General features: G+C 63.0%; 45 protein-coding genes. 27 read left to right on the top strand and 18 right to left on the bottom strand.

Features of this window, described 5'->3' with window-relative positions:
* Positions 1-400: 400 nt before the first annotated feature.
* On the bottom strand, positions 401-811 hold the full coding sequence (locus tag CP49_RS36140; RefSeq protein ID WP_057854874.1) for a DUF1127 domain-containing protein: 411 nt from the start codon (positions 809-811) through the stop codon (positions 401-403).
* 400 nt (positions 812-1,211) lie between these two features.
* On the opposite strand from CP49_RS36140, the gene coaA reads away from it, so the two are divergent.
* Together coaA and CP49_RS36130 are read left to right on the top strand one after the other, a co-directional pair.
* Positions 1,212-2,168: a type I pantothenate kinase gene (gene coaA / locus CP49_RS36135; RefSeq protein WP_057854873.1), complete on the top strand. Its 957-nt coding sequence runs from the start codon at positions 1,212-1,214 to the stop codon at positions 2,166-2,168.
* Between the two features lie 221 nt (positions 2,169-2,389).
* Positions 2,390-3,685, top strand: a complete 1,296-nt coding sequence (locus CP49_RS36130) for a serine hydrolase domain-containing protein (protein ID WP_063791828.1) — start codon at positions 2,390-2,392, stop codon at positions 3,683-3,685.
* Between the two features lie 158 nt (positions 3,686-3,843).
* On the opposite strand, the gene CP49_RS36125 is transcribed toward CP49_RS36130, so the two are convergent.
* A complete protein-coding gene (locus tag CP49_RS36125; protein WP_057854871.1) occupies positions 3,844-4,617 on the bottom strand; it encodes a hypothetical protein in 774 nt (257 codons plus the stop codon).
* Positions 4,618-4,633: 16 nt separating this feature from the next.
* On the bottom strand, positions 4,634-4,834 hold the full coding sequence (locus tag CP49_RS36120; protein WP_057854870.1) for a hypothetical protein: 201 nt from the start codon (positions 4,832-4,834) through the stop codon (positions 4,634-4,636).
* Between the two features lie 245 nt (positions 4,835-5,079).
* On the opposite strand from CP49_RS36120, the gene CP49_RS36115 reads away from it, so the two are divergent.
* A complete protein-coding gene (locus CP49_RS36115) occupies positions 5,080-6,057 on the top strand; it encodes a DUF2336 domain-containing protein (RefSeq protein ID WP_057854869.1) in 978 nt (325 codons plus the stop codon).
* Here CP49_RS36115 and CP49_RS36110 read toward each other — a convergent pair.
* The 4 genes from CP49_RS36110 to CP49_RS36095 form a co-directional block, all read right to left on the bottom strand.
* Positions 6,054-6,398 (bottom strand): DUF1491 family protein, encoded by a 345-nt coding sequence (locus CP49_RS36110; RefSeq protein ID WP_057854868.1) that lies wholly within the window; start codon positions 6,396-6,398, stop codon positions 6,054-6,056. The two genes, CP49_RS36115 and CP49_RS36110, sit on opposite strands and share 4 nt — an antisense overlap.
* Before the next feature lie 131 nt (positions 6,399-6,529).
* On the bottom strand, positions 6,530-6,766 hold the full coding sequence (locus CP49_RS36105) for a type II toxin-antitoxin system TacA family antitoxin (protein ID WP_197423341.1): 237 nt from the start codon (positions 6,764-6,766) through the stop codon (positions 6,530-6,532).
* 98 nt (positions 6,767-6,864) lie between these two features.
* Positions 6,865-7,593 (bottom strand): peptidoglycan-binding protein, encoded by a 729-nt coding sequence (locus CP49_RS36100; protein ID WP_057854866.1) that lies wholly within the window; start codon positions 7,591-7,593, stop codon positions 6,865-6,867.
* Positions 7,577-9,394: a sensor histidine kinase gene (locus CP49_RS36095; RefSeq protein ID WP_057854865.1), complete on the bottom strand. Its 1,818-nt coding sequence runs from the start codon at positions 9,392-9,394 to the stop codon at positions 7,577-7,579. Before CP49_RS36095 ends, CP49_RS36100 begins: the two co-directional genes overlap by 17 nt.
* Before the next feature lie 399 nt (positions 9,395-9,793).
* Here CP49_RS36095 and CP49_RS36090 point away from each other — a divergent pair, with 399 nt between their 5' ends.
* Positions 9,794-10,213: a DUF5330 domain-containing protein gene (locus tag CP49_RS36090; RefSeq protein ID WP_057854864.1), complete on the top strand. Its 420-nt coding sequence runs from the start codon at positions 9,794-9,796 to the stop codon at positions 10,211-10,213.
* Between the two features lie 82 nt (positions 10,214-10,295).
* Positions 10,296-10,724: a SufE family protein gene (locus CP49_RS36085; protein ID WP_057854863.1), complete on the top strand. Its 429-nt coding sequence runs from the start codon at positions 10,296-10,298 to the stop codon at positions 10,722-10,724.
* A 114-nt stretch (positions 10,725-10,838) separates the two neighbouring features.
* On the opposite strand, the gene CP49_RS36080 is transcribed toward CP49_RS36085, so the two are convergent.
* Both CP49_RS36080 and CP49_RS36075 read right to left on the bottom strand, forming a co-directional pair.
* Positions 10,839-11,252: a Ros/MucR family transcriptional regulator gene (locus CP49_RS36080; protein ID WP_057854862.1), complete on the bottom strand. Its 414-nt coding sequence runs from the start codon at positions 11,250-11,252 to the stop codon at positions 10,839-10,841.
* Between the two features lie 181 nt (positions 11,253-11,433).
* Positions 11,434-12,303, bottom strand: coding sequence for a hypothetical protein (locus tag CP49_RS36075; RefSeq protein WP_057854861.1), 870 nt, complete (start codon positions 12,301-12,303; stop codon positions 11,434-11,436).
* Positions 12,304-12,648: 345 nt separating this feature from the next.
* Between CP49_RS36075 and CP49_RS36070 the strand changes: the two genes are divergently transcribed.
* The 3 genes from CP49_RS36070 (at position 12,649) to CP49_RS36060 (ending at position 16,200) form a co-directional block, all read left to right on the top strand.
* Entirely contained in the window at positions 12,649-14,298 is a 1,650-nt protein-coding gene (locus tag CP49_RS36070) for a glycosyltransferase family 39 protein (protein WP_057854860.1), read from the top strand.
* A gap of 107 nt (positions 14,299-14,405) precedes the next feature.
* A complete protein-coding gene (locus tag CP49_RS36065; protein WP_057854859.1) occupies positions 14,406-15,185 on the top strand; it encodes a class II aldolase/adducin family protein in 780 nt (259 codons plus the stop codon).
* A gap of 31 nt (positions 15,186-15,216) precedes the next feature.
* Entirely contained in the window at positions 15,217-16,200 is a 984-nt protein-coding gene (locus CP49_RS36060; protein WP_057854858.1) for an NAD-dependent epimerase/dehydratase family protein, read from the top strand.
* A 171-nt stretch (positions 16,201-16,371) separates the two neighbouring features.
* Here the strand turns inward: CP49_RS36060 and CP49_RS36055 are convergent, their stop codons facing one another.
* The 4 genes from CP49_RS36055 to CP49_RS36040 all read right to left on the bottom strand — a co-directional run bounded on the left by CP49_RS36055 (position 16,372) and on the right by CP49_RS36040 (position 21,361).
* Complete coding sequence (locus CP49_RS36055; protein ID WP_057854857.1) at positions 16,372-16,908, bottom strand: REP-associated tyrosine transposase; 537 nt, start codon at positions 16,906-16,908, stop codon at positions 16,372-16,374.
* 62 nt (positions 16,909-16,970) lie between these two features.
* Positions 16,971-18,374, bottom strand: a complete 1,404-nt coding sequence (locus CP49_RS36050; RefSeq protein ID WP_057854881.1) for a M20/M25/M40 family metallo-hydrolase — start codon at positions 18,372-18,374, stop codon at positions 16,971-16,973.
* 5 nt (positions 18,375-18,379) lie between these two features.
* Entirely contained in the window at positions 18,380-19,702 is a 1,323-nt protein-coding gene (locus CP49_RS36045; protein ID WP_057854856.1) for a glycosyltransferase family 87 protein, read from the bottom strand.
* Between the two features lie 36 nt (positions 19,703-19,738).
* Complete coding sequence (locus tag CP49_RS36040) at positions 19,739-21,361, bottom strand: helicase HerA-like domain-containing protein (protein ID WP_057854855.1); 1,623 nt, start codon at positions 21,359-21,361, stop codon at positions 19,739-19,741.
* Between the two features lie 339 nt (positions 21,362-21,700).
* On the opposite strand from CP49_RS36040, the gene CP49_RS36035 reads away from it, so the two are divergent.
* The 11 genes from CP49_RS36035 (at position 21,701) to CP49_RS35985 (ending at position 30,394) form a co-directional block, all read left to right on the top strand.
* Positions 21,701-22,066 (top strand): DUF2267 domain-containing protein, encoded by a 366-nt coding sequence (locus CP49_RS36035; RefSeq protein ID WP_057854854.1) that lies wholly within the window; start codon positions 21,701-21,703, stop codon positions 22,064-22,066.
* A gap of 54 nt (positions 22,067-22,120) precedes the next feature.
* Positions 22,121-22,528, top strand: coding sequence for a DUF4332 domain-containing protein (locus CP49_RS36030; protein ID WP_057854853.1), 408 nt, complete (start codon positions 22,121-22,123; stop codon positions 22,526-22,528).
* Positions 22,529-22,603: 75 nt separating this feature from the next.
* Positions 22,604-23,452 carry a dihydropteroate synthase gene (gene folP / locus CP49_RS36025; protein ID WP_057854852.1) on the top strand — a complete coding sequence of 283 codons (849 nt, stop codon included), beginning with the start codon at positions 22,604-22,606 and terminating at the stop codon, positions 23,450-23,452.
* Positions 23,449-23,820 (top strand): dihydroneopterin aldolase, encoded by a 372-nt coding sequence (gene folB / locus CP49_RS36020; RefSeq protein WP_057854851.1) that lies wholly within the window; start codon positions 23,449-23,451, stop codon positions 23,818-23,820. Before folP ends, folB begins: the two co-directional genes overlap by 4 nt.
* Complete coding sequence (folK, locus tag CP49_RS36015) at positions 23,820-24,311, top strand: 2-amino-4-hydroxy-6-hydroxymethyldihydropteridine diphosphokinase (protein ID WP_057854850.1); 492 nt, start codon at positions 23,820-23,822, stop codon at positions 24,309-24,311. The genes folB and folK overlap by 1 nt, the downstream gene beginning before the upstream one ends.
* A gap of 92 nt (positions 24,312-24,403) precedes the next feature.
* Positions 24,404-26,272, top strand: a complete 1,869-nt coding sequence (locus CP49_RS36010; RefSeq protein WP_057854880.1) for a methylmalonyl-CoA mutase subunit beta — start codon at positions 24,404-24,406, stop codon at positions 26,270-26,272.
* Positions 26,269-26,733 carry a GFA family protein gene (locus CP49_RS36005; protein WP_057854849.1) on the top strand — a complete coding sequence of 155 codons (465 nt, stop codon included), beginning with the start codon at positions 26,269-26,271 and terminating at the stop codon, positions 26,731-26,733. The genes CP49_RS36010 and CP49_RS36005 overlap by 4 nt, the downstream gene beginning before the upstream one ends.
* A 42-nt stretch (positions 26,734-26,775) precedes the next feature.
* Positions 26,776-28,932, top strand: coding sequence for a methylmalonyl-CoA mutase (gene scpA, locus CP49_RS36000; protein ID WP_057854879.1), 2,157 nt, complete (start codon positions 26,776-26,778; stop codon positions 28,930-28,932).
* A gap of 36 nt (positions 28,933-28,968) precedes the next feature.
* A complete protein-coding gene (locus tag CP49_RS35995) occupies positions 28,969-29,265 on the top strand; it encodes a nucleotidyltransferase family protein (RefSeq protein ID WP_057854848.1) in 297 nt (98 codons plus the stop codon).
* A gap of 62 nt (positions 29,266-29,327) precedes the next feature.
* The gene (locus tag CP49_RS35990) at positions 29,328-29,609 is read left to right on the top strand and encodes a HepT-like ribonuclease domain-containing protein (RefSeq protein ID WP_338060445.1); all 282 of its coding nucleotides are present in this window, start codon (positions 29,328-29,330) and stop codon (positions 29,607-29,609) included.
* Positions 29,609-30,394, top strand: coding sequence for a DUF3298 and DUF4163 domain-containing protein (locus CP49_RS35985; RefSeq protein ID WP_057854847.1), 786 nt, complete (start codon positions 29,609-29,611; stop codon positions 30,392-30,394). Before CP49_RS35990 ends, CP49_RS35985 begins: the two co-directional genes overlap by 1 nt.
* Before the next feature lie 14 nt (positions 30,395-30,408).
* On the opposite strand, the gene CP49_RS35980 is transcribed toward CP49_RS35985, so the two are convergent.
* Positions 30,409-30,876: an SRPBCC family protein gene (locus CP49_RS35980; protein ID WP_057854878.1), complete on the bottom strand. Its 468-nt coding sequence runs from the start codon at positions 30,874-30,876 to the stop codon at positions 30,409-30,411.
* 219 nt (positions 30,877-31,095) lie between these two features.
* On the opposite strand from CP49_RS35980, the gene CP49_RS35975 reads away from it, so the two are divergent.
* From CP49_RS35975 to CP49_RS35950, 6 genes are all read left to right on the top strand, one after another.
* Positions 31,096-32,091 (top strand): tripartite tricarboxylate transporter substrate binding protein, encoded by a 996-nt coding sequence (locus CP49_RS35975; RefSeq protein ID WP_057854877.1) that lies wholly within the window; start codon positions 31,096-31,098, stop codon positions 32,089-32,091.
* Positions 32,092-32,133: 42 nt separating this feature from the next.
* Positions 32,134-32,619: a tripartite tricarboxylate transporter TctB family protein gene (locus CP49_RS35970; RefSeq protein WP_057854846.1), complete on the top strand. Its 486-nt coding sequence runs from the start codon at positions 32,134-32,136 to the stop codon at positions 32,617-32,619.
* A 3-nt stretch (positions 32,620-32,622) separates the two neighbouring features.
* On the top strand, positions 32,623-34,134 hold the full coding sequence (locus tag CP49_RS35965) for a tripartite tricarboxylate transporter permease (protein WP_057854845.1): 1,512 nt from the start codon (positions 32,623-32,625) through the stop codon (positions 34,132-34,134).
* A 53-nt stretch (positions 34,135-34,187) separates the two neighbouring features.
* Positions 34,188-35,180 (top strand): methylmalonyl Co-A mutase-associated GTPase MeaB, encoded by a 993-nt coding sequence (gene meaB / locus CP49_RS35960; RefSeq protein WP_057854876.1) that lies wholly within the window; start codon positions 34,188-34,190, stop codon positions 35,178-35,180.
* Positions 35,181-35,322: 142 nt separating this feature from the next.
* The gene (locus tag CP49_RS35955) at positions 35,323-35,967 is read left to right on the top strand and encodes a pyroglutamyl-peptidase I (protein WP_057854844.1); all 645 of its coding nucleotides are present in this window, start codon (positions 35,323-35,325) and stop codon (positions 35,965-35,967) included.
* A gap of 285 nt (positions 35,968-36,252) precedes the next feature.
* Positions 36,253-37,623 (top strand): TIGR03808 family TAT-translocated repetitive protein, encoded by a 1,371-nt coding sequence (locus CP49_RS35950; protein WP_057854843.1) that lies wholly within the window; start codon positions 36,253-36,255, stop codon positions 37,621-37,623.
* Positions 37,624-37,644: 21 nt separating this feature from the next.
* Here the strand turns inward: CP49_RS35950 and CP49_RS35945 are convergent, their stop codons facing one another.
* From CP49_RS35945 to CP49_RS35930, 4 genes are all read right to left on the bottom strand, one after another.
* Positions 37,645-38,157, bottom strand: a complete 513-nt coding sequence (locus CP49_RS35945; protein ID WP_057854842.1) for a TIGR03809 family protein — start codon at positions 38,155-38,157, stop codon at positions 37,645-37,647.
* Between the two features lie 434 nt (positions 38,158-38,591).
* Positions 38,592-40,340, bottom strand: coding sequence for a S8 family serine peptidase (locus tag CP49_RS35940; RefSeq protein ID WP_082646420.1), 1,749 nt, complete (start codon positions 40,338-40,340; stop codon positions 38,592-38,594).
* 36 nt (positions 40,341-40,376) lie between these two features.
* Positions 40,377-41,090: a hypothetical protein gene (locus CP49_RS35935; protein WP_057854841.1), complete on the bottom strand. Its 714-nt coding sequence runs from the start codon at positions 41,088-41,090 to the stop codon at positions 40,377-40,379.
* A complete protein-coding gene (locus tag CP49_RS35930) occupies positions 41,087-41,656 on the bottom strand; it encodes a sigma-70 family RNA polymerase sigma factor (RefSeq protein WP_057854840.1) in 570 nt (189 codons plus the stop codon). Before CP49_RS35930 ends, CP49_RS35935 begins: the two co-directional genes overlap by 4 nt.
* Before the next feature lie 419 nt (positions 41,657-42,075).
* Here CP49_RS35930 and CP49_RS35925 point away from each other — a divergent pair, with 419 nt between their 5' ends.
* A complete protein-coding gene (locus tag CP49_RS35925; RefSeq protein ID WP_057854839.1) occupies positions 42,076-43,224 on the top strand; it encodes a GGDEF domain-containing protein in 1,149 nt (382 codons plus the stop codon).
* Between the two features lie 63 nt (positions 43,225-43,287).
* Positions 43,288-44,282, top strand: a 995-nt coding sequence (locus CP49_RS35920) for a DUF2336 domain-containing protein (RefSeq protein ID WP_245311051.1), incomplete at its 3' end; no start/stop codon positions are given.

Below are 44,282 nucleotides of genomic sequence, written 5' to 3'. Positions count from 1 at the left end.
TGGTCAACGGCTATACACTGGCGGTCGAGATACCGTTTCTGGCAGCATAGAGGTCCCGCACGCACGCTGCGCTGGTCGGATGGTGGTGGCAGGTGCTGTTTGGCAAGGACGAGGGGAGCGACGACAATGTGAACGCAGGCAGCGCCCCGTCGACGTCTGCTTGCTGGGTTAGAGCGGACGTGGAGCAAGGCCGCCCGGACTTCGCGTTTTGACCCTTAGCGGACGAAAAAGATGGCGCCATCGGCAAGTGGTGTTGGTCGCGAATGCAGCTCGATGGCGGATCCGCGTTAGCGTAATCCGCCATGTCACGACGATTGTAGAAAAGTCGCGGATCACGCTTCGCTGATCCGCCCGACGGCCTGCCACTAAACGTGCAGAACTGGCGATGACTTACCATCAGTTACATCACACCACGAGACAGCCCTAGATACGTCGTGCCATCTCTGAGCCTTTCAATAGCTCGGCCAGCGACGATGTAGTCGATGTCACTGGGTGTTAGGCCGATATCCATCAGCTCTCTGTCACTCAGGTCGTGCAAACTGACTAGCAACCTCTCGCGTTGGCGCCGTTTTCGAAACGCATGCCAATATCCCCGGAGCAAACTCAAGACGCTCCGCGTCGATGCGACTGGTGGTCCAGCCGCTTCCTTTTCCGAGAAAGCGTCTCTCACCGCTGCGATGGAGGCATCGGGGCACGCCTCGGCCAAAGCATTGCCCGAGGCGTCTTTCACCAAAGCGATGGCGAGGTCGAGGCCGAGCCCTGCGGCATCGCGCCCGGTCTCGGATGTGAGGTTCGTCTGTTGGGATGGCATCGGATGCTCCTGCTGTTATGCCGGCAGGGAGCGTGGCCAAACAAAAGGCCCCGTCCGATGCCGGCGGGGCCTGGTGAAAAGATCGCGTCGTCGAATTCCTAGCGCACGACTCCTTCCACGGCCCAGCGAGAGCGGGTCATGTGTTTACGGGTCCACGATACGCACGACGTTTTGATCATGAAGCGTAGTTACCACGGAGATCGCACAAAATCAAGAGGTGTGCCGGTGCTACGCGCATCCTGGAGGCGAGTGGGTCTGTTGTTGAGTGCAGTCCGGACTTCGCATCAGTGATCCTTCGAGAGCCGCTTGTGACCCGAAGCGGACTATCGAGGCTGACAAGCGTCATCGCGGCGGATAAGTTCTCCACGGGTATGCGCCCAAGAATTTGAGAGGCGGCGACATGGATATCCGTGCTCCCGACCAGAGATATAACCCTTACCGCATCTTCTCGCGAGAGCAGTGGGCCGAACTGCGCAACGACACGCCGATGACGCTGGAGCCCGGCGAATTCTCGCGGCTGCGTTCGATGCATGACCGCCTCGACCTCAAGGAGGTCGAGGAAATCTATCTGCCGCTCTCGCGCCTGTTGTCGATCTATGTCGATGCCACGCAGCGGCTTTATTACGCACAGCGCCAGTTTCTCGGCATCCGCGACCGCAAAGTACCCTACATCATCGGTATCGCCGGCTCTGCTGCGGTGGGTAAGTCGACCTCCGCGCGCGTCCTCCAGGCGCTGCTCGCGCGATGGTCGCCACGGCCCAAAGTCGATCTGGTGACAACCGATGGCTTTCTCTATCCCAAAGCGGTGCTGGAGCGCGAAGGGCTGATGCAGAAGAAGGGATTTCCGGAGAGCTACGATCGGGCGCGTTTGTTATCGTTCCTCAGCGACATCAAAGCCGGACGAAGCCCGGTGCGGGCACCGGTCTATTCGCATTTGACCTACGACATCGTTCCGAACCAGTGGCAGGAGGTCGACCAGCCCGACATCCTCATTGTCGAGGGCGTGAATGTCCTGCAGACCGCCCCGTTGCCGCGCCACGGCAAGGCAGTGCCCGTCGTCTCCGACTTTTTTGACTTTTCCATTTACATCGATGCCGACGTGTCGGTGCTGCGCGATTGGTACGTGCAGCGCTTTCTGACCTTCCGCGACACCGCGTTCCACGATCCAAGGTCCTACTTCCACCGTTATTCGCTGCTGTCGGACGATGAAGCGATCGCCACCGCAACGGCGATCTGGGAGCGTACAAATTTCGCCAATCTCGAGGAAAACATCCTGCCGACGCGGCCGCGTGCGACGCTGATCCTCACCAAGGGCGCCGATCACGTCATCGAGACGGTGGCGCTGCGACGTCTCTAGCGCCGAGCGTACTAGCCGTTTCCACAGCCCGAGAGTCTGGATTTGGCACTAAGCCGACCAACTTCGTCGCTTGCGGCTCGTCTGGTATTGAGAGCAGTCCGGCCTTCGCATCATTGATCCTTCGACCGCCGCTTGTGACCCGAAGTCAACATACTCCCGGATAGAAAGTGCTGTCTGCGTAGTATAGTCTGATCCGAATATCGGTTGTGAGGGAGGAAACTATGCAAAGGACACTTGCTTCAGCATCGCTGGTCGCCGCGATGGTGGTCGGCGTAACCTTTCCATACGCCGCAAACGCACAGGCTCAGCTCGCGCAGGCTGGTGAAGACGTTGCGCAGGGCATGTCGCGCGAGCGACTAGATCGTATCGCGGGCGTTATGAAGCAAGAGGTGGCCAACGGCACGTTCTCGGGCACCGTCACGCTGATCGCAAGGCGCGGAGAGCTGGTCCATTTCGAGGCAAACGGCTTTCAAGACGCGGCCAAAACTAAGCCGATGGCGAAGGACAGCATATTCCGCATGGCATCAATGACTAAGCCAATCGTGACGGTTGCGGCGATGATGCTGGTCGAGCAAGGTGTCTTCAAGATCAACGATCCGATCGCGCGGTACCTGCCCGAGTTGAAGGATTTAAAAGTGGAGGTGAGCAGAACGAACGGTGACGGCACCACAACGACCGAAGATCTGCCAGCGAACCGGGCAGTCACGATCCAGGATCTTATGCGCCATACATCGGGCTTTTTCTATGGTGGCGCCATGAAGTCCAAACGGCTGAAGGACGCCTACGAGCAGGCCAATATCGAGGCTGGCGAGCAAGATATCACCGGCGACGAGATGTTGAAGCGGCTAGGACAAATCCCGTTAGCTTATCAACCTGGTACGAATTTTCTCTATTCGATCTCGGTGGATGTTCTGGGCCTCCTTGTTGAACGCGCAACAAAGAAGCCGTTGGACGTTGTGCTGCAAGAAATGGTGATCGGCCCGCTCGGCATGAAGGACACGGCATTCTGGGTACCGGGGGAGAAAGCCTCGCGGTTGGCGGAGGTGCTTGATAGCGATCCCTTGAAGAAATTGTCACTACGCTTCTGCAGGACCGAAAGCGAAATCAAGATGTCCTACTTGAAGGGTGGCGCCGGCATGTGTGGTACTGCTGAAGATTACTTCAAGTTTTTGCAAATGATCCTGAACGGTGGCGAGTACGAGGGCAAGCGGTATCTCTCGAAGAAGACTGTAGAGTTCATGCTGCAAAACCATCTGGTCGGCATGGGTGGTTCGACGGAAGCTTCAACGGGTCCCGGCTACGGGTTTGGACTTGGTTTCGCCGTTCGTCTGCAGGACGGTTTTGGTTGGAGCCCGGGCTCAAAGGGCGATGCAATGTGGGGCGGCATATTCGGAACCAGTTTCACCCTAGACCCCAAAGAAAAACTGCTCGCCATCCAACTGACACAAGGTGCCACCGCCCGCTTGCAAAGCCGGCATTTGTTCAAGAACCTCGTCTACGGCGCCATGGTCGAGTGATGGAATAGTGGGCTTGGCGCTCCGATCGCGAAAAGCGCCACTTCGCCTCTTGGCATATAGCAGACTCGCTGAAGACCTGCCCAGATGTCCGCTTCTGAGCGGAATCCCGACATCGCCAAGTACACGGCTCCTTTCAGACTTATGAGTAACGCGCTAGTTTAGCCCTTCACCGTGACCGCACGCCCGATCACGGGCTGGGCGGCGACCGGCGGGTTGGCGGTTTGCGCGGCGAGTTCGCCGATCAGGCGGTCGGCATCGGCCGCGATAGTGTCGGGCGCCTGGATCACCAGCCGCTCCAGCGCCCAGCGATACGATGAAATGCGCCGCTCCAGGCATTGCTGGACCCATTGCACGATCAGCGTGTTCTCTTCCATGCGGGCAATCGCATCGGCCTGCTCGCGCGGCGACAATTCCGACACCATCTTCAGGCTGGCGCTGCGCTTGCGGTCGAGCTCGATGACGCGCGCGGCGGAGGCAAAGAACGGCTCGAACCGCGTGATGTCGTTGCGGACGTCCTCGATCAACTGCTGATAGCGCGAGGTGTGCGAGCGGTGCGGTTCGTCGATCAAAGCACGTCCATAGGTCGTGCGGTCGAACACCACCTTCTGCCGCCACGGCGAGGGCAGCGGCTGGTAATCGCCGAACACACTCTTCCACGCCGGGCGCGAGTGCGGCGGCTCGATCAGGGGATAGGCGAGATCGCGAAGCTGACGCTCGTTTTCGGTAAGCTGGAAGTGCGAGGGCTTGAGACCGACGCTTGCCGTGGCCTCGGCGCCCAACCAACGATGCATGTCGTCGTTGCGCATGTCCGCGCGGGTGCGGCCGAAATCGCCGCCGCTGCAGCCGCCGAGCGCGGCGCTTGCCGCGAGCAGCATGAGAGCCGGGAGTGACCGAAGCCCGGTGGTCCGGATCGGGAGGCACAGCTCCGGCATTTCAAATGTCCGTCGTTCAGGGGCGCCGACGGCGACGGCGACCGGGCGCAGCCCCCTCTTCCGGTCCGCGCCCGTCGCCGGTCTCGCCGGCTTTACGTTCGATGCGGACAACGGGAAGGATCAGCACGGTACCCAAGCCATCGCGCGGAGCGCCATCCACGGTTGAGCCCGGCCGCCGCGAAGCCGCATCCGCCGGAAATTCAATGATGGTGCCCATGTTCCGTTCTCTCTGGTTGCCGCACGGACACGATCCGGCCAGCGACATGCCATTATTCAGAACAGAACGTGGTTAACGGCATCTTAATTTGTGTAGGCGGTAGAGTTACGGGTTCCGGAGCTCCCTTCCGCTCGCCGAAAGCTCGCATTTTATCGGATTCCTTCACGGGCTGTTTTCCTTAACCAACTCTTAAAGCGCCGTGCATAGGCTGACGCGAGGGATTACCGAAGTCGCGTACACCTGACATGACCGCCACTCCATTGTTTCCGGGATTCGACGGGCTGATGACGCTCTCGCGCCGCGAGGGCGTCGATATCAGGCCGACCTTGCTGCGCGTGCTGACCGACCTCTATGTCCAGACCAACGCCCATTCCGCCGACGAGGAGCGGCAGTTCGTCGAACTGACGTCGCGCCTGATCGATCAGGTCGACGACGCCACCCGCGCCGCAGTGCGGGCGCGACTCGCGATCTATCCGGCGACGCCGGCCGAGATCATGGACAAGCTCGGGCTGCAGCGTTCGCACCGCGGCGAGCCCCTTCCGCTCGCGGCTGCGATTGCCGCAGCTCCGACCAGCGCGCCGGCGGTGAAGCCGCCGACCGAAGCGCAATTGCGGATGGCGTCCAACCTGTCGATGCGGCCCAACGATGCCGCCGAAATCAGCGACATGTTCTTCGCGGCCGGCGCCAGCGAGCGCGCGCTGATCCTGCACAATCTCGCCGACACGCCGCTGAAAGCCTCGGCGCGCATTCCCGCAGCCCGCGCCGCGCGCGCGATCCATATCCTGGAAATGGCCGCATTCGCCGAGGACACCGCAAACTTCGCGCTCGAACTCGGCGAAGCGCTGATCCTGCCGCAGCGGATTGCCGAACAGGTGGTCCACGATCCCGGTGGCGAACCGCTGGCCTGCGCCGCGCGCGCGCTGGACATGTCGAGCGCCGCATTCCAGCGCGTGCTGCTGTTCCTCAATCCCGAGTTCGGCTCCTCAGTGCACCATGTCTACAGGCTGTCGCGCCTCTACGACCGGCTGAGCGAGCGGTCCGCGCTCGTGATGCTGGCGGCGTGGCGCGGCTCGACCATGGCAGTCACCCGGGCCAAATATCGCTCAGCGCTGTACGACGATGAGCGCCATCACGCCCGCGCGGCGACCTCGCAAACACGCTCCGCAGTGCAGCCCGGAAGTTCTCCGGCGACACGCACCGGCACCGACGGCCCGAAACGCTAAGACTTCGCCAGATCCAGAAAATGCCGCCCTGCCCGGTCCTCGGTCTCGACGATCCAGGCGTCGGGATCGAACCGCAGTTCCTTGGCGAGACGCTCTTCCACCGATTGCTCGGGCACCGGCTGCGGCGAAGCCGGCGCGAACAAGCGCTCGGCCGGGCGGCTCTCGTCATAGACGGTCTGCGGCGCCGGTGCATACAGCATGGCGCTGCCGTCGAGCAGCGCCACCTTGACGAACACCGCCCCCGCCTCCTCCGCCCCGCGCTTGCGCACGGCGCCAAAGATTCCCTCATTCTGGCAGCGGCGCAGATAAGCGGCCACCCAGATGGATGATTTCAATCGCATGGTGGCGACGATAGGCCGGCGTGTTGTCGGAAGCTAGTGCGGCAATCCCGAAGTCCGTCACGCTTCGCGGTGCATTTACTTCGCATGATCATATGTCTCATAGAGCCGCCTGCAGGTCAGCCAAACGGAGCCTAGCTTCGTTCCCAAGGGGCCTTACCTTGCATCGTGCGCTTGAGGCGCCTGTTCGGCGATGGTCGCGCTTCGAGGCGCGCAACAAAGTCTGCGTAAGCTTTGACGCCCACGGCGCGATCGAGCAGCGCCTCCTCCGCGGCGCGTCGGGCCGCCTCGAGGATGAAGTCGGTGCGCGTCTTGCCTTGAACCGTGGCTGCCCAATCGAACAACGTCCGATCCTCGGGCTTGATGCGCATGTTGAGGGTATCGCGGCTCGCTGACATGGTCCGACCTCCTGATCGGGACCCTAATCAGCTTTGCAATGACATTACAAATGGGAGCGTGTTCCGCTCCCCTAGTCGATCGGATGGCCGATCATCGCTGTGAGCTCCTTCACCAGGCGATCGGACATCTGGCCGGTCACCGGGAGCTTGCGGTCGCGCTCGAATTTCGAGATCGCGGCCTGGGTGTCCGCACCGACCGCGCCGGTCGGCTTCAACTGGCCGTAGCCATACTGCGTGAGTGCGCGCTGCACCGCCGCCACGCGGCGTGCGCCGGCGCTTTGCGCAGTGGCCGGAATCGGCGCCGGCGGACGTGCCACATTCGAAGGCGCAGCCGTGGGCGCACCGGTCGACTTGACCAGATTGGTCATCGGGTCAGGGTTTTTGGAATCACTCCTGGTATCATTCTTGGGATCGGCGCTCTTGGTCTCGGCGTGTTTGGGATCAGCGCTCCTCACCTCGACCGGCCTGATTTCCGGCGGCTCTGCCTCGACCGGCCTTGCGGTCAGTTCGGCCGGGCGTGGGCGCGGCAACGGGCTCACGACGGGACCTTGCGGCGCCGACAGCGTCACAACCGAACCGAACATCGGCGAGGGATGGCGGCCGGCCTGCAGGAACAGCGCGTTGGCGACGATGGCGCAGATCGCGGCAGCGGCGAGCAGACCCGCGACCATGTCTTTCGGACTGTGCAGGAAGATGCGCATCACGAGGCCGCGCTCCACCTCCGCTTCGATCGCAACCGCTTTCGCGCTGCGACGGCGGCGGCGCGGCATCTCGTCATCGTCGTCAATTCGCCTGGGCACGTTTCTTCACCTGATGGGCCTGATCCTGCGATTCCGGCCGCGGCGCCGGTTTCAGCGTCGCGACGTTGTTTGAAGGCGTCAGCAGCGGCGCAATGTCAAGCGGCAAGGCAACAGCCACCGTGGTGCCCTCGCCCACCCTGCTCTCCACGTTCATCTCGCCATTGTGCAATCCGACCAAGCCCTTCACGATCGACAGGCCGAGGCCGGTGCCTTCGTGCTTGCGCTGATAGGTCTTGCCGGCCTGGAAGAACGGATCGCCGATCCGCGCGAGATCCTCGGCGGCGATGCCGACCCCGGTATCGGTGACGGTCAGCATCAGCCGCGATCCCTCGACCGCGGCGGAAACCGTCACGCTGCCGCCGCGCTCGGTGAACTTGATGGCATTGACGACGAGGTTCAGCGCGATCTGCTTGAATGCGCGCGGATCGCCGTTCATCAGGGGCAAGTCCTCCGCCGCGCGGGTGATCAGATCGACGCCGTTGTCGCGCGCCTTCAGCGCCAGCAAATTGCAGCAGTGCAACAGCGCCGCGCGCGGCGCGAACGGCTCCGGCGAAATTTCGAAATTGCCGGTTTCCATCTTGGACATGTCGAGGATGCCGTTGACAACCGATAACAGATGCTGGCCGGAATCGTTGATGAGCTGCGCGTATTCCTTGCGGCGCGCGGCGTCGATCATCATCGCCTCTTCGTGCACGATCATCTCGGAGAAACCGATGATGGCGTTGAGCGGCGTGCGCAGTTCGTGGCTCATGGTGGCCAGAAATCGCGTCTTGGAGGCATCCGCCTGCTCGGCAGCGGTGCGCGCCAGTTCGAGTGCCTGCTCCTGAACCTTGCGGTCGGTGACGTCGCGCATCACGGCCACAACCTCAGCCTCGGGCGAGCCCTGCTCGAGCGGCCGGCAACCCATCTCGACCCAGATGAAATCGGCGGAAATGTTCTGGCCGCGAGCCGCGTCGCGGCGGAGACGGAATTCGACGCGTTGCTCGCTGCCGCGTGCGGCATCCGCTAGCGCTGTGAGATAGGCCGGACGATCGACGACATGGACGCGGTCGAACAGGCCATGACCGGTGAGCCGGGCGATCGGCGTGCCCAGCATGGCTTCCGCCGCCGGCGAAATGAACTCCACTGCGCCGTTACGGTTGTGCCGCGAAATCACGTCGCTCATGTTTCGCGCGAGCAAGCGATAACGGTCTTCCTCGAGATAGAGCAACGCCACGGAAGTGCGCGCCAGCGATTCCGCGCTGACGGCCAGTCCCGCTGCATAGAGCGTCGCGGAAGCGACGCCAGCCCCCATCAGCACGCCGTGCAGGGCCGCGTTCGGCTCTGCCACCGGCAGGAGGTGAAAATGTCCGAGCGCGATCAGCAAGGCGGCGCATGACAGCGCCAGCGCGGAGGCGAACACGACCACGCGGCGCGAGGCCGACAGCGCCGCTTCGAGCGGAACGACGATGAGCCAGACCGCGGCGAATGATTCGATACCGCCGGTGGTCACGGCGACCATCATGACGAGGCCAGCCAGCGCCAGCGCGGAGAGAATATGCGTGCCTTCGTAGCGGCCGGTGCGCGACAGGAACCAGGACAACAGAATGGGTGCGGTCAGCCAGGCGAAGGCCGCGACCTCGAGCGCCGTGGGCGCGCCGCGCATCGCCAGATAAACCGGAAAGGCTGCAAGCGCCACCAGGCTGCCGAGCAGCCGTGGCGCCATGAACGCGCGATGACGCGCACGCGTCAGCGCATCATATCGTGCCGAGGGATGCAGCAACGCATCGAGACAATCGCGTATGATACTCAAAACAGTCACGGCTCTCGCGCTTCGGCTTGTTCGTCAGACAGACGCGCCGGAACGCCCCCTATTCTTTGCGCCACCGTGTCAGAGCGAACTTAAGCGAACGCTAAGGCGCAGCGGATCGGCGCCCGACACCGCGTCTTCGCCGGAAATTTGGCACCTCGCGCGACCTTCATGGTGAACGACAGGTTTCCAGCGCGACCGATCTATGGTTTCGAAATGGTGGATGCGCCGCTTTTCCCGCGCTCACCGTCATCAATCGAATATTTACGCAGAATCAAATCATTGAAATTTTCTGCCAATTTTCGCCGAATTTACCTCAACGCAAACACTTACGATTTATCCACGACTGGTAGTCAGAAACGAAGCTGCGGGTTAACCGCAGCACAACCATAAGACGACCGGGGTCGCGAGATGTTTTTTCTGCTTCGCATGGCATTCTGGCTCGGGCTGGTGCTCGTGCTGCTGCCCAGGGAAAAGACGCCTGACTCGGACAAGGTGCCGCAGATCGGCGCGTCCGAAGCGGTATCGGCTGCGACCGCAGCCGTCTCCGACATGAGCCAATTCTGCAAGCGTCAGCCGGCGGCCTGCGAGGTCGGCGGTCAGGCCGCGACTGCGATCGGCCAGCGCGCGCAGGATGGCGCCCGCCAGTTGTACAAGATCATCACCAAGCCCGATCAGCCCGGCGTCCCGGACAAGAAGCCCGACCATACCAGCTCGATCGGCACCGCCGGCGACGCGGAGGCCGTGGTGGCGTCGCCCGCCGACGCCTTGACGGAGGACGACGTGGCGATCGAATTTCGGCTGCCGCGGACGCCGCTGGCCGCAAAATAAGGTCGCGGAACCGGTTCCATTTCCGTCGCTTTCGTTTGATCCGCATCCTATATAGGCCCTAAGGAAACCGACGCGGGCCAAGATGACGATCGACGAAATCAGAGACAATTTCGAGCTGCTGGAGGAATGGGACGACCGCTACCGGTACGTCATCGAGCTCGGCCGCACACTCGATCCGATGCCGGAGGCCGAGCATTCCGCCGAGAACAAGGTCAACGGCTGCGTCAGCCAAGTCTGGCTCTCCAAACAGATCGACCGCAGCGGCAACGGCGAGCCGCGGCTGAAATATTTGGGCGATAGCGACGCCCATATCGTGCGCGGCCTGATCGCAATCCTGCTCACGCTCTATTCGGGCCGCACGCCGCAGCAGATCCTGGCAGCGGATGCGCTTGCCGTATTCGACGAGTTCGGATTTCGCGATCACCTGACGCCGCAGCGTTCCAACGGCCTGCGCTCGATGGTCGAACGCATTCGCTCCGACGCGCGCGAGGCGCTCGCTGCGGCTTCCTGACGTTCAGAGCTTATAATTGACGCGTTTTCTGCCGCAGATAAGTCTACGCAATCTGCGTAAACTTGATTGATTGCTATGCGAACCGGTACCCGCTTCGCTTGAAAACGCTCTGGTCTATTTCCGCTTCCGCGCTTGCTGCCCCAGCCCCATCTTCTTGGCGAGCTGTGAACGCGCCACCGCGTAGTTCGGCGCCACCATCGGGTAATCCGGCGGCAGGCCCCATTTGTCGCGATATTGCTCAGGCGTCATGTTGTACTGCGTGCGCAGATGGCGCTTGAGCGACTTGAAGCGCTTGCCGTCCTCAAGACACACCAGATATTCGGGCGTCATCGACTTCTTTACCGACACGGCCGGCTTGGCCGGCTCGAGCGGCGTCTCGGGGCGGCCGCTCGACACCCGCATCAGCGCGGCATGGACCTGGCTGATCAGGTTGGGGATTTCCGAGGCCTGGGTCGGATTGTTGCTGAGATAGGCCGATACGATATTGGCGGTCAGTTCGACGGGCGTTTTGCCGGCGGAATCGGTCATGGCTCAACCTTCTGGGATCGCGAATGCATCGGGCGGCCACACGGTTCGAACAGCATCAACCGTGCCTATACATCCGCGGAATCTCGTACAACTTGGCGAATATGAACGAAGTGCCGGGAAACTGACAAGAACGGCGGCGCTTTATTTTCAAAGACCGGCCTCGCGGCAAGTATTGCCGATTTCAGTGCCGTTGATCGAGATGCGCACGCAGTTCATCGATCGAGGCGAAGCGCATCATCCCCTCCGGCATCTGGGCCTCAATCGAACCATCGGAATAGAGCGAATAGGCCATGCCATCGACAACACCCGATTTCAGCACCGTCACTGCCGGCTGATCCTCGCTGCGCGCCGGTCCCCCATTGGTTTCTGTGAGCGACGGGGGCGTGCGGCCGCCGCGCCGCTGCAGCGGGGTTTCACCGGGCTTTGCGCGATCCGCCTTCGGCCAGGTATCTTCGAACGATGGCGGAGGCGGCTCGGCCGATTCGACCGGAGGCACGGCGGGCGGCTTGGAGCGAAGGTCTGATGACAGCAGATCGGGCGGCAGCGGTTCACCGGCCCGGGCCTGGGCGCGCTCGCGCTCTTTCCGCGATGTCGAGGAAAACAACAGGTTGCGCTTTGGCTTGGATGCCGATGGTGGTGGTGGAGGCGCCGCGTCTTCCGGAAACATCGGCTCGGGAACCGGATGGTCGCGCAGGACAGCTTCATTCTGCCAAGGCGGCGGTGCGGCCATTGGGCCGCCGGGCTGTTCGGCGGCCGGGAAGCCGCCGCCAATGGAAGCGGAATCCCGCGGCGATGCGACAGGGAGCGCCTGCCGCATCGTGACGTCGCTACGCGCTTCCAGCACGCCAGTACCGAGCCGCCGCGCGATGTTCTTCAACTCCCGGACCGTCATCCAGAGCGCGAGCATGATTGCGCCGCTGCAAACGCCGATCACGCCGGCGATGATCAGCGTATTGCCGGTGCTGAACTCCTTGATCGGGATACCGGAGCCGATCGCCAGCAGGCCCGCCAAAACGAGGCCGATCCCGGCGATCAACATGACAACCATCATTGAACTAACCCCTCAGCCGCGCCCGAAACGCTCGCAAGCCGCCCCACGCCACGATACCGTCATATTGTGTGCACCGCCAACCGCCAATTGCGTCCAGGGTTCCGTAGTAGCTTCGTCCGGTTGCAGGATTCCGGTCGCCGGCGATCTTTGCCATTCAGATACCGTTCAGCCCGCCGACTGTAGTTTTACCCGCTACCAATTACTGCCCTTTTGTTGCATTGCATCAGGGATTTAAGCCACAATTCCCAATTACTTGGAAATGGAACTGCGCTATATGGATACCCGGGGAATGAGGCTCAAGAATATCCGAGCTGGGCCATAGGGGACGCTGGGTTACCAATCGCCATGTCAGCCATCACGACTTCTGCTCTCGATACGCCCGCGCGGCGCTCGGTGGAGCGGACCTGCGACGACCTTGCCATCTTCGTGCTGGCCGTGGTCACTCTCGTCGCGGGTCTGACTTTCCGGGACTACGGGCTCGGCTGGGACGACTACACGCACGCCGAATATGCCGACCTGCTGCTGCGGATGTACGGTTCCGGCTTCAAGGACACCGGCGCGCTGTCGTTCGCCAACCTTTATATGTATGGCGGCGGCTTCGACATGGCAGCAGCCCTGCTGCACAAGGTCATCCCGCTCGAACTGTTTGAAACGCGCCGTCTGCTCGGCGCCGTCGTCGGCTTGATCGGCCTTGCCGTGACCTGGCGGCTGGCGCGACGCGTCGGCGGCCCGCTTGCCGGGCTTGCGACATTGTTGCTGCTGGCGCTGTGCCCGACTTTCTACGGGCACATGTTCATGAACCCGAAGGACGCGCCGTTTGCCGTCTCGATGGTGATCCTGATCCTGGGTCTGGTGCGCCTGGCGGAGGAATATCCCGCGCCCTCGCCGCGAACCATCCTGATCGTCGGCCTCGGCGCCGGTCTCTCCATCGGCTGCCGGATTCTCGGCGGGATGGCGGTGGTCTACGCGATGGTCGGCTTCGTCCCGCTGCTGATCGAGGAAGTTCGCACGCAAGGCTGGCGCGAAGCGATCCGCCGCTTCGCCCATGTCGTATACGTGCTGCTGCCGGGCCTCGTGCTCGGATACCTGATCATGGGCCTGGTGTGGCCGTGGTCCATCATGGAGGCGGACCATCCCTTCAAGGCGCTGACCTATTTCTCGCACTTCTTCGAAAAGCCCTGGAAGGAGATGTTCGACGGCGCGCTGGTGTCGGTGCCCGATATGCCGTGGTCCTACCTGCCGACGCTGTTCGCGCTGCAGCTTCCCGAGGTACTGCTCGCGCTGTTGTTCGCCGGCATCGTCGGCACCTTCAGGTCGCTGTCGCGCGCTGATGTGTCGGCCCGCCGCAAGACGATCCTGCTGATGCTGACGCTGGCGGCCAGCCTGCCGCTGGTGATCGCGATGGTGAAGCGTCCGGCGCTCTATAACGGCATCCGGCATTTCGTTTTCGTCATCCCGCCGATGGCGGTGCTCGCCGGCGTGTCGTTCGCTTGGGCCATGACCTGGCTCAAGGATAATCACCGCCGCTGGCAACCTGCCGCACTGGCGGTGTTCACGTTCGGCTTGCTGTTGCCGCTGAGCGAGATGATCCGCCTGCACCCTTACGAGTACACCCATTTCAACCACATCGCCGGCACCGTTCGCGGCGCCGACAGCCTGTTCATGCTCGATTATTGGGGGCTGGCGCTGAAGCAGGCGTCTGACGGCCTGCGCGAAGAGCTGGTCGAGCGGCAGGAAGTGCCGCCGCTGGGACGTAAATGGAAGGTTGCGGTGTGCGGTCCGCAGCGTCCGGCGCAGGTCGCGCTCGGCCCCGACTTCACGATCGGCTGGGACAGCCAGTCCGCCGATTTCGCGATGACGCTGGGCGAGTTCTACTGCAAGGGCCTCACCGCCCCGGTCATGGTGGAAATCAAGCGTGACGATGTCGTGTTCGCGCGTGTCTATGATATCCGTGGCCGCGGCATCTCCACGCTGCTGGCAATTCCGGCGCCCTAGTAGCCCGCAAAGGCATGACTGCCACCCGTGACGCCTGCCTTGCTGGCCGTTCGGCACGGGGCTAGGCTCGCTCTCGAAAATCAGCAACGCACGGGAGAAAGCGCGCCATGTCGCCAGCTAAAGCTCGCTTGAAGCAAGTTCCCTCCGGCATGACGGACGCCGAGTGGAACCAGCGCATCAATCTCGCGGCCTGCTACCGCCTCGTCGCGCTGTATGGCTGGGATGATCTGGTCGACACCCACATCTCGGCGCGCGTGCCGGGCCCCGACCATCACTTCCTGATCAACCCTTACGGCCTGATGTTCGAGGAAATCACCGCGTCGAGCCTGGTCAAGGTCGATCTCCATGGCAATCAGCTCAGCGAGAGCGAATACAGCATTAATCCGGCCGGCTTCACCATTCATTCGGCGATCCACGAGGTGCGCGAGGATGCCGGCTGCGTGCTTCATCTGCACACGTCTGACGGCACGGCAGTCGCAAGTTGCATGGAAGGCCTGCTGCCGATGAACCAGACCGCGCAATTCGTCACCCACGACCTCGCCTATCACGATTACGAAGGCGTGGCGCTGGATCACGACGAGCGCCCGCGCCTGCAGAAGGACCTCGGCGACAAGAACCACATGCTGTTGCGCAACCACGGCACGCTGACGGTCGGCCGTTCGGTCGCCTCCGCCTTCGAGCGCATGTACCATCTGGAACGGGCCTGCACGATGCAGGTGCGCACCCGCATGCTGGGTCCGACCGCCTATCCGATCGAACAGGCCGTGATCGACAAGAACGAGCGGCTGTTCGCCAATGCCGATTTTGCGGAACGGCGCTCGACCGAACTGGTGTGGCCGCCGCTATTGCGCAAGCTTGATCGAATCGACCCGAGCTACAAGACCTGAGCCAGGCAAGCGCGCGAAAGGTTACAGCGGCGTGACGGTACTGGTGACCGGCAGTTCCGGCCATTTGGGCGAGGCGTTGGTGCGTACGCTACAGGCGCAGCGGCGCGAGCCCGTCGGCATTGATGTTCGGCCTAGCGCGTTTACGCACCATGTAGGCTCGATCGCCGACCGGGCTTTCGTGCGCCGTTGCATGAAGCACGTCACGACCGTGCTGCACGCCGCCACGCTGCACAAGCCGCACGTGGCGACGCACAGCCGCCAGGACTTCGTTGACGTCAATATCACCGGCACGCTCAATCTGCTCGAGGAAGCCACTGCCGCCGGCGTCACGGCGTTCGTTTACACCAGCACCACGAGCGTCTTCGGCGATGCGCTGGTTCCGCCGCCGGGCGAGCCGGCGGCCTGGATAACCGAAGACGTCACGGCGGTACCGAAAAATATCTACGGCGTCACCAAAGCGTCTGCGGAGGATATGTGCCAGCTATTCGCGCGCAATCATTCACTTCGCGCCATCGTGCTGCGCACCTCGCGCTTCTTTCCCGAAGAGGACGACAATCGCGCGGTACGCGAGGCCTACACCGACGCCAACGCCAAGACCAACGAGTTGCTCTATCGCCGCGTCGATATCGAAGACGTGGTCAGCGCGCATCTGCTGGCGGCCCGTCACGCGCCACCGGCCGGTTTCGCGAAATACATCATCAGCGCCACCACGCCATTCTCGCGCCACGACGCGGCGGAACTGCGCGCCAACGCGCCGCTGGTGGTCCGCCGTTACGTGCCGGATTATGAGGCCGAATTTGCGCGGCGCGGCTGGACGATGATTCCGGGCATCGATCGCGTCTACGTCAACGACCGGGCGCGGGCCGAACTCGGCTGGCAGCCACGCCATGACTTCCGCGCGCTGATTGCGCGGCTGCGGGCTGACGAGGACGTTCGCAGCCCGCTGGCACGCGAGATAGGCAGCAAGGGTTATCACGATCAGGTTTTTGGCGAGGGTCCCTACCCGGTGGAGTGAAGACGCGGTGAGAAATATCCGGTGCAAGCGCTGCGCGGATGCGCTAAACTGCCGGCCACATACCTCTACACGTCCGGAATCAAAACGCCGCCCAATCCCGGGCGGCGTTTTTGCCTTAGGGCACATGCCGTAGGATGGGTAGAGCGAAGCGAAACCCATCATCCAGCCGCGCTAAGATCGCTCGCCGAAACCCGCGCCTAGCTCCGCAACATCGCCCGCCCAATCTTCGGGATAAATTCCAAGCTTTATCATGCGATGAAACGACGAATACGGCCAATCCTTAACCCGCGTTACAAGTCCATGCTTGACCGGATTGATATGGACGTAGTCGATGTGACGCCCAAAATCATCCTCATCGCGGATCGTGTGCTCCCAATAGCGCCGCTGCCAGATGCCGCGCTCGCCTTTGGCGGCGCGGCTAGCTGAAACAGGCTCGCCGACTGGGAAGTTGCGTGAAAACGTCGATTTGATCAGCCGCCAGCGCGTCGCAAAATCCCGATCGCCGCCGGGTAGCGTCCAAACCGCATGAAGATGATCGGGCAGTACGACAATCGCGTCGGTCGTGAAGGGATGGCGCTGCCGTGTCTCACGAAACGCAGCGCGCAACTCATCGATGTGCAGTGTCAGCAATCGGAGATGCCTCTCCGCCAGATTGACGGTGAAGAAAAAGCTGCCTCCGGCGACGAAGTTGCGACGATAGTTGGCCATGGCACTTACTGGTGCGGCGAGATGATGGGTTTCGCTTTCGCTCTACCCATCCTACAAACGCGCTACTTCGCCCCTTCCGCGAACGCCCCCAAAATCCGCGCCCAGGAGCGGATGCCCTTATGGTAGCTCTTCAGGTCGTACTTCTCGTTCGGCGAATGGATGTTGTCGTCGTCGAGGCCGAAGCCGACCAGCACGGTGTCGAGGCCCAGCGTGCGCTTGAAATCCGCCACGATCGGGATCGAGGCGCCCGAGCCGATCAAAAGCGCCTCCTTGCCCCATTCGTCCGTCAGCGCGCGCTTGGCAGCCGCTAGCGGCTTCATGTTCCAGTCGAGCGCAATCGCCGGCGCGTTGGAATGGTCGGTGAACTCGGCCTTGCAGTCGGCAGGCACGCGCGTCCGCACAAAGTCGCGGAAAGCGTTGCGGATCTTTTCCGGGTTCTGCCCTTCCACGAGCCGGAACGAGACCTTGGCGGACGCTTCCGCCGGGATCACGGTCTTGGAGCCCTCGCCGGTATAGCCGCCGATGATGCCGTTGATGTCGCAGGTCGGACGCGAGGACACCTGCTCGATCAGGAGACGGTCCTTCTCGCCGGCAGGAATCGAGAGGCCGATCGGCTTCAGGAACGACTCCGGCGTGAGGTTGAGATTCTTCCACTGCGCCAGAATATCCGGCGGCAGGTCCTTCACGCCATCGTAGAACCCGGGGATGGTGATGCGACCGTTGTCATCGTGCAGGCCGCCGAGAATGTTCGTCAGCACCCGGATCGGGTTGCGCGCACCGCCGCCGAAAATGCCGGAATGCAGGTCGCGATTGGCGGCCTTGATCTTGACCTCGTCATAGACCAGCCCGCGCAGCGAGGTCGTGATCGCCGGCGTGTTCTGGTCCCACATGCCGGTGTCGCAGACCAGCGCGAAATCGGCCTTGAGGTCGCTCTTGTTCGCTTCCAGGAACGGCACGAAATTCTTCGATCCGATTTCCTCCTCACCCTCGATGACGATGGTGATGTCGACCGGCAACGATCCCGTGACCTTCTTCCAGGCGCGGCAGGCCTCGACGAAAGTCATCAACTGGCCCTTGTCGTCCTCCGCGCCACGCGCAACGATGATCTTTCGGCCATCGGCGTGATCGGTGACGACGGGCTCGAACGGCGGGCGGTGCCACAGATTGAGCGGATCGACCGGCTGCACATCATAGTGGCCGTAGAACAGAACGTGAGGCCGACTGCCCGCGCCGCCATTGGCTTTGGCGACGATCGCGGGATGCCCAGCCGTCGGCCTCACCTCGGCCTTGAAGCCGAGGGTCGCGATATCTTTCGCAAGATGATCGGCAGCCGCCTTGCACTCGCCGGCGAAGGCCGGATCGGCCGAGATCGACTTGATCCGCAGCAGCGCGAACAGGCGCTCGAGGCTGTTGTCGAAATCGGCGTCGATATGGTCGAGGACCGGCTGGATCTTTGCGTTGGACATGCTGATCATCCCTGGCTGTGAGCCTTGTTATTAACATCGAGTTGTAGCTTGCCTGCGGCCTGAGGCAAGGCGGCATCCGCCGCAGGCGGATGGCGCATGTGCCAGACCAGCCCAGCCGTGAGCAGGATGGTGGCAGCGAGATTGTTGCCATAGGCCTGCAGGTCGATCGGGAACAGTGGAAGCGACAAGCACAACAAACCGCCCGCCACGGCGAGCAGCGCCCATGTGCCGGTTCTGACCGCGGGTCTCGGATCATAAGCGGCGCGATGGGCCAACACGGTGATCGGAAAGAACAGCCACAGAAAGTAATATTGCCGCGCCAACGGCGAAGCGACCGTCATCAGGCAAAAGAGGATGCCGAGTTCCTCGGCATCCGACCGTTCGGTCCGGCGCGATGCCGGCGGCATGACGGCGACATAGCCGAGCCCGATCGCGAGCGATATCGCGAGCACCATCCAGTTCGCCGTCCTGTAATCGAGATTGGCGACGTTCATCGTGCGCACGGGCTTGGACGGGTCGTCCTGATTGTAATTCACGGGCCGCGTCAGGCGGTGCGTCACTGCGATGATCGACTGGTTGACCCACGACCAGTTCTGCTCGTCGCGCTGTCCGAACCCCTTCTCCGAACTAGACCCCACCATGCCCTGGTACCAGGTCTTCAGCTCCGTGACGTTGTGCTGGAAGCCGCGAAACGGCGCCGGCAGCACGAACAGAAATACGCAGGTGAACACCAGCATGCTCGCGGCCGCCGCCCACTGTCTTCGCCACACCAGATAAGGCAACACCGCCACCGGAAACACCTTGATGGCGGTCGCCAGCGCAAACATGCTGCCTGCCATCCAGCCTCGCTCGCTTCGCAGCAGCCAGAACCCGTAGAGCATCAGCGCCAGCAGCAGGAGGTTCGGTTGGCCGAGGTCGAACATGTCGAACACGAAGGTGACGGTGACGAAACCCGGCAGCGCTTCCAGCCACGGCCCAGGTTTCCGCCCCGATCCCGCCATCGCGTGCGAGAACTGCGCCGTCATCCACCACGCGACGATGTTGAGGAACGACAGGCACAGATAAAGCGGGATCTTGCCGAACCAGCTCGGGATCGCGAGCAGCAGGGCCGACAGCGGCGGATAGATGAATTCGAAATAGCTGCCGGGATCGTCGGGGTAGAGATTCTTGCCCTGCAGCACCTGCTGCCCCGCCCAGAACCACAGCGGATAGTCCTTGGTCTTGCCGTTGCCCCAGATTTCCGGGACGAGGACATCGGCGGTCAAGGCGATGCAGCAGACCAGAAACAGGACATCGAGCGGCCTTCGTAGCGACGGATATCTCAGCACGCGCTCGTTCCAGAAGTCAGAGGGGAGATCGTAGCTTTACCGCCGCAGCAGTCCGCCAAGCGCGCCGCGCACCAGCGCGCGCCCGACGGAACTGCCAAGCGATCCGCCGACCGACTTGCCGAGATCGGCGACGATGCCGCCGACCACCCTGTTGGTGACCGAACGGGTAACGTCTCGCGCGATGACCTGACCGGTCGACAGCCTGCCGCGCTTGACGTTGGTGCCGAAGATCGTGCCGACGATCGAACCGATCTGGCCGAGAATTCCGCCGCCGCTTCCGCCGGCATCCGCACCGTCCGCAGGCGCTGCCGTTCCTGCCACGCGCTTCTGCAGCATCTCATAGGCAGATTCGGCGTCGACCGCGGTATCGTATTTGCCCTTGACCGGGCTCCTGCTCATGATCGCCTTGCGCTCTTCCGGCGTAATCGGCCCGATCCGCGCCGTCGGCGGCCGGATCATCACGCGCTCCACCATGGTCGGCGTGCCGCCGCCTTCGAGGAACGACACCAGCGCTTCGCCCTTGCCGAGCTCCATGATGACGCGGGCGGTGTCGAGCTTGGGGTTGGGCCGGAAGGTCTGCGCCGCTGCATTGACCGCCTTCTGGTCGCGCGGCGTGAATGCGCGCAGCGCGTGCTGCACGCGACCGCCCAATTGGGCCAGCACTTTGTCCGGCACGTCGATCGGGTTTTGCGTGACGAAATAGACGCCGACGCCCTTGGAGCGGATCAGGCGGACCACCTGCTCGATCTTGTCCAATAGTGCCTTCGGCGCGTCGTTGAACAATAGATGCGCCTCATCGAAGAAGAACACCAGTTTCGGCTTTGGCAGGTCGCCGGCTTCCGGCAGTTCCTCGAACAGCTCCGACAGCATCCACAGCAGGAAGGTCGCGTAGAGCCTCGGATTCTGCATCAGCTTGTCGGCGACCAGAATATTGACCATTCCCCGGCCGTCGCTGTCGGTCTTCATGAAATCTTTCAGCAACAACGCCGGCTCGCCGAAAAATTTCGTTCCGCCCTGATTTTCCAGCACCAGAAGCTGGCGCTGAATGGTCCCGATCGTCGCCTTGCTGACATTGCCGAAGCTCTGCGCGGCCTTTCGAATTTCGGCGAGTTCATCCTCCTCGTCATCCGGCCCCTTCTTGCCACCGGCTGGCGCGATCGCATCCAACAGCGACCGCAGATCCTTCATGTCGAGCAACGGCATGCCGTTTTCGTCCGCCACGCGGAATGCGACATTGAGGACGCCTTCCTGCACGTCGTTCAGATCGAGCATCCGTGACAGCAATAGCGGCCCCATTTCCGTGACCGTGGCGCGAACCGGGTGGCCCTGCTCGCCGAACACGTCCCAAAATACCGTCGAGAACTGGTCGGGCTGGAAATTGAGGCCCATTTCTCCGGCGCGCTTGAGGATGAAATCCTTGGCCTCGCCGACTTCTGAGATTCCGGAAAGGTCACCCTTGATATCGGCCGCGAACACGGGAACACCGGCGCGGGCAAAGCCCTCCGCCATCACTTGCAGCGACACGGTCTTGCCGGTGCCGGTTGCGCCGGTGACAAGGCCATGCCGATTGGCAAGCGCAAGCGACAGCCAGGCCGTCTGTTCACCCTTTCCGATAAAAATCTTCTCATTGGTATCGGCCGTCTTGTTATCGGAGGTCATCGCATCGCCTCTTCGCGCGCATCGGGGAGATTTGGTTGACAATCATATCGCATCCTGCCCGCCGATTGAAACCGTCAGCAGCGTATACGCGACCGTTCGCCCGCCTCGCCGTTCGCATTTCTCATACTTTTTTCCGACCTCCGGCGGTGAAATCCAGAACGCAGCGCAACAAGCCAGCGTGAATCCGGCATTCACTCTTGCATTGCTGCAACACTCGCAGCGCGATCTAGAACCAAACTCGTCTTGATGTGCGCGGATCGCTTGTATTTCAGATCGCAGGCGCTCAAGATCAAATTGACAAGTAGACGACCCGGTAAAACCGGTTGGGGACGGGGCAATATGGACGAACTGATAGCACGGCTGGCCTCCAAGGCCGGCATCGATAGCGCTGTCGCTGAAAAAACCGTCGGAATCGTTCTGGGTTTTCTCCGTAACGAGGGGCCCTCCGACAAGGTTCAGGCCCTGATCGACCAAATTCCGGGTGCCGAGGCTGCGATTGCGGCTTCCAGCAGCAATGGTGGATTCTCAAGGCTGATGGGCGGAGGCTTGATGGCGGTCGGCACCAGGCTGATGGCGCTTGGTCTGGGCATGAGCGAGATTCAAAACGTGGCGCGTGAACTTTTCAGGTTCGGCCGCGACAAAATCGGAGCGGATCAAATGGGCGAAATCATTTCAGGGACGCCGGGTCTCAGCCAGTTCGCATAAAGCGCATCTCTTCTGAGCACATTCGGCCTGAGCACATTTTTTTCATTGAGTATCATGACATATCCCCTCTCCGAGATCGAAGGCTTGACCGCCTACTCTGCCTCGAAGCTGAAATCGCAGGGCATTCGCACCACGGAAGCGCTGCTGGAAGCCGCCCGCACGGTCAAGGGGCGTAAGGCGCTCGCAGCGAAGACCGGCATCAGCGAACAGCAACTGCTCGAATGGGCGAATTTTTCCGACTACATGCGCATTCCCGGCATGGGCAAGGCCAAGGTAGGTCTGGTGCGCGCGGCCGGTGTCACCACCGTGCGCGAACTCGCGCTCCGCAATCCGGCGCGCCTGGCCCAGAACATGAAAGACGTGAACTCAAAGCGCAAACTGGTCCGGGTTCTGCCCTCCGAAAGATCGGTCGAGCAACTGATCGAGCAGGCACGCAAGCTTCCGCCGATGATCAGCTACTGAAACCGGTCACGCCTGCCCGCGAAGGCCGGCTCTCAATGCCTTGACTTGCCAGCGCGGACCGCGCAAAGCCACGGCATGATCGCAGCCAAGCCCAGCCCCACCGCCGCGACCGGTCATCCGGTGCTGCCAGCGCTGCTGTCCAGGCCCTATCCGGCGGTGATGGGCGTCCTGAATGTGACACCCGATTCATTCTCCGACGGCGGGCAATTCGCCGCCCCCGAGCGCGCGCTGGCCCAGGCCCGGCGAATGATCGCCGAGGGCGCCGACATCATTGACATCGGCGCGGAGTCCACCCGGCCCTACGGCTCGGAACCGATCTCGGCGGAAGAAGAATTGAAGCGCCTGCAGCCGGTGCTGTCCGACGTCGTCGCGCTCGGCATTCCAGTGTCGATCGACAGCATGAAATCGGCCGTCGTCGCCTGGGCGCTCGATCAGGGCGCCGCCATCACCAACGATGTCTGGGGCCTGCAGCGCGATTCCGGCATGGCAGGCCTCGTCGCCGAGCGCGGCCTGCCCGTCATCGTCATGCACAACCGGGAGCGCGCCGATCCCGCAATCGACATTATGCAGGACATCGCCGATTTCTTTGCGCGGTCGCTCGACATCGCCGCGAAGGTTGGAATTTCGTCTGACAAGATCGTGCTCGACCCCGGCATCGGCTTCGGCAAGACGCCCGAGCAGAGCTTGACCGCGCTGGCTCGGCTCGGCGAGTTGCAGTCGTTCGGACTGCCACTCTTGGTCGGCGCCTCGCGTAAGCGTTTTATCAGCACGGTGACGCCATCGGAACCGCATCAGCGGCTCGGCGGTTCGATTGCCGCGCATCTGTTGGCGGCCCAGAATGGGGCGCGGATCATCAGGGCGCACGACGTCGCGGAAACCGTGCAGGCACTGCGCGTGGCCGCTGCAATCAAGGAACAGGGATGAGCGATACGATCTTCATCACCGGCCTCGTAACCCATGCCCGCCACGGCGTGATGGAGCACGAGACCAAAGTCGGGCAACGGTTCGTGATCGATCTCGAACTCTCCATCGACCTGTCGGAATCCTCGCACTCTGATCGGCTGTCCGACACCGTTTCTTATGCCAGCGTGGTCGAGACCGCGACCGCCGCGTTCACGAACGCTAATTATAAGCTCCTGGAGCGCGCGGCCGGCGCCGTTTCGGACGCGATCTTCGCGGCGTTCCCGCGCGTCCATGCGGTCAAGGTTACGGTCCACAAGCCGCATGCGCCGATTGCCGAGATCTTCGAGGATGTCGGCGTGGTGCTGATGCGCAAGCGGCCATCGTCCTGATGGCAAGTGTGCTGATCGCGCTCGGCGGCAATGTCGGCGACGTCCGCGCGACATTCCGCAAAGCCGTCAGCAATATTTGCGGCATGACGCAGGCCGCCCTGCTCGCGCGTTCCTCTGACTACACCACCCCGCCCTGGGGCGAGGAAGACCAGGCGCCGTTTACCAACGCCTGCATCGAGATCGAAACCAGCCTCGATCCGCATGCGCTGCTGTTCACGCTGCACAAGATCGAGAAGAAGTTCGGGCGCGACCGCGCCCACGAGACACGCTGGGGCCCGCGTACCCTCGACCTCGACCTGATCGCCTATGACGATGTCAGGCTCGACAAGCCGGAACTGACGCTGCCGCATCCGCGCCTTTTCGAACGCGCCTTCGTGCTGGTGCCGCTGGCCGAGATCGCGCCCGATCGTATCATTGCGGGACGCCGCGTCCGCGATGCGCTGGCGCAGCTTTCAACCGAGGGTATCCAGCGGTTGCCCGACCTCGATTGACCCCGAAAGACCCAAAACAACCGTTTGGCTTGGCGCCCGCCCCGTGGCAATTTCCAGCCAAATCAAGGGACGACCAGGGAATAATGGGCCGGATGACCAAGACTGACGAGCTGACATTGGCCGCGGAGTTTCCGCAGGCAACCTTTGAGGACTGGCGCAAGCTGGTCGACGGGGTGCTGAAGGGCGCGCCGTTCGAGAAACTGGTCAGCAAGACGTCCGATGGGTTGAGGATCGATCCGATCTATCGCCGCGCGAAAGGCGCCGCGCCGGTAGCCGGCCGTGCCGCCGCTGCGCCCTGGCAGATCATGCAGCGGATCGATCATCCCGATGCGAAGGTGGCCAACGCGCAGGCGCTGCACGATCTGGAGAACGGGGCGACGGGGCTGACACTTGTGTTCGCCGGCGCCAATGGCGCGCACGGGTTTGGTCTGGATCCTTCGCCGGAGGCCGTTGCGCAGGTTCTCGACGGCATCTATCTCGACGCCGGCATCGGCATCGAACTTCAGATCGGTCCGCAGTCGCGAATGGCGGCCATTCACGTCGCCGAATACATCAAGGGCAAAGGCATCGATCCCGCGGCCTGCGACATCCGTTTCGGCCTCGATCCGCTCGGGTCCTGTGCGGTGTGGGGCTCCAGTCCCTATAGCTGGGAGGAGATCGCGACCGCGGTCACCAGCGCGATCAAGGGCCTCGCCGCGATGGGCTTCAAGGGTCCGCTCGCCGTTGCCGATGGACGGGTCATCCACGATGCCGGCGGATCGGAAGTCCAGGAACTGGCATTCGTGCTCGCCACAGGCGTCGCCTATCTGCGCGCGATCGAGCAGGCCGGGATTGCGCTCGAAGATGCCCAAAGCATGGTGTATGCGAGGCTCAGCGCGGATGCGGACCAGTTCCTGACGCTGGCGAAATTCCGGGCGCTGCGGCTGCTCTGGGCACGGATCGAACAGGCCTGCGGCCTGACGTCCAAGCCGCTGTTCGTCGCGGCGGATACGGCCTGGCGCCTGCTGACGCAGCGCGACGCTAACGTGAACATGCTGCGCGCGACGATGGCGACCTTCTCCGCCGGTCTCGGCGGCGCCAACGCCATCACGGTCTTGCCGCACACGCTGGCGTTGGGATTGCCCGATCCCTTCGCGCGGCGTGTCGCGCGCAATACGCAACTGGTGCTCCTGGAAGAGTCCAATCTCGCAAAAGTCTCCGATCCCGCGGCCGGTTCCGGCGGCATCGAAACATTGAGCCAGCAACTCTGCGAAGCCGCATGGTCGCTGTTTCAGGAGATCGAAAAGGCCGGCGGCATCTTCGCCGCACTCGAGCAGAGTCTGATCCAGAAAAAGGTCGCCGCGACGCGGGCCGCCCGCGAGGCCAATATCGCCAAGCGGAAGGACGTGCTGACGGGCGCGAGTGAATTTCCGAACCTGCATGAGGCTGAGATCGCCGTCCTTGATGAGACGCCCGTCGTGCTGCCGCCCTATGGCGAGGCGAAATTCAAATTCGATCCGCTGGCGCCGATACGGCTGGCCGCGCCCTTCGAAGCGCTGCGCGACAAATCGGACGAAAAACTCAAGACGTCAGGCGCGCGGCCAAAAATCTTCCTCGCCAATCTCGGCACGCCCGCCGACTTCACCGCGCGCGCCGCCTTTGCCAAAAGCTTCTTCGAGACCGGCGGGATCGAGGCGATCGATACGCAAGGATTTGCCGACCCTGCGGCGCTGGCCACAGCGTTCAAGACGTCAGGTGCTGCGATCGCCTGCGTGTGCTCGTCCGACAAGGTCTATGCGGAACACGCGGCGGCGGCCGCAAAGGCCCTTCAAGCCGCCGGCGCCAGGCATATCTATCTAGCAGGGCGGCCCGGCGAGCAGGAGGCCGCGCTGCGCTCGGCCGGCGTCGGCGATTTCATCTTTGCCGGCGGCGATGCGCTGGCGATGCTGCAGGAAGCCTGGCGGCGGATGGAGGGAACATGACATCGGACAGGAAGGCTATTCTGACCGGCGGCTGTCAGTGCGGAGCGGTACGCTTCGCCGTATACGCGACCCCGGTGAAAATAGGGCTGTGTCATTGCCGGATGTGCCAGAAAGCGGTTGGCGGTCCATTCATATCGCTCGCCGAGGTCAAGCATGAGGATTTTGCGTGGACACACGGCAAGCCGGCAACCTTCCGCTCGTCATCGATCGCCGAGCGCGATTTCTGTGCTGCCTGCGGAACACCGCTCAGCTATCGGGCGATCGGCGGAGACGTGATTGAGCTCACCACCGGCAGCTTCGACCGGCCGGACCTCGTCGTTCCGACCTACGCCACCGGCACCGAGTCCCATTTGGCTTGGGTCGGCAGGATTGCCTATCTACCTGGTCGAAGCACGCTTGAAGCTGCGGGCGCCGAATACCTTAACCGCATCGTCAGTCACCAGCATCCGGACCATGATTAGGGGTGACGCTCCCCGACAATCACATGTGCTACAATGGGTACCATGAGCCGCATACCGAACTTCGCAGATATCGCCTTTGAAGCCACCGCGCCCGCGCAGCCCACGGGCAGCGCCGAGCCTTGGCTGACGCCCGAGGGCATCCCGGTAAAGCCCGGCTACAGCGAAGCCGATCTCGAAGGCATCGATTTCCTGGAGACCTGGCCGGGCGTCGCGCCCTATCTGCGCGGCCCCTACCCGACCATGTACGTCAATCAGCCCTGGACGATCAGGCAGTATGCCGGCTTCTCGACGGCGGAGGATTCCAACGCCTTCTACCGCCGCAACCTCGCCGCCGGCCAGAAGGGCCTTTCGGTCGCGTTCGACCTCGCCACCCACCGCGGCTATGACTCAGATCATCCGCGCGTCTCCGGCGACGTCGGCATGGCGGGCGTGGCGATCGATTCCATCTACGACATGCGCACGCTGTTCGCGGGCATTCCGCTCGACCGGATGAGCGTGTCGATGACCATGAACGGCGCGGTGCTGCCGATCCTTGCGCTGTTCGTCGCGGCCGCCGAGGAACAGGGCGTTCCGCCGGAGAAACTGTCGGGCACCATTCAGAACGACATTCTGAAAGAGTTCATGGTGCGCAACACCTACATCTATCCGCCGGCGCCTTCGATGCGGATCATCTCCGACATTTTTGCGTACACTTCGCAAAAAATGCCGAAGTACAATTCGATTTCGATTTCCGGCTATCACATGCAGGAAGCTGGAGCGACACAGGATCTCGAACTCGCCTATACGCTGGCCGACGGCGTCGAATACTTACGCGCCGGGCTTGCCGCGGGCCTCGACGTCGACCGCTTTGCGCCGCGGCTGTCGTTCTTCTGGGCGATCGGCATGAACTTCTTCATGGAAGTCGCCAAGATGCGAGCCGCGCGGCTGTTGTGGGCGAAGCTGCTGACCCAGTTCAATCCGAAGGATCCGCGCTCGCTGTCGCTGCGCACGCATTGCCAGACCTCCGGCTGGTCGCTGACCGCGCAGGATGTCTTCAACAATGTGATGCGCACCACGATCGAAGCGATGGCGGCGACGCAAGGTCACACCCAATCGCTGCACACCAACGCGCTCGACGAGGCGCTCGCGCTGCCGACAGATTTTTCGGCCCGCATCGCGCGCAACACGCAATTGTTCCTGCAGCAGGAAAGCGGCACCAACCGCATCATCGATCCCTGGGGCGGCTCCTATTATGTCGAGCGGCTGACGCACGACCTCGCGATCAAGGCCTGGGGCCATATCCAGGAGGTCGAGGCGCTCGGCGGTATGGCCAAGGCGATCGAGGCCGGCGTACCGAAGCTGCGCATCGAGGAAGCCTCCGCCAAGACACAGGCCCGCATCGATGCCGGCAAGCAGGCCGTGATCGGCGTCAACAAGTACAAGCCGGTCGACGAGGCCGCGATTGACGTGCTCAAGGTGGAAAACTCCACCGTGCGGCGGCTGCAGATCGACAAGCTGAAGCGGCTGCGCTCCGAGCGTGACCAGAAGGAAGTCGACCAGGCGCTGGCCGCGCTGACGCGCAGCGCCGGCGAAGGCAACGGCAATCTGCTGGCGCTGGCGATCGATGCTGCGCGCGCGAAAGCCACCGTCGGCGAAATTTCGGACGCAATGGAGAAAGTGTTCGGGCGTCACCGCGCCGAAATCAAATCCATCACCGGCGTCTACAAGCGGGAGGCGTCCGCCATGTCCAACCGGGTCGAGAAAGTGCAGGAACTGATCGATGCGTTCGAGAACGCCGAGGGCCGCCGCCCCCGCATCCTCGTCGCCAAGATCGGCCAGGACGGCCACGACCGCGGCCAGAAGGTGATCGCGTCCGCGTTCGCCGATGTCGGCTTCGACGTCGATATCGGGCCGTTGTTCGCCACGGCCGACGAGGCGGCGCGGCAGGCCGTGGAGAACGATGTGCATATCCTCGGCGTATCGTCGCTGGCGGCCGCTCATCTCACCGCAGTGCCGGAGCTCAAGGCCGCGCTGAAAAAGCACGGCCGCGAGGACATCATGATCATCATCGGCGGCGTCGTCCCGCCGCAGGACTATGACGCCCTTTACAAGGCCGGCGCGGAAGCGATCTTCCCGCCCGGCACCGTGATCTCGGATGCCGCCGAAGAGCTGATCCACAAGCTCAACGCCCGGCTCGGCCATAGCGAGGCGGCGGAGTAGCTGATAGACTGGCTAGATTACGGACCAGGTCACGCCATGACGCGCGAAGAGATTATTGCAACAATCAGGAAAAACGCTGAAGCAATCAAAGCCGAGGGCGTAACCAAGCTTGCCATATTCGGCTCACGCGTGCGCGGCGACAATCGTCCGGATAGCGACATCGACGTGCTTGTCGAAGTCGAACACGACGCATCGTTCTCGCTTCTCGACCTCATTGGTGTCGAGCATATCATTGAAGACGCAACAGGATTGCCGGCGCAGGCCACCATGCGCCGATCGATTCCGCCTCGCTTCGCCGAGCGAATCGCGGACGATGTCGTGGAAGTCTTCTGACGTGCAGCCAACCATTGCCGACCGAATGAGCCATATCGCCACTGATTGGCAACATTCGTGAAGTGGTAGTGGGACAAACACGCGAAAGCTTCTCCGAAAATCTGGTAATGCGTATGGCCGTCGAGCGGTTGCTTGAAATTATCAGTGAAGCATCGAGATCTATTCCATCTGACGTGAAGGCTCAGGAACCGACCATTAATTGGAGGCGTTTGGCCGATCTCGGAAACTGGTTACGCCATGCATATCATCGCACGGACGCAGGTCTGCTATGGGCTATGATCGAGGACGATCTTGAGCCTCTTAATGCCTTCGTTCAACGTGTTACCGGAGAATTGAAGCGTTGATGTTTTCTGGAACGCAGCTTGCAAGGTGCAGCGCGGTCTTGCTACTGGGCTTCTTATCGACCTTATCCGCCCTTGCAGCCGAGCCCACGCCGGACTTTTCCATCAAGACCAAATGGGTCGAGGCCAGCGTCACCCTCGACGCCAAGATCAAGGCCGATCCGGCGCTGGCGGCGAACTGCCTGGCCGAGGGAAAGGCATGGGCCGTGAAGAACCGTGCCGATGCCGACAAGGAACGCAAGCAGGACCCTGAGTTATTCCGCAACGCGTGGTCGTTTGAGCGGAAATACCAGACGCGCTCGGTGGTCGACGGCCGCTATGTCAGCATCGTCAGGTCCGACTACGAATATACGGGCGGCGCGCACCCCAACTCTTCGTCCGACACCATCCTGTGGGACAGGTCAGCGGGCAAACGCATCAGCATCCGCCCGTTCTTCACCGAAACAGCCGACAACGGCCCGACGCTAAAAGCGATGCGGCAAGGCGTCATTGCATCTCTCGAGGCCGAGAAAAAGAAGCGCGGCGCGGAAGGCACGGACGCCAGCGCCATCGAAGCCATCGAGCCAAAGCTGCTCAAGATCGGGCCGGTCTCGCTGGCGCCATCGACCGCGGAAGGCAAGAGCTCCGGCCTGACCTTTCACTACGCGCCTTACGCGGTGGGCTCCTATGCCGAAGGCGAGTACATCGCCTTCGTGCCGTGGGAGACGTTGAAGCCGTATCTGACGCCGGAAGGCGTCAAAATTTTCGGCGGTGCGCGACCGAGGGACGACGAAGACCGGTCACAATAACGGCTGCGCCTTGATTAAACGCTCCGGCCCAGCGCCCGCTCCAGCGAATGCGTCCAGTCCGGGATCCATGACTGGAACAGTGCTCGCCAGCGATCCTCGTCCTGTGGCGCGGTGTCGAGCTTCACGGACCATTCGATGAAGGTTCGGTTGCCCTCGACGATCGGAAGCAGATGCATCGTCCCCTCGTAACGCGTCGGCGCTGGAACGTCGGGCTGCGATTCGGACGGAAACGGAAACGGCTCGATGCCCGCATAGGTAAGCGAGTGCGCCTGGTCGGAATGGCCGGCCAGCCGCTGCCGGATCCAATTGCCGAGGTAGCAGAAGCGCCTGACGGCGCCGACTTCATCGCCGCCCTTGTCGTCCTCGATCATGCTTTCGCTGACGCCGTCGATATAGGCCGGATAGTTGTTGAAGTCTCGGATCAGGGCCCACACGGTTTCCAGGGGATGGTCCAGCACGGTGCTGTAATAGGCTGTCGTCATGGTTCTCTCCGCAATCGATCGCGGCCCGATGACCGGCCGCACATGGATACCTATTTCGGGTAGCCCGATCGCCACCACCCGATTTCCGGATGCGGCGGGATGCCCACCGGCTACGATCTCCCTCATGAGCCAATGCCTTGCGACCACAACGCAAAGCCGCCTAGAATGTCGCATCACAAGAGCGTCCGGCGTCACGGACGCCGCAGGGAGGACCACAAAATGTCCAAAAAGATCACGCGCCGCGCCTTTGCGGCTTCATCCGCTGCTGCCGCAGCCGTCGCGGGCTTTGGTTTCAAGCCGGCTTTCGCGCAGGCCTATCCGTCCCGGCCGGTGACCGTGATCGTGCCCTGGGGTGCCGGCGGCGGCACCGACGCGACCGCGCGCATTGTTGCGGCGCTGCTGGAAAAAGACCTCGGCCAGCCGTTCAACGTGGTCAACCGCACCGGTGGTTCCGGCGTGGTCGGCCATTCCGCGATCGCGACCGCACAGCCCGACGGCTACACCATCGGCATGCTGACGGTGGAAATCTCGATGATGCACTGGCAGGGCCTCACTGAACTGGCGCCCAAGAGTTACACACCGCTCGCGCTGATGAACGAGGACCCGCCCGGCATCCAGGTCAGTTCCACATCGCCCTACAAGACCGTGAAAGAACTCGCCGACGCCATCAAGGCCGCGCCTGCCGGCAAGTTCAAAGCCTCCGGCACCGGCCAGGGCGGCATCTGGCATCTGGCGCTGGTCGGCTGGATGCAGGCAATGGGACTGGCGCCAAACCACGTGGCCTGGGTGCCGTCGAACGGCGCTGCACCCGCGATGCAGGATCTCGCGGCCGGTGGCCTCGACCTTACCACATGCTCGGTGCCGGAAGCCCGCGCGATCATCGAGGCCGGCAAGGCGCGCAGCCTCGCCGTCATGGCTACGGCGCGCAATCCTGCATTCCCCGATGTGCCGACGCTGAAGGAAGCCATAGGCATCGACTATTCGACCGGTGCGTGGCGCGGCATTGCCGGTCCCAAAGGGCTGCCGGCTGACGTCGCGACCAAGCTCACGGCGTCGCTGAAGAAGGTTTACGACTCCAAGGAGTTCAAGGACTTCATGAGCAATCGCGGCTTCGGAACGGTGTGGGGCGATGCGGCCCAATTCGCAGCCTTTATGGACAAGGGCGACGCCCAGATGGGCGTGGCGATGAAGGCCGCCGGCCTGTCGAAGGCTTGATCTTCATCGGCTGACGTCGCCCGATATCTGCGGAGCCAGTTCATGCGTCTTCCCGATCGCGTCACGGGATTGTTTCTCGTTGGTCTCGGCGCGGCTGCCGCCTATGGCGGATGGCAGTTGCCGCCGGTCCCTGGCCAGCCGGTCGGACCGAACGTCTTCCCGCTGGTGATCGGCTCGGGTCTGGCGCTGTGCGGGCTCGCGATCGCGTTCGGGATCGGCCGCAGCTTCGAGGAAGAAGAACACCTTATTCCGGTCGAGGGCGACCAGCCGCAGCCACCGACCGGAAAGCTCTACGGATTGCGCGCCCTGCTTCCGCCGGCGCTGTTGCTGTTCTACGTGGCGATCGCCGACCGGCTCGGCTTCATCCTTACAGCGACGCTGATCGTGTACGTGACCGCAACCGCGCTCGGAGCCCGCTGGAAGGTTGCGCTGCCGCTCGCCGTGCTGGCGCCGATCGGCATCCACCTGATTTTCTCAAAATTGCTGCGCGTGCCGCTGCCGCCCGGCGTTTTGCCAATGCCCTGGTGATCGATGCTCAATACCCTGACGCAAGCCTTCGCGCTCATCACCACCTGGGAAGTCATCGTCGCGATGCTCGCGGCATCGGTCTATGGCCTCGTGATCGGATCGCTGCCTGGCCTGTCGGCCACGATGGCGACCGCGCTGCTGGTCCCGGTCACGTTTTATCTGTCGCCGATCGCCGCGATCGCCACCATCGTGGCGGCATCCACGATGGCGATATTCGCCGGTGACATCCCCGGCGCGTTACTTCGCATCCCGGGCACCCCCGCCTCGGCGGCCTACGCGGACGAAGCCTATGCCATGACGCGCAAAGGCGAGGCCGAACTCGCGCTCGGCGCCGGCGTCTGGTTCTCCGCTGTCGGCGGCATCGCGGGCACGCTCTCGCTGATGATCCTGGCGCCGCCGCTCGCCGAGATCGCGCTGTCGTTCTCGACCTTCGAATACTTCTGGCTCGCATTCCTCGGCCTGATGTGCGCCACGCTGGTCGCGCGCTCTTCTCCGGTGAAGGCGATCGCCAGCATGTTCATCGGCCTACTCGTCGCCTGCATCGGTATCGAAAATCCTGGCGGCGTTCCGCGCTTCACCTTCGGCATGACCAATTTGTTCGGCGGCATCGAACCGATCCCGGCGCTGGTCGGTGTCTTCGCCGTGGCGCAGGTGATGCGCGCGATGCTGACGCCGGAACCGCCGCCGATCCCGCGGCGCAAATTCGGAAGCATCCTGGCGGGCCAGTGGAAGCTCACCAAAAAATACAACTGGCAGATGACGCGTGGGAACATCATCGGCATCATCATCGGCGTGCTGCCGGGCGCCGGCGCCGACATGGCGGCCTGGGTCAGCTACGCCATGTCCAAGCGCTTTTCGAAAGAACCCGAGAAGTTCGGAACCGGCCATGTCGAGGGCCTGGTCGAAGCCGGCGCCAGCAACAACGCCAGCATCGCCTCGGGCTGGGTGCCCTCGCTGCTGTTCGGCATCCCCGGCGACACCATCGCGGCCATCGCCATCGGCGTGCTCTACATGAAAGGCCTCAACCCCGGCCCGACGCTGTTCACCGAAAAAGCGTCGAGCATGTATGCGATCTACCTGATGTTCATCATCGCCAACATCATCATGATCCCGCTCGGCATCGTCATGATTCGCCTTGCGAGCTACGTGCTGCGCGCGCCGCGTTCCACCGTGATGCCGGTCATCATGCTGTGCTGTGCCGTAGGCTCGTTCGCGATCGGCAACAACATATTCGGCGTCGTGATCGTCGCGACCTTCGGCGTCATCGGCTATGTCATGGAGGAAAACGGCTATCCGGTCGCCGCGATGGTGCTCGGCATCGTGATGGGCACCATGATCGAGCAGAGCTTCGTCACCTCGCTGATCAAATCCGACGGCAGCGTATTCCCGTTCTTCGAGCGTCCGATCGCCGCGATCCTGGCCGCCTTGGCGATCGGCGCGCTGATCTGGCCGGTGCTGGTCTGGGTGTGGCGGCGGCTCAAGCGCACGCCCGCCCCGGCCACGTCGGCCGGCTGAACGGACCGCGCAGGCCCCCTCGCCTGCACGGCACGGCCGTTGTAAACCATGGCATGACACTGCCGAAGAATGTTTCCCCCGATTTCAAGAAGCTTGCCAAGGATCTCCGCGCCGGCCAGCGTGCGGCGCTGGCGCGGGCGATCACGCTGATCGAAAGCCGGCGCGGCGATCACCAGGCGGCGGCCCGCGATCTGGTGCAGGCGCTGTTATCAGACACCGGCAAGGCGGTCCGCGTCGGCATCACCGGCTCGCCCGGGGTCGGCAAATCCACCACCATAGATGCGCTCGGCATGTTCCTGATCGAGCGCGGCCACAAGGTCGCGGTGCTGGCCGTGGACCCCTCTTCGGCACGCACCGGCGGCTCGATCCTCGGTGACAAGACGCGGATGGCGCGGCTGGCCAATTCCGAAGCCGCCTTCGTCCGGCCCTCGCCCTCGTCCGGTACGCTCGGCGGCGTCGCCGCCAAAACCCGCGAGGCGATGCTGCTCTGCGAGGCGGCCGGATTCGACGTGGTGCTGGTGGAAACCGTCGGCATCGGCCAGTCCGAAACCGCCGTCTGCGACATGACCGATTTCTTCCTGGCCTTGATGCTGCCTGGCGCCGGCGACGAACTGCAGGGCATCAAGAAGGGGCTGGTCGAACTCGCCGACATGGTCGCGATCAACAAGGCCGATGGCGACAACATCAAGCGCGCCAACCTGGCGGCGGCCGAATATCGCTCCGCGCTGCATATCCTGAGCGCCCGCTCGAAGCATTGGCATCCGCCGGTGCTGACCTATTCGGCATTGACGGGCACCGGCATGGACGCGCTGTGGCAGAAGATCCTGGATCACCGCACCGCCATGAACGCCTCGGGCGAGTTCGCCGCCCGGCGGCGTGAGCAGCAGGTGAAATGGATGTGGTCGATGCTGGAGCAACGCATGATGGCGCGGCTGCGCGCCGATGCCGCGATTCGCGCCAAGGTGAAGAAGACCGAGGCCGAGGTCGCCGACGGCCGCATCACGCCGGCGGTCGCTGCCGAGCAGATCGCGGAGATGCTGCGCTAGCTTGGCTCGATACGATGTTTGTGTCATCGTCCGCGAAGGCGGACGATCCAGTATTCCACAGTTGTCAGTTGGGATCACACGTATGTCGGTGTTTACTGGATGCCCGCCTTCGCGGGCATGACGAGAGGAGAAGCTGATTCATTTGAGCGAAAAACTTCGCATTCTCGTCACCGGCTTCGGCCCGTTTCCCGGTGCGCCCCACAATCCCACGCAGTCGCTGGTGGCACGCCTGACGCGGCTACGCCGCCCGGCCTTCACCGACGTCGAACTGTCCAGCCACATCTTTCCGGTAACCTACAAGGCGGTCGACCGCGAATTGCCGCTGGCATTGAAAACGCACCAGCCGCACGCGCTGTTGATGTTTGGCCTCGCCGGCCGCACCGGATATCTCCGGGTCGAGACCCGCGCCCGCAACGCCGTCACCATGCTGTGGCCCGACGCCGCGCAAACCCGTGCTCGCAAAGGATCGATCGCCGACGGCGCTGATGCGCAAAGGTTCGGCCCGCACACCGCGAAACTGCTGCGTGCAGCCAAAGGCACCGGCCTCGATGCCCGCGCCTCGCGCGACGCCGGAAGCTATCTCTGCAACTACCTGAGCTGGCGCGCGATCGAAGCGGTCGATACCGATAACGGCCCCCGCCTCGCCGCCTTCGTCCACATCCCGCCGCTCGCGCGCAGCGGCGCCGTCAGACGCAAGGGCTTTCCGCGCATCACGCTGGAAGAGCTGGTCGACGCCGGCGAAGCGATGCTGCTGGAAATGGTTAGATTGGCGCGAAGGGCTTCGTAGCTTCGCCGTGCTCACCTGTGTCAGACCTCATCCTGAGGAGCGCGGAACGCGCGTCTCGAAGGATGAATGGCACGAGCCGGGCCACATGGTTCGAGACGGCGCTGCGCGCCTCCTCACCATGAGGGTTTAGTGGTTACTCCAGAGCGCGAACTGTTATCGCCGTACCCAACATTAACCCTACCCCGAACAATCGCCGCGTTTCTTCCCGGTCTTCACCATGCCCGGCCGCATTTTCGCGATACCTATGAAGGCGCTGACGCCGCGATCTGCATTGCGCGAGGGACCATGGACATGAACCGCCGTCATCTCATCGGAGCATCCGCCGCCGGCGTAGCCGGCGCGCTCGCGATGTCACCTGAGCCCGCGCGCGCGGCAGCGCCGATCTCCGCGCTTGGGCGCGACGTCACGCAATATGGCGTGCGTCTCGGCAGCCCCGACGATCAGACCGCGAAACTGCAGCGCGCGATCGACGAAGCCGCACGCGCGCAAGTGCCGCTGGCACTGCCTCCGGGGGTCTACCGCACCGGCATGCTTCGCCTTTCGAACGGCACGCAACTGGTCGGCGTGCGCGGCGCGACCAAGCTCGTATTCACTGGCGGCGCTTCTATGCTGCAGGGCGAAAGCGCCAACAGCATCGGCCTGACCGGCATCAGCTTAGACGGCGGCAACATTCCGCTGCCGACGCGGCGCGGGCTCGTGCACTGCCTCGGCGGTCGCGACGTCCGCATCGCCGATTGCGAAATATCAGGCAGCGGCGGCAACGGCATCTGGCTGGAACAGGTCTCGGGCGACATTTCCGGCAACATCTTCACGAAGATCGCGACCACCGCGGTCGTATCCTTCGACGCCAAGGGCCTGATCGTGTCGCGCAACACCATCACCGATACCAATGACAACGGCATCGAGATCCTTCGCACCGCGATCGGCGACGACGGCACGCTGGTGCTCGACAACCGCATCGAGGACATCAAGGCCGGCCCCGGCGGCTCCGGGCAACATGGCAACGCCATCAACGCCTACCGCGCCGGCAATGTGATCGTGCGCGGCAACCGCATCAAGAATTGCGATTACTCGGCGGTGCGCGGCAATTCGGCCTCGAACATCCAGATCACGGGCAACAGCGTCAGCAACGTTCGCGAGGTCGCGCTCTATTCGGAATTCGCGTTCGAAGCCGCCGTAATCGCCAACAACACGGTCGACGGCGCCGCCGTCGGCGTCTCCGTCTGCAATTTCAACGAAGGCGGACGCATCGCCGTGGTCCAGGGCAACATCATCCGCAATCTGCTGCCGAAGCGGCCGATCGGCACCGCGCCCGACGACGACGCCGGTATCGGCATCTATGTCGAGGCGGACTCGACGGTGACTGGCAACGTGATCGAAAACGCGCCCTCGTTCGGCATCATTGCCGGCTGGGGCAAATACCTCCGCAACGTCGCCATCACGGGCAACGTCATCCGCAACGCCTTTGTCGGCGTCGGCGTCTCGGTGCTGCCGGGCGCCGGCACGGCGCTGGTCAATAACAACATGATTTCGGAAACCCCGCGCGGCGCCGTGGTCGGCCTCGACCACGCCCGCACCATCACGACCGATCTGTCAGCCGAAGGCGCCCAGCGCTACGCACAGGTGGTGGTCGGAGGCAACGCCGTGCGGCGCTAGTTGGCGCCCTCCCTCGCCCGGCTACAACGCGTTGCGCAGCAGCGGATAGCGTTCCTTCATCACATCGAGACTGAGTGCAGGCAAAGGCATATCGTCCAGCGCCGGCGCGTCGGGCACGGAAGGCGCGTTGTCCGCAGCGACGAGCTGGCTTTCCAGCGCGACCAGAACGTCGGCGGGAATGTCGCGCGGCGGCGTGGCGGCAACCGGCGCCGGCTGAAGCTGCACAACCGGCTGACGGAACCCCTCATCGCGCGGCAGCGGCGTCAGCAGCATTGGCGTCGTTCGACGGCGGCCAAGCCAGGCCACGTCGATCGCCGTGTTGTCGAGCGCGGCCTCCCGGCTCAACAGGTCGCGCCAGGTTTCGACGGCGGCCTTGGCTTCCTGGATGTTTTCGAGAAATTCGACTTCGGTGTGATAGCGGCGCCAGCGCCCGGTCTCGAACAGTTCAGTAAGGTATTCCAGCCGTTGCTCAGCAAGGTTGCACCAGCGCGCAACGATGTTGCGGCCGCGCGCTACGTCTGCAGGATGTGCCATAAATCAGCCCGTAAGAGAGAGACGGACGCAGACGCAACCTGAGACGAATCAATTGGACGTGACAAGTATATTCTGTGGAAAACTTTCTCCTTGTCCAGTACGTGGAGCTACGGAGCGCGCAACGGATCGAAGAAACCCGGACAAGTACGGAGTCGCGGGGAATCGAGGCGTCACGCGGACGGAGAGCTTGCGGTCTGCAAGCCGTCCCGACGCGGCATTTTCCAAATTCAGTGCCGAAAATGAAAGACCCGTCCGGGGGGACAACCGGACGGGTCAAGCCATATGGGGCGCTTGGGGTGGATGGGCGCTCGCGCCGAATACAGCCGATGGGGAGGGATTACCGCTCCCACATAGATAAGTCGCAGCACCCTCGCCGAACGTTCAAAACGCCCGGCGATTTTTTTAACCTTGCGTGCGGGACGATCGCTGGAAAATCACTGCGCAGCAGGCTGTTTTGCAGCGTTTGCGGCCGATTTGTCAGACGCTATCGATGGCTGGGAGTCATTCAGCGCCCGGCTCACGGAAGCGTTATCGACAGACGGGTCAAGCGCCGGCGTCTTTTCCCCGGTTGGCTTGCCGGAACCTGAGGCAAGCGGAACCGCCGGCGCGGCGGCCGCTGCGATAACCGCGGCAAAGGCGTCGGCCTCGCCTGCTCCGAACTGATCGTCGCGGCCGGGCGTGCCGAGATCGCGGGCGCTCTTCGTCAGAATCGCGCGAATATCGGCGGGTTTCAACGCAGGATTGCGTTCCAGCATCAGCGCCGCAACGCCGCTGATATAGGCGGCCGAGAACGAGGTGCCCGATGTGATCTGATATTTTTCATCCGGTGCCGGCAGGAAGATATCGGCGCCCGGTGCCGATATCGCGATGTGGTTGCCCCGGTTCGACGCCGCAAACAGCTTTTGCTGCGCGTCCGTTCCGCTCACCGCGATGACGTTCGGATTGGCGGCTGGATAGAGCGGCGACGATTTCGCACCGGCATTGCCGGCCGCAGCCACCATCAGGATGCCACGGGCTGCGGTAGCGGCGATCCCCCGCTCGATCAGTGGATCCTTCGGGCCGGCAAAGCTCATGTTGATGATCTGCGCGCCATGCTCGGCCGCGTAGTCCAATCCCCTCAGGATCACATAGGACGTACTCTCCGCGCCCTTCGACCCCGCGCCGAATGCGCGGATCGCGATCAGCCTCGCCTCCGGCGCACTACCCATCAGTTTGGCATGCGCAACGATCGCGCCGGCAATGCCGGTGCCGTGGACATGCGGACCTTCCTTGCTGCCGAGCGCGTCGAAGCTGTCGGCGACCGAATTGGCGAGCTCGGGATGTTTGACGTCGACGCCGGAATCGATCACCGCGATGGTGACGTTCATGCCGCGGACGAGCGCATGCGCCTGCGGCAACCGAAGCTGGGCGACCGCGTATTGCGCGGCGTCGCCCTCGACCGGGGCCCTCTTCTGATCCTGCAGGAAATGGCGGAAATTGAGCTGCACCGAACGCACGCTGCCGTCGGCCGCGAGTTCGCGGCGCACCGTGTCCACCGGCCGGTTATCGACGATGCGGAACAGGCCGATGGTGCCACCGAGCAGCGGGAAACTCTGCGACGCGATGCGCTCCAGGCCATGACGCCGCGCCAGTTCGTCGGCCTCGGCGGTAGACAACGCGCCGTCTATTTCGGCGACGAGTTCGTTGCGGACCGCGCGCAGATCGACCGCGGCCTGCGTGTTGTTGTTGCGCGATCCGCCACTGCCCTTCTTGGCCGAAGCGCCGTTGCCGCCGCCAGCCGACATAACCGGACGATCGAAGCATTCACCGTCAGGCCCGCGAAACGCATTCTGGCAGGCCGGATGGAGGTTGGGCGAAAACCGCGCATGGGGCAGCGTCGATGGCACGCCGGCCCCCGGGCGGACCCGCAGGGTCGAACTCATGGTGCCAATCCGGGACGGCGGCGTGCGCGCCACTCGATCGGCGCTCACGCTCGGCCGTGCCGCGATACCGGGATTGATCCGCGGCGTTATCGTTGGGTTGATGGAAGGCGTCCGCGCCCCGACATTGAGATTGGGCGTGCGCATGATGCCCTGCGCATGAACCGCGGGGGCCGCGAAAGCTATCAATGGCAGAGACACCGCCGACAAGATCAATGCCGCGCGGCGCGTCTTCATCAGCCAATTCGGGCCATCGTGAACCATGGGACTTCGGCCTTCCCGCGACGCGCCGGCAGCGTCCTAAGGCGTTGCAACCGCCAGGCTGACGATCTTCTCGCGCTGCAGCCTGCCGATCAGGCTAGCGGCTTCGTCCTTGCTCATCGCCTTGTTGCCGAATTGCAGCCGGAACATGCCGCCCTTGGCGCCATCGACGATCGAGGCCTGGTAATTGTCGAGCAGCGTCGTGATGTCGGCGATGCGCGCTTCCGGCGCAAACCGCACCAGCGCGCGCGGCGGCGCGGCGCTGCTTCCGAGATCGCGGGTGATGGGTGCGGATGACGGCTCATTCATGCTCAGCGACGCGGTCTCGAACAAGGCGGTCTGGTTCTTCACCAGCACGGCGCCGATCACGCCGGCCTGCAACAGCAGCGCCACGGCGCCGAGGCTCGCCGACCAGGCCAGCGTACGCGGCGACAGCCTTGCAAAAAATTCCGATATCCGGGTGGACAGGCTGACCGAAAGCGATGGCTTGCGCACGGGCTCTCCGTCGATCGCAGCAAACAGCTTCTGCATGGCGCGCGTGGACGGCGCACCCAGGCTCTCGTTGAGGCTGATCGTCTCGGCATATTCTTCGCGGATGACGGCATATTGCCGGGCAAGCTCGGGATCGCTGGCGAGCGCGTCCTCGACGCGGCGTGCATCGCGCGTGCTCAGCGTGCCGGCCGCGTGGAACGGCAACAGCATCTCGATATCGCTGGGCTCGTGATCCAGCATTTTTCTGCTCGCTGCCATCATGGCCAACCTCGCTCTATGCCTGCTGCTTTGAGCAACTCGGCCAATTTTTTGCGCGCATAAAACAGGCGCGTCTTGACGGTGTTCTCCGGGATGCCGACGATTTCGGCCACCTCTTCCACGGACTTCTCGTGGTAGTAGACGAGATCGACGATCTCCCGATGCTCTGGCGAAAGTGCTGTCAGGCACTTGCGCAACGCTTCACCGGTATCCTTCTTCTGCACCATCACTTCCGGATCGTCGGACGTATCCTCGATCGCGTTTGCGGTCTCTTCGTCCAGTCCAACGTCCTTGCGGCGCCTGAGCGCCGACAGGGCTTTGAACCGCGTAATCGCCAGGAGCCAGGTGGTAACAGCGGATCGGCCTTCGAATTTGCCAGCCTGACGCCACACATCGAGAAAAACCTCACTGATGAGGTCTTCCGCAATCTGTTCATCCCTTACGAGCCGAAGCCCGAAACGGAACACCCTGACATGGTGCCTTCCGTAAAGCACCTGCATGGCGAGCCGGTCGCCTTGAGCGATCCGAGCGATCAGAACTTCGTCTGAAGCCGCCTGTGCCGCGTTCAATGGCCGTCTCGCAAAGTTGGTCTGACGGGAGAGGCCGGCGGTTCGACGTGAAAGGTGAGATTCTTCACATTACGGCAATGTCCAGATTGCATGTGTGATCTACCCCACAGACGGGGATTGCCGGGCCATTTTCCCGGCGAGAAGGAACTAATCCCCGATATTGGTACCATAATACGGAAACACTTTCCTAAAGACGGCCACCCCACAACCTTAGCAAGGCTTCGTCGGCGGGGCAGCATCTGCGTTACGCCCAGGGGTCCCGCACAAGCGGGTTCCGCGCTATCGGAATCTGGCAGATTTCCGTTGTGAAACAGTGCAATGGCCGGGTTTTAACGGAGCCGATTCGACTTCAAAAGATACCAAACCTAAAGGCTTTATTCCCTAAAGTTTCGTCGGACACACTCCAATAGCGACGGGACATGAGCAGCGCGGCTTCATTGCTTCAGGGGCAAGGCTCCCACAGTGCGGCCGCGCGTCCGGTCCGGCTGCCGCCGGAGATATTGAACCGCCGGGCCGGCCAGCGCCGCCAGATGCTGGCCGTGCAGGGCGTCAGCTACGCGCTCATCACCTCGGTTCTGCTGGTCTATTGCTACGCCGGCACCGTCCCGATCATCGTTCCGTCGGCCTATTTCCTTTCCGGCATCGGATTGGTGGCGATCTTCGTCGTGCTGTCGGAGGCCCATTTCAACGACCGGTTCGAGGATCATTATCTCACGATCTTCCAGGTCGCCGGCCACGTCGCGCTCCAGCTCTGTTTTCTGCTGGCGGTGCCCGGAATCGGATTTGCCTTCCTCAGCGTCGTATTCCTCATCTTCGGATTCGGTGCGCTGCGGATGACCTCGCGACAGGCCATCATCACGTGGACGCTCACGATGATCGGCCTGGCCCCGATCTTTCTGCTGACCAGCACGCCGATCGGTTTGCCGGTTGCGACCCAGACCGAACGTGTCGCCGCGATGCTCTCCTATGTCCTCACGATCGGGCAATGCGCCTTCGTGGGATTGTACGGCAGCACCATGCGCAAGATGCTCTACGACCGCAGCTTCGAACTGAAAGCGGCGTACAAGCGGATCGAGGAACTGGCCGAACTCGATGAGCTGACGGGGGCGTCCAACCGACGCAGCATCATGCGAATGCTGGAAGAGGAGATCGCCCGTGCGACCCGCGGCGGATCGCCATGCTCGATCGCGCTGATCGACCTCGACTGGTTCAAGCGCATCAACGACGCCTACGGCCATCCGACCGGCGACGAGGTGCTGCGGACATTCTCGATCACCATGTTCGCCAACATCCGCAGCGTCGACCGGTTCGGCCGCTATGGTGGCGAGGAATTCCTGCTGGTGCTGCCCGACATGGACGCCGGCCAGGCCATGCGGGCGCTCGACCGGTTGCGTGCCATTATTGCCGACCTCGATTGGAGCGCATTTTCTCCGGGCATGAAGGTGACCATTTCCGCAGGCGTCGCCACGCTGAAGCCGAACGAGACGTCAGACACATTCCTCGCGCGCGCCGACAGCGCGCTTTACGCATCCAAGGCGCAGGGACGCAACCGCATTACCAGCGCCTGATCCGACATATTTCAGCTCCGGCGGCGAAGAATCCGACGCCGGTTTTTGCTCCAGGACAGAGTCATGATTTCGAAAGCCGCCATCTCTCGCTCTCCCATAAGTCTGCTCGATGAGCTGCAGTCCACGCTTGCGCACGGAACCGTCGCTCGCCGGGTCGAGACCCTGCGCCGGGTAACCGATCTCTTCATCAACGGCGCGGTGGATTATTCGGACGAGCAGATCGGGCTGTTCGACGATGTCTTCCAGTGCCTGATCGATCACATCGAAACCTCGGCGAAGATGCTTTTAGCCAACCGTCTCGCCCCGATCGACACCGCCCCGCCGCTCACCATCCGCGCGCTTGCTTTCGACGACGTCATCGAGGTGGCAGGTCCCGTGCTGTCGCAATCGACGCGACTCGACGACAAGACCCTGATCGAGAATGCGCGCAGCAAGAGCCAGGCGCATTTGATGGCGATTTCGACCCGCAAAACCCTTAGCGGCGCGGTCACCGACGTGCTGGTCCAGCGCGGCAACGACGAGGTGATCCAGTCGACCGTGAACAATCCCGGCGCGGAGTTCACCGAGCGCGGCTTTACCCGCCTCGTCAGCCGCGCCGAAGGCGACGACAATCTCACGACCTGCATCGGCCTGCGTCCGGCCGTGCCGCGGCATCTCTATCTGAAACTACTCGCCAAGGCCTCCGACACGGTGCGGCAGCGGCTGGAGGCCGCCAACCCGCAGCAGGCGGCCGAGGTGCCGACGGCGGTCAAGGAGGCAACGCGGCGCGCGCGCTCGGCGACCTCTGACATCACCAAGAACACCACGATAGCTCATGCGCTGGTCAAGTCGCTGTACGAGCACGGCCGGCTCGATGAACCTCAGGTGGCGTCGTTTGCCGATGCCGGCAAATTCGACGAGGCCAATGCCTCGATCGCAGCGCTCGCCAACGTGCCGGTGGCGATCGCCGAGAACATGATGATCGAAAGCCGGGCCGAAGGCGTGATGATTTTGGCGAAGGTCGCGGGCCTGTCGTGGTCGACGGTCAGGGTCATCATCAAGATGCGCGACGAGCTTTC

This window comes from Bradyrhizobium valentinum (genome assembly GCF_001440405.1).
GTDB lineage: Bacteria > Pseudomonadota > Alphaproteobacteria > Rhizobiales > Xanthobacteraceae > Bradyrhizobium > Bradyrhizobium valentinum.
Note: the sequence above shows the minus strand (reverse complement) of the source record. Positions and strands in the feature narration are given on the sequence as shown.

What these genes read in the sequence shown, in the direction of transcription:
- CP49_RS36040 (WP_057854855.1), bottom strand. Translation starts at nt 21,361, where the DNA reads ATGACCTCCGATAACAAGACGGCCGATACCAATGAGAAGATTTTTATC.
- CP49_RS35940 (WP_082646420.1), bottom strand. Translation starts at nt 40,340, where the DNA reads ATGGTTCACGATGGCCCGAATTGGCTGATGAAGACGCGCCGCGCGGCA.
- CP49_RS35945 (WP_057854842.1), bottom strand. Translation starts at nt 38,157, where the DNA reads ATGGCACATCCTGCAGACGTAGCGCGCGGCCGCAACATCGTTGCGCGC.
- CP49_RS36085 (WP_057854863.1), top strand. Translation starts at nt 10,296, where the DNA reads ATGACGATCGACGAAATCAGAGACAATTTCGAGCTGCTGGAGGAATGG.
- CP49_RS36080 (WP_057854862.1), bottom strand. Translation starts at nt 11,252, where the DNA reads ATGACCGATTCCGCCGGCAAAACGCCCGTCGAACTGACCGCCAATATC.
- folK (WP_057854850.1), top strand. Translation starts at nt 23,820, where the DNA reads ATGGCAAGTGTGCTGATCGCGCTCGGCGGCAATGTCGGCGACGTCCGC.
- CP49_RS36010 (WP_057854880.1), top strand. Translation starts at nt 24,404, where the DNA reads ATGACCAAGACTGACGAGCTGACATTGGCCGCGGAGTTTCCGCAGGCA.
- CP49_RS36105 (WP_197423341.1), bottom strand. Translation starts at nt 6,766, where the DNA reads ATGCGCATCAAGCCCGAGGATCGGACGTTGTTCGATTGGGCAGCCACG.
- CP49_RS35950 (WP_057854843.1), top strand. Translation starts at nt 36,253, where the DNA reads ATGGACATGAACCGCCGTCATCTCATCGGAGCATCCGCCGCCGGCGTA.
- CP49_RS36115 (WP_057854869.1), top strand. Translation starts at nt 5,080, where the DNA reads ATGACCGCCACTCCATTGTTTCCGGGATTCGACGGGCTGATGACGCTC.
- CP49_RS36035 (WP_057854854.1), top strand. Translation starts at nt 21,701, where the DNA reads ATGGACGAACTGATAGCACGGCTGGCCTCCAAGGCCGGCATCGATAGC.
- CP49_RS35970 (WP_057854846.1), top strand. Translation starts at nt 32,134, where the DNA reads ATGCGTCTTCCCGATCGCGTCACGGGATTGTTTCTCGTTGGTCTCGGC.
- CP49_RS36070 (WP_057854860.1), top strand. Translation starts at nt 12,649, where the DNA reads ATGTCAGCCATCACGACTTCTGCTCTCGATACGCCCGCGCGGCGCTCG.
- CP49_RS36090 (WP_057854864.1), top strand. Translation starts at nt 9,794, where the DNA reads ATGTTTTTTCTGCTTCGCATGGCATTCTGGCTCGGGCTGGTGCTCGTG.
- scpA (WP_057854879.1), top strand. Translation starts at nt 26,776, where the DNA reads ATGAGCCGCATACCGAACTTCGCAGATATCGCCTTTGAAGCCACCGCG.
- CP49_RS36050 (WP_057854881.1), bottom strand. Translation starts at nt 18,374, where the DNA reads ATGTCCAACGCAAAGATCCAGCCGGTCCTCGACCATATCGACGCCGAT.
- CP49_RS36075 (WP_057854861.1), bottom strand. Translation starts at nt 12,303, where the DNA reads ATGATGGTTGTCATGTTGATCGCCGGGATCGGCCTCGTTTTGGCGGGC.
- folP (WP_057854852.1), top strand. Translation starts at nt 22,604, where the DNA reads ATGATCGCAGCCAAGCCCAGCCCCACCGCCGCGACCGGTCATCCGGTG.
- CP49_RS36140 (WP_057854874.1), bottom strand. Translation starts at nt 811, where the DNA reads ATGCCATCCCAACAGACGAACCTCACATCCGAGACCGGGCGCGATGCC.
- CP49_RS35965 (WP_057854845.1), top strand. Translation starts at nt 32,623, where the DNA reads ATGCTCAATACCCTGACGCAAGCCTTCGCGCTCATCACCACCTGGGAA.
- CP49_RS35925 (WP_057854839.1), top strand. Translation starts at nt 42,076, where the DNA reads ATGAGCAGCGCGGCTTCATTGCTTCAGGGGCAAGGCTCCCACAGTGCG.
- CP49_RS35995 (WP_057854848.1), top strand. Translation starts at nt 28,969, where the DNA reads ATGACGCGCGAAGAGATTATTGCAACAATCAGGAAAAACGCTGAAGCA.
- CP49_RS35980 (WP_057854878.1), bottom strand. Translation starts at nt 30,876, where the DNA reads ATGACGACAGCCTATTACAGCACCGTGCTGGACCATCCCCTGGAAACC.
- CP49_RS35975 (WP_057854877.1), top strand. Translation starts at nt 31,096, where the DNA reads ATGTCCAAAAAGATCACGCGCCGCGCCTTTGCGGCTTCATCCGCTGCT.
- CP49_RS36130 (WP_063791828.1), top strand. Translation starts at nt 2,390, where the DNA reads ATGCAAAGGACACTTGCTTCAGCATCGCTGGTCGCCGCGATGGTGGTC.
- CP49_RS36030 (WP_057854853.1), top strand. Translation starts at nt 22,121, where the DNA reads ATGACATATCCCCTCTCCGAGATCGAAGGCTTGACCGCCTACTCTGCC.
- CP49_RS36110 (WP_057854868.1), bottom strand. Translation starts at nt 6,398, where the DNA reads ATGCGATTGAAATCATCCATCTGGGTGGCCGCTTATCTGCGCCGCTGC.
- CP49_RS36125 (WP_057854871.1), bottom strand. Translation starts at nt 4,617, where the DNA reads ATGCCGGAGCTGTGCCTCCCGATCCGGACCACCGGGCTTCGGTCACTC.
- CP49_RS36055 (WP_057854857.1), bottom strand. Translation starts at nt 16,908, where the DNA reads ATGGCCAACTATCGTCGCAACTTCGTCGCCGGAGGCAGCTTTTTCTTC.
- CP49_RS36005 (WP_057854849.1), top strand. Translation starts at nt 26,269, where the DNA reads ATGACATCGGACAGGAAGGCTATTCTGACCGGCGGCTGTCAGTGCGGA.
- CP49_RS36065 (WP_057854859.1), top strand. Translation starts at nt 14,406, where the DNA reads ATGTCGCCAGCTAAAGCTCGCTTGAAGCAAGTTCCCTCCGGCATGACG.
- coaA (WP_057854873.1), top strand. Translation starts at nt 1,212, where the DNA reads ATGGATATCCGTGCTCCCGACCAGAGATATAACCCTTACCGCATCTTC.
- folB (WP_057854851.1), top strand. Translation starts at nt 23,449, where the DNA reads ATGAGCGATACGATCTTCATCACCGGCCTCGTAACCCATGCCCGCCAC.
- meaB (WP_057854876.1), top strand. Translation starts at nt 34,188, where the DNA reads ATGACACTGCCGAAGAATGTTTCCCCCGATTTCAAGAAGCTTGCCAAG.
- CP49_RS35935 (WP_057854841.1), bottom strand. Translation starts at nt 41,090, where the DNA reads ATGATGGCAGCGAGCAGAAAAATGCTGGATCACGAGCCCAGCGATATC.
- CP49_RS35985 (WP_057854847.1), top strand. Translation starts at nt 29,609, where the DNA reads ATGTTTTCTGGAACGCAGCTTGCAAGGTGCAGCGCGGTCTTGCTACTG.
- CP49_RS36120 (WP_057854870.1), bottom strand. Translation starts at nt 4,834, where the DNA reads ATGGGCACCATCATTGAATTTCCGGCGGATGCGGCTTCGCGGCGGCCG.